Annotated in this window: 37 protein-coding genes and 2 rRNA genes (2 of these 39 cut by a window edge); 26 read left to right on the plus strand and 13 right to left on the minus strand. The window is 43.9% G+C overall.

Translation table 11 applies throughout. The features are described from left to right. Both QSH61_RS00520 and rrf read left to right on the plus strand, forming a co-directional pair. Positions 1–2,349: ribosomal RNA gene (locus QSH61_RS00520) — 23S ribosomal RNA — on the plus strand; it begins 536 nt to the left of the window's first position. A 167-nt stretch (positions 2,350–2,516) separates the two neighbouring features. Next, positions 2,517–2,630, plus strand: a 5S ribosomal RNA gene (rrf, locus tag QSH61_RS00525). 212 nt (positions 2,631–2,842) lie between these two features. On the opposite strand, the gene QSH61_RS00530 is transcribed toward rrf, so the two are convergent. Beyond that, positions 2,843–3,655 (minus strand): AraC family transcriptional regulator, encoded by an 813-nt coding sequence (locus tag QSH61_RS00530; protein WP_039491539.1) that lies wholly within the window; start codon positions 3,653–3,655, stop codon positions 2,843–2,845. 80 nt (positions 3,656–3,735) lie between these two features. Between QSH61_RS00530 and QSH61_RS00535 the strand changes: the two genes are divergently transcribed. Further along, positions 3,736–4,908, plus strand: coding sequence for an MFS transporter (locus QSH61_RS00535; protein WP_206472305.1), 1,173 nt, complete (start codon positions 3,736–3,738; stop codon positions 4,906–4,908). A gap of 34 nt (positions 4,909–4,942) precedes the next feature. Here the strand turns inward: QSH61_RS00535 and QSH61_RS00540 are convergent, their stop codons facing one another. Further along, positions 4,943–5,596, minus strand: coding sequence for an XRE family transcriptional regulator (locus QSH61_RS00540; RefSeq protein ID WP_010604302.1), 654 nt, complete (start codon positions 5,594–5,596; stop codon positions 4,943–4,945). 282 nt (positions 5,597–5,878) lie between these two features. Here QSH61_RS00540 and QSH61_RS00545 point away from each other — a divergent pair, with 282 nt between their 5' ends. Then, entirely contained in the window at positions 5,879–7,291 is a 1,413-nt protein-coding gene (locus QSH61_RS00545; protein WP_206472307.1) for a glycosyl hydrolase family 18 protein, read from the plus strand. Positions 7,292–7,416: 125 nt separating this feature from the next. Here the strand turns inward: QSH61_RS00545 and QSH61_RS00550 are convergent, their stop codons facing one another. Together QSH61_RS00550 and QSH61_RS00555 are read right to left on the minus strand one after the other, a co-directional pair. After that, positions 7,417–7,617 (minus strand): hypothetical protein, encoded by a 201-nt coding sequence (locus tag QSH61_RS00550; RefSeq protein ID WP_010604304.1) that lies wholly within the window; start codon positions 7,615–7,617, stop codon positions 7,417–7,419. Between the two features lie 115 nt (positions 7,618–7,732). Further along, complete coding sequence (locus QSH61_RS00555; RefSeq protein WP_206472336.1) at positions 7,733–9,766, minus strand: glycoside hydrolase family 97 protein; 2,034 nt, start codon at positions 9,764–9,766, stop codon at positions 7,733–7,735. Between the two features lie 201 nt (positions 9,767–9,967). Between QSH61_RS00555 and QSH61_RS00560 the strand changes: the two genes are divergently transcribed. Continuing rightward, the gene (locus QSH61_RS00560; RefSeq protein WP_174171025.1) at positions 9,968–10,615 is read left to right on the plus strand and encodes a methylamine utilization protein; all 648 of its coding nucleotides are present in this window, start codon (positions 9,968–9,970) and stop codon (positions 10,613–10,615) included. Beyond that, complete coding sequence (locus QSH61_RS00565; RefSeq protein ID WP_174171026.1) at positions 10,596–11,837, plus strand: hypothetical protein; 1,242 nt, start codon at positions 10,596–10,598, stop codon at positions 11,835–11,837. The genes QSH61_RS00560 and QSH61_RS00565 overlap by 20 nt, the downstream gene beginning before the upstream one ends. Positions 11,838–11,887: 50 nt before the next feature. On the opposite strand, the gene sthA is transcribed toward QSH61_RS00565, so the two are convergent. Together sthA and QSH61_RS00575 are read right to left on the minus strand one after the other, a co-directional pair. Further along, positions 11,888–13,324, minus strand: a complete 1,437-nt coding sequence (sthA, locus tag QSH61_RS00570; protein ID WP_102055852.1) for a Si-specific NAD(P)(+) transhydrogenase — start codon at positions 13,322–13,324, stop codon at positions 11,888–11,890. A gap of 35 nt (positions 13,325–13,359) precedes the next feature. Beyond that, a complete protein-coding gene (locus QSH61_RS00575) occupies positions 13,360–14,487 on the minus strand; it encodes an acyl-CoA desaturase (protein ID WP_010374369.1) in 1,128 nt (375 codons plus the stop codon). A 125-nt stretch (positions 14,488–14,612) separates the two neighbouring features. On the opposite strand from QSH61_RS00575, the gene fabR reads away from it, so the two are divergent. The 6 genes from fabR to QSH61_RS00605 all read left to right on the plus strand — a co-directional run bounded on the left by fabR (position 14,613) and on the right by QSH61_RS00605 (position 20,926). Next, the gene (gene fabR / locus QSH61_RS00580; RefSeq protein WP_010374371.1) at positions 14,613–15,236 is read left to right on the plus strand and encodes an HTH-type transcriptional repressor FabR; all 624 of its coding nucleotides are present in this window, start codon (positions 14,613–14,615) and stop codon (positions 15,234–15,236) included. A gap of 376 nt (positions 15,237–15,612) precedes the next feature. Then, positions 15,613–17,160 carry a 2-isopropylmalate synthase gene (gene leuA / locus QSH61_RS00585; protein ID WP_174171028.1) on the plus strand — a complete coding sequence of 516 codons (1,548 nt, stop codon included), beginning with the start codon at positions 15,613–15,615 and terminating at the stop codon, positions 17,158–17,160. Further along, positions 17,157–18,233, plus strand: a complete 1,077-nt coding sequence (gene leuB / locus QSH61_RS00590) for a 3-isopropylmalate dehydrogenase (RefSeq protein ID WP_206472309.1) — start codon at positions 17,157–17,159, stop codon at positions 18,231–18,233. Before leuA ends, leuB begins: the two co-directional genes overlap by 4 nt. A 15-nt stretch (positions 18,234–18,248) precedes the next feature. Next, positions 18,249–19,652, plus strand: a complete 1,404-nt coding sequence (gene leuC / locus QSH61_RS00595) for a 3-isopropylmalate dehydratase large subunit (protein WP_206472311.1) — start codon at positions 18,249–18,251, stop codon at positions 19,650–19,652. Beyond that, positions 19,649–20,248, plus strand: coding sequence for a 3-isopropylmalate dehydratase small subunit (gene leuD, locus QSH61_RS00600; protein ID WP_010604312.1), 600 nt, complete (start codon positions 19,649–19,651; stop codon positions 20,246–20,248). Before leuC ends, leuD begins: the two co-directional genes overlap by 4 nt. 87 nt (positions 20,249–20,335) lie before the next feature. After that, positions 20,336–20,926, plus strand: a complete 591-nt coding sequence (locus tag QSH61_RS00605; protein ID WP_206472313.1) for a hypothetical protein — start codon at positions 20,336–20,338, stop codon at positions 20,924–20,926. A gap of 51 nt (positions 20,927–20,977) precedes the next feature. Here the strand turns inward: QSH61_RS00605 and QSH61_RS00610 are convergent, their stop codons facing one another. After that, complete coding sequence (locus tag QSH61_RS00610; RefSeq protein ID WP_010604314.1) at positions 20,978–21,352, minus strand: hypothetical protein; 375 nt, start codon at positions 21,350–21,352, stop codon at positions 20,978–20,980. Between the two features lie 54 nt (positions 21,353–21,406). On the opposite strand from QSH61_RS00610, the gene QSH61_RS00615 reads away from it, so the two are divergent. Beyond that, on the plus strand, positions 21,407–21,856 hold the full coding sequence (locus QSH61_RS00615) for a tellurite resistance TerB family protein (RefSeq protein WP_010604315.1): 450 nt from the start codon (positions 21,407–21,409) through the stop codon (positions 21,854–21,856). A gap of 9 nt (positions 21,857–21,865) precedes the next feature. On the opposite strand, the gene QSH61_RS00620 is transcribed toward QSH61_RS00615, so the two are convergent. After that, positions 21,866–22,378 carry an RNA polymerase sigma factor gene (locus QSH61_RS00620; protein ID WP_010604316.1) on the minus strand — a complete coding sequence of 171 codons (513 nt, stop codon included), beginning with the start codon at positions 22,376–22,378 and terminating at the stop codon, positions 21,866–21,868. 498 nt (positions 22,379–22,876) lie between these two features. Between QSH61_RS00620 and QSH61_RS00625 the strand changes: the two genes are divergently transcribed. From QSH61_RS00625 to QSH61_RS00655, 7 genes are all read left to right on the plus strand, one after another. Next, the gene (locus QSH61_RS00625) at positions 22,877–23,557 is read left to right on the plus strand and encodes a DNA-3-methyladenine glycosylase I (protein ID WP_174171032.1); all 681 of its coding nucleotides are present in this window, start codon (positions 22,877–22,879) and stop codon (positions 23,555–23,557) included. Positions 23,558–23,580: 23 nt separating this feature from the next. Next, the gene (locus QSH61_RS00630) at positions 23,581–25,002 is read left to right on the plus strand and encodes a protein adenylyltransferase SelO (protein WP_206472315.1); all 1,422 of its coding nucleotides are present in this window, start codon (positions 23,581–23,583) and stop codon (positions 25,000–25,002) included. Then, positions 25,003–26,781, plus strand: coding sequence for an ABC transporter ATP-binding protein (locus QSH61_RS00635; RefSeq protein WP_206472317.1), 1,779 nt, complete (start codon positions 25,003–25,005; stop codon positions 26,779–26,781). A gap of 151 nt (positions 26,782–26,932) precedes the next feature. Further along, positions 26,933–27,982 carry an OmpA family protein gene (locus QSH61_RS00640; RefSeq protein ID WP_206472338.1) on the plus strand — a complete coding sequence of 350 codons (1,050 nt, stop codon included), beginning with the start codon at positions 26,933–26,935 and terminating at the stop codon, positions 27,980–27,982. A gap of 310 nt (positions 27,983–28,292) precedes the next feature. Next, complete coding sequence (gene acnB / locus QSH61_RS00645; protein WP_206472319.1) at positions 28,293–30,890, plus strand: bifunctional aconitate hydratase 2/2-methylisocitrate dehydratase; 2,598 nt, start codon at positions 28,293–28,295, stop codon at positions 30,888–30,890. A 245-nt stretch (positions 30,891–31,135) separates the two neighbouring features. After that, positions 31,136–31,768: a 2OG-Fe dioxygenase family protein gene (locus tag QSH61_RS00650; RefSeq protein ID WP_206472321.1), complete on the plus strand. Its 633-nt coding sequence runs from the start codon at positions 31,136–31,138 to the stop codon at positions 31,766–31,768. Positions 31,769–31,777: 9 nt separating this feature from the next. Continuing rightward, positions 31,778–33,013, plus strand: a complete 1,236-nt coding sequence (locus tag QSH61_RS00655) for a cysteine desulfurase-like protein (RefSeq protein ID WP_206472323.1) — start codon at positions 31,778–31,780, stop codon at positions 33,011–33,013. Between the two features lie 33 nt (positions 33,014–33,046). Here the strand turns inward: QSH61_RS00655 and QSH61_RS00660 are convergent, their stop codons facing one another. From QSH61_RS00660 to glnA, 5 genes are all read right to left on the minus strand, one after another. Continuing rightward, positions 33,047–33,508, minus strand: coding sequence for a cyclic nucleotide-binding domain-containing protein (locus QSH61_RS00660; RefSeq protein WP_010374445.1), 462 nt, complete (start codon positions 33,506–33,508; stop codon positions 33,047–33,049). Positions 33,509–33,530: 22 nt separating this feature from the next. After that, positions 33,531–34,928, minus strand: coding sequence for a nitrogen regulation protein NR(I) (gene ntrC, locus QSH61_RS00665; protein WP_174171037.1), 1,398 nt, complete (start codon positions 34,926–34,928; stop codon positions 33,531–33,533). Beyond that, positions 34,925–36,007: a nitrogen regulation protein NR(II) gene (gene glnL / locus QSH61_RS00670; RefSeq protein WP_174171038.1), complete on the minus strand. Its 1,083-nt coding sequence runs from the start codon at positions 36,005–36,007 to the stop codon at positions 34,925–34,927. Before glnL ends, ntrC begins: the two co-directional genes overlap by 4 nt. Before the next feature lie 551 nt (positions 36,008–36,558). Then, positions 36,559–37,065, minus strand: coding sequence for a DUF4124 domain-containing protein (locus tag QSH61_RS00675; RefSeq protein ID WP_010604328.1), 507 nt, complete (start codon positions 37,063–37,065; stop codon positions 36,559–36,561). Positions 37,066–37,331: 266 nt separating this feature from the next. Further along, the gene (gene glnA, locus QSH61_RS00680) at positions 37,332–38,738 is read right to left on the minus strand and encodes a glutamate--ammonia ligase (RefSeq protein WP_010604329.1); all 1,407 of its coding nucleotides are present in this window, start codon (positions 38,736–38,738) and stop codon (positions 37,332–37,334) included. 924 nt (positions 38,739–39,662) lie between these two features. Here glnA and QSH61_RS00685 point away from each other — a divergent pair. The 6 genes in view from QSH61_RS00685 to QSH61_RS00710 are tightly spaced (at most 28 nt apart) and all read left to right on the plus strand, a layout consistent with a single transcriptional unit that may run on beyond the window. Then, positions 39,663–41,846 carry a penicillin acylase family protein gene (locus QSH61_RS00685; protein ID WP_158299088.1) on the plus strand — a complete coding sequence of 728 codons (2,184 nt, stop codon included), beginning with the start codon at positions 39,663–39,665 and terminating at the stop codon, positions 41,844–41,846. Between the two features lie 28 nt (positions 41,847–41,874). Continuing rightward, positions 41,875–43,605, plus strand: a complete 1,731-nt coding sequence (locus QSH61_RS00690; protein ID WP_010604331.1) for a cyclic peptide export ABC transporter — start codon at positions 41,875–41,877, stop codon at positions 43,603–43,605. Beyond that, on the plus strand, positions 43,595–46,732 hold the full coding sequence (locus tag QSH61_RS00695; RefSeq protein WP_206472324.1) for a non-ribosomal peptide synthetase: 3,138 nt from the start codon (positions 43,595–43,597) through the stop codon (positions 46,730–46,732). Before QSH61_RS00690 ends, QSH61_RS00695 begins: the two co-directional genes overlap by 11 nt. Then, complete coding sequence (locus QSH61_RS00700) at positions 46,722–52,127, plus strand: type I polyketide synthase (protein ID WP_206472326.1); 5,406 nt, start codon at positions 46,722–46,724, stop codon at positions 52,125–52,127. The genes QSH61_RS00695 and QSH61_RS00700 overlap by 11 nt, the downstream gene beginning before the upstream one ends. Positions 52,128–52,133: 6 nt before the next feature. After that, positions 52,134–55,427 carry a type I polyketide synthase gene (locus QSH61_RS00705; RefSeq protein WP_206472328.1) on the plus strand — a complete coding sequence of 1,098 codons (3,294 nt, stop codon included), beginning with the start codon at positions 52,134–52,136 and terminating at the stop codon, positions 55,425–55,427. Beyond that, on the plus strand, positions 55,424–57,671 hold the 5' portion of the coding sequence (locus QSH61_RS00710; protein WP_206472330.1) for a non-ribosomal peptide synthetase. The gene runs 1,163 nt beyond the window's last position; 2,248 of the gene's 3,411 nt are visible here — the first part of the coding sequence; it begins with the start codon at positions 55,424–55,426; its stop codon lies off the right edge, out of view. Before QSH61_RS00705 ends, QSH61_RS00710 begins: the two co-directional genes overlap by 4 nt.

Here is a 57,671-nt window from a genome sequence, read left to right on the forward strand (position 1 = left end):
GGGTGACTGCGTACCTTTTGTATAATGGGTCAGCGACTTATATTCTGTAGCGAGGTTAACCATTTAGGGGAGCCGTAGCGAAAGCGAGTCTTAACTGGGCGCTTAAGTTGCAGGGTATAGACCCGAAACCCGGTGATCTAGCCATGGGCAGGTTGAAGGTTGAGTAACATCAACTGGAGGACCGAACCCACTAACGTTGAAAAGTTAGGGGATGACCTGTGGCTAGGAGTGAAAGGCTAATCAAACCGGGAGATAGCTGGTTCTCCCCGAAATCTATTTAGGTAGAGCCTCGGACGAATACTTACGGGGGTAGAGCACTGTTAAGGCTAGGGGGTCATCCCGACTTACCAACCCTTTGCAAACTCCGAATACCGTAAAGTAATATCCGGGAGACACACGGCGGGTGCTAACGTCCGTCGTGGAGAGGGAAACAACCCAGACCGTCAGCTAAGGTCCCAAAGTGTATGTTAAGTGGGAAACGATGTGGGAAGGCTAAAACAGCTAGGAGGTTGGCTTAGAAGCAGCCACCCTTTAAAGAAAGCGTAATAGCTCACTAGTCGAGTCGGCCTGCGCGGAAGATGTAACGGGGCTAAACATACCACCGAAGCTACGGCTGCGTACGTAAGTATGCGGGGTAGGGGAGCGTTCTGTAAGTGGCTGAAGGTGTGCCGGGAGGCATGCTGGACATATCAGAAGTGCGAATGCTGACATGAGTAACGACAAGAGGAGTGAAAAACTCCTCCGCCGGAAGACCAAGGGTTCCTATCCCATGTTAATCAGGGTAGGGTGAGTCGACCCCTAAGGCGAGGCTGAAGAGCGTAGTCGATGGGAAACGGGTTAATATTCCCGTACTCGGTATGAATGCGATGGGGGGACGGAGCAGGCTAGGCAAGCATGGCGTTGGTTGTCCATGTGAAAGGCTGTAGGCTGGTGACTTAGGAAAATCCGGGTTGCTAAGGCTGAGAGTCGAGACGAGCCACTAAGGTGGTGAAGTTGTTGATGCCCTACTTCCAGGAAAAGCCTCTAAGCTTCAGTTCATACTGAATCGTACCCTAAACCGACACAGGTGGTCAGGTAGAGAATACTAAGGCGCTTGAGAGAACTCGGGTGAAGGAACTAGGCAAAATTGTACCGTAACTTCGGGAGAAGGTACGCTCTTGTTTGTGAAGGACTTGCTCTGTAAGCAAACGAGAGCCGCAGTGACCAGGTGGCTGGGACTGTTTATTAAAAACACAGCACTGTGCAAAATCGTAAGATGACGTATACGGTGTGACACCTGCCCGGTGCCGGAAGGTTAATTGATGGGGTTAGCTTAGGCGAAGCTCTTGATCGAAGCCCCGGTAAACGGCGGCCGTAACTATAACGGTCCTAAGGTAGCGAAATTCCTTGTCGGGTAAGTTCCGACCTGCACGAATGGTGTAACCATGGCCACGCTGTCTCCACCCGAGACTCAGTGAAATTGAAATCGCAGTGAAGATGCTGTGTACCCGCGGCTAGACGGAAAGACCCCGTGAACCTTTACTACAGCTTGGCACTGAACATTGACCCTACATGTGTAGGATAGGTGGGAGGCTTTGAAGCAGGAACGCTAGTTTCTGTGGAGCCGACCTTGAAATACCACCCTTGTAGTGTTGATGTTCTAACTTAGGCCCCTGAATCGGGGTTGAGGACAGTGCCTGGTGGGTAGTTTGACTGGGGCGGTCTCCTCCCAAAGAGTAACGGAGGAGCACGAAGGTTTGCTAAGTACGGTCGGACATCGTACGGTTAGTGTAATGGTAGAAGCAAGCTTAACTGCGAGACAGACACGTCGAGCAGGTACGAAAGTAGGTCATAGTGATCCGGTGGTTCTGAATGGAAGGGCCATCGCTCAACGGATAAAAGGTACTCCGGGGATAACAGGCTGATACCGCCCAAGAGTTCATATCGACGGCGGTGTTTGGCACCTCGATGTCGGCTCATCACATCCTGGGGCTGAAGTCGGTCCCAAGGGTATGGCTGTTCGCCATTTAAAGTGGTACGCGAGCTGGGTTTAGAACGTCGTGAGACAGTTCGGTCCCTATCTGCCGTGGGCGTTTGAGAATTGAGAGGGGCTGCTCCTAGTACGAGAGGACCGGAGTGGACGAACCGCTGGTGTTCGGGTTGTGATGCCAATTGCATTGCCCGGTAGCTACGTTCGGAACTGATAACCGCTGAAAGCATCTAAGCGGGAAGCAGGCCTCGAGATGAGTTCTCACTTTGACTTAGAGTCAACTGAAGGGCCGTTGAAGACTACAACGTTGATAGGCGAGATGTGGAAGTGCTGTGAGGCATTAAGCTAACTCGTACTAATTACCCGAGAGGCTTAACCATACAACGCCAAAGTGGTTTACTAGAATTGTTCCAGACAATTCCTAGCATGACCTCCATCCATGGAGGCCTTAGCTAACAGAAGTTAATAGACTAAAGTAGACAAAAGAATTTAATAGCTTTTTCCAGATTTACATTGATGAAGGAGACTTCATTGATGAACAGAATTTCCTGGTGACTATAGCGTTTTGGACCCACCTGACCCCATGCCGAACTCAGAAGTGAAACAAAACAGCGTCGATGATAGTGTGGATTACCCATGTGAAAGTAGAACATCGCCAGGGCCAAATAAGAGAAACCCGTTGCAGCAATGCGGCGGGTTTTTTGCTGTTTGGGGTATAGAGATTTGAGATTTAAAAATCTCGCGAGGTAAACTCGCTCCTACCATAGACTCGCTCCCACCACAGTATAAACATGTATCGTGGGAGACGGTTTACCCGCCGATTTGTGCATTCATAATATTTAGTGGGAAAGTATTTATTGATCTCAAATTATCTTACTTTTTAATGTACTGTCCCGGTGGTTTGCCAAAGACTTTTTTAAACGCATTGCTAAATGCGGCGGTAGATTCAAAACCCAAATATTCAGCTGCTTGTTGCTGAGAGTATCCATCTTTCAACAGCTCAATTGCTTTGATAGCTCTTAATTTCTGGCGCCAATCACTGAAGCCCATCATAAAACATTTGTGGAATAAGCGGTTGAGTGTGCGAGTTGATGCGCCGACTTGATCACTCCAGGCCTCCAAGCTTATTTTGCATCCTGGATTTGTATGTAGCTCGGTCACAATGGGTAAGATCCGAGCATCCTGTGCACTTGGAATAAAAAAGTGGCACGTTGTAGCTGATGTTAATCTATCAATAAAGACCGTAATAAATCGCTCTGTTTTTTCATCTAAGTGGTACTCTTCCTGCCAAGTACAGATCTCCAGTATAAATTGCTTCAGTAGTTCATCTACCGCAATTAGCTTCGCTTTATTCCCTAGCAACTCGGTGTATTTATTGTCGATATAGACACTACGAAAATCTCCACCGTAGCGACAATACGTCTCATGCGGAAGGCCCGGAGGTAGCCACAAAGCTTGGTCGGGAGGGATCACGAAAGTGCCTTCAGGAGTTACAATTGTGATGACTCCATTGCTTGTATATGCAAGCTGCCCCCACTCATGTTGGTGCCGTTGAACATGCTCCCACTCCGCTTTTTTTACCGCTCTTGGCAGGATTGGCCGGCCAAGGGTTGGCTTTAAGAAGCGCTTATATTTGGGCTGAATACGCCAAGGAGAAGTTGTCTGTTTTGATAAAGAACTTGGCATAATTATGTATATCAGAAATTAACGTGTGGCCATATTATAGCCATAACTTTTTAATAGTTGTGCTTTATGTGGAGATAATCATGAAGAATGCTTCTCAAGGATGGCAAAGTCCTTTTAATTTCTTAGTGCTCGCTACCGTAGTTATGGCCGTTACATTCGCAGGCTGGATGGCCATGCTCAATAACTTTGCGATTGAAGCCGCAAACTTCAATGGCGCTAATATGGGAATGTTGCAATCCCTGCGTGAGATCCCCGGGTTTTTAGCGTTTACAGCGGTATTTGTTTTATTGGTGTTAAAGGAGCAAACCTTCGCACTGATCAGCTTGTGTTTGCTGTCGCTTGGCGTCGCCATTACCGGCTTGTTGCCTACTATTTATGGTTTGTATGCAACTACAGTGTTAATGTCGATAGGTTTTCACTATTTCGAGACGCTGAATCAATCTCTCAGTTTACAATGGTTCAATAAAGGTGAGGCACCGGCCAAACTAGGTATCTTGCTCTCTATTAAATCCATCGCTTCTCTGATCACCTATGCGGTAATATGGCTGGGTTTTAGCTACTTCTCCGCAGACTATCAGTGGATGTATCTGCTTATTGGAGGGGTTGGCTTTATCATTGCGCTATTTATGTTTATCGGCTTTCCAACCTTTGAAATGCATACTACGCAGCATAAAAAGCTCATTTTGAGAAAAGAGTACAGCCTATATTACGCCTTGATTTTCTTCTCGGGTGCGAGACGACAAATATTTATGGTGTTTGCGGGTTTCTTAATGGTGGAAAAATTTGGTTTTGATGTTGCACAGATCACCGCGCTTTATATGTTGAATCATTTGATAAACATATTTATCGCCCCCAAAATTGGTCAAATGATTGGGCATATTGGTGAGCGTAAAACACTGACAATCGAATATGTGGGACTCATTTTTGTATTTATTGGTTATGCATTGGTAGAGTCAGCAAGCTTTGCAGCAGCGCTTTATGTCATCGACCATCTGTTTTTTGCGATGGCCATTGCACTCAAAACTTATTTTCAAAAAATTGCTCGGCCAGAAGATATCGCAGCAACAGCTGGGGTTAGCTTTACTATTAACCATATTGCAGCAGTAGTGATCCCAGCAAGCTTTGGCTTAGTATGGTTATACGATCAATCCTTAGTGTTTTACTTTGGTGCTGCACTTGCGGTGTGCTCATTGGTGTTGAGTCAATTTGTGAATACAGCCAATGTGCAGGAAAAGCTGGCTAAATCCGTGTGATGCTCCAGCATCACACGAATAGTGACATTGCAGTTTAGATACTGCGACCACACCAAACAACACGCCCTGCAATGCCGTGACTGTCGGCATTATCAGCGGTGATCTCCCAGCTCGGGTAATCAGGGTTATCACTGATCACTTTGAGCTGAGAGTGCTTTTGTTGCACTCGCTTAGCCATGAGACCCTCTTCTGTTTGAATGATATAAACCGCATCTTTACTGGGTTGATTCTGTGAAAGGTCAACGAGTACCATGTCGCCGTCTAGCAACGTGGGCTGCATACTATCACCACGGATAGAGACAAAGGCGAGCTTCTCTGAATACACGCCAAGATGGGAGTTTAGCCAACGACGGTTGAGTGCAAACTGCTCGGTAACTTCTTCATGACCAATTACACTGCCCATACCTGCACTGGCCTCAATATCAAGTTTAGGTATGAGGGTAAGTTCATCTTTAAGCTGACCTTGTGGTTTATCTAAGGGTTGTTCACCGGTGAGTAACCAGTTTAGATCAACGGCAAATAGGCTATAAAGGTGCTCAAGATATATCATTGAAGGGCGACTTAAGCCGCGACAAATACGGTAAATATGGGAAGGGGATTTACCTGTTAACTGGGCAAATTGGCGCTTATTGCCGCCTGCAAATTGCTCGACTAAGGTTACAAATCGTCTTGAAAATGCCGTACTCATCTCTTAATTATTCTCTTTATAGCGCCTAAACCCGCAAGCATACTGAGCTAAGCCTTATCTGTACAGTCTCGCTGCACTAGTTGGACATTTTATAAACGAGCATAATCACGGATGAATAAATGGCGTAAAGAGGAGAAGTATTTTCTATTTTCATTAGACTAAGGTCGTAGTGAGTTACGTTGTACGAAATTTGTCCATGCTGGTAGGCTAAGAATCGCAAGTTAACATTTATTTAAACTCGGCACGACTTGCTTTAGCCGACATACAACATGGAAAAAGGTAATGAAATATACAAATTTATTAATTGCACTTCCGCTCTTGGGCGCGATGGAAGTTGCACTGGCGGTTGACTGTAGCAACTTAACACAATGGCAATCACAGCAGGTATATACAGGTGGTGATGCTGTCACCTATCAGTCAGCTAAATACACCGCGAAATGGTGGACACAAAACCAAAACCCAGCGCAAAATTCTAATACTTATGATGTCTGGCAAGCAAACGGCAGTTGTGATCCTGTAACGCCATTGCCCCAGGTTTCGGTCACCTCTCCAAGCAGTAACGCACGAGTGTTAGTGGGTTCATCAGTTAGCCTAGCGGCGGCAGTAAGCCATCCGCAAGACACGGCAATCGACAGTGTTGAATTCTATCTCGATGGCACGCTTGTCGCCTCTGACAACAGTGCACCTTATGAGGTGATGTGGCAAGCGCAGGGACTAGGTAATCGCGCATTAACTGTCTATGCAACTGATGTGTCTGGGGCACGAGGAGAATCGAGTGCGGTGAACTTCAGTGTCGTGTCTGACGAGGTTCCTCCTGGCGATCCTAATTTTAAAATTGTCGGCTATTTCCCAAGTTGGCAGGGAGCCGTGAGTGATATTCAGTTGGATAAACTCACCCATATCAATTACTCATTTTTACTACCCAATGCAGATGGCACACTGAGACCGCTTGAAAATTTAAGCAAAATGACAGCGCTAGTAAATTCAGCTCATGCCAACAATGTAAAAGTGGGGATTGCCATTGGTGGCTGGAACGGGGGCGACGACAGTGCATTTGAGACATTCGCTAGTTCACAGCAAGGCAGAGCCCGTTTCGTGCAAGAGGTCATTGCGTTTGTAGAGCAGCATAATCTAGATGGCGTTGATATGGATTGGGAATATCCAGATCCCGGTGCTTCAGCAAATAACTATGCATTACTGATGAAGGAACTAAGCGTTGAGTTACGCGCCAGAGGTAAATTCTTGACGGCAGCTGTGGTGGCGCTTGGCTATACCGGTGGTGGCGTGTTGGAATCTGTATTCCAAGATATCGACTTTTTAAATTTGATGGCGTACGACGCGAACAATACTGATCATGCTTCTATGCAATACGCCAAAGACTCAATAGCTTACTGGCAAGGTCGTGGGCTCAGTAAAGAAAAAACGGTATTAGGCGTACCATTTTATGCAAGACCTACTTGGAAAGCGTATCGCACCTTACTGCAGGAGAACCCTGCCAATGCCTGTCGCGATAGTGATGGTAGCAGCTACTACAATGGTATCCCGACGATCCGCGCAAAAACGCAGTACGCTAAGCTCAATGCCGGTGGCATTATGAATTGGGAGCTATCCCATGACAGTAATGGCCCTGCGTCGCTATTAACAGCGAAATGGGAAGTTGCTAATGGTGTAACACCAAGCTATCAATGTCAGTAAATTATTACTTATAACTCAGCTCGGCGGCGAGTGAGAGCTGGCCGTTGAGCATATAGAGAGTTTGACTGAGAAATAGGCTAACTACATATTTTTATAATATCTAGCCTATATATGGTGGGAAATGATTATAAACAGCGCTCCATCACGCTGCAGGTAACAGCTGGCGAACTTGGACGTTGACACCAGTAATCGTTATTAGTCGTTTCACACATAACGCCGGTTTCTGGTCCTCTACCACCGGCTGCTTGCGGTGTGAGCTTTGCGGCAAGTTGACTTTGTTGATAGTCTAATTGTTTTAGTTTTTTCTTTGCTAGGGTAAGTTTCATATTATTTTCCTTTGAAATAAGAATGTCTTAATAGACTATTTTACCCTACTGTATAGTTTACTAAATGTACAGCCCAAAGCGGTGACTACCCAGCTGCTGGGTAGTCACCTTATGTTTAAAGCGCTTTAAAACGAATAGCAACGCCGCCGCCGGCAGCCAGTTTTAATGTCAGCTTGTCGGCACTTGTTACCTTTTTGCGGTAAATATTCATTTCATACGGGTTTTGTTTCCATTCGGCTTTATTACCGTCCGCGTAGATTTGCGCTTCAAAGGTTTTACCTGACTCAAGGAAATCTAAAGTAATAGGAATTTCTCTCGCTTCCTCATCAGTTACTGCGCCCAAGAACCAATCGTTACCACTATATTGTTTATGCTTGCGCTCCTTTCTGGCAAAGACAACATAGTCACCCACTTCTCCTGCAAGTGCGATACTGTGTTCCCAGTCAGTGGGTACGTCTTTAATAAACTGAAAAGCATCTGGCTTTGCTAAGTAATTTTCTGGCAAATCGGCCGCCATTTGAATTGGACTATAAAGCACAACATAAAGCGCTAATTGTTTGGCGAGGGTGGTTTGTGGGCGGTTGGTTTTATCGCCAAGGCCGTTGAAGCCCATGTCAAAAATACCCGGAGTAAAGTCCATTGGGCCTGCTAACATGCGGGTAAAGGCAAGCATTGGCACATGCTCTGGTGGGTTTGGTGGCGTGCCCCATGCGTTGAACTCTTGCCCTCTTGCCCCTTCTCTCGCAATCCAGTTTGGATAGGTACGACGCAGGCCGGTATCTTTGATTGGTTCATGTGTATTGATACTGATCTTGTGCTTGGCCGCAAGTTTGACGTTGTCTAAGTACTCATTTGCCATAAATTGACCGTCGTGCCATTCGAATCTGGCATTGCCCTTGGCATCAATGCGTTTGATGTTGCCACCATCGGCTACGTAACCGGTTTTAACTTGGCGAACGCCTGCTTTTTCGTAGAGTGCGAAAGCCGCCTCCATTTGATTGCGATAGTTGCTGACGTTACCTGAAGTCTCGTGATGACCAATTAGGCGTGCACCTACTCTTTCTCCGTGCTTGGCTACTTCATCAATATTAAAGTCAGCATAGGCGTCGGTAAAGCTAAAGACATCACCGTTGAAGAACCAGTCGCCATCCCAGCCTATGTTCCAACCTTCAACTAATACTCCATCAAAGCCATTGTCAGCGGCAAAGCTCAAATATTCTTTAGTACGCCCTGTAGTCGCTCCATGCTTCTCGCCGCTGCCCCAGGTATTTTTGTTGATATGCATACCCCACCAAATGCCGATGTATTTACCTGGCTCAACCCAAGATACATCACCGAGCTTATTTGGTTCGTTGAGGTTTAAAATAAGGTGGGAGTTCAACAAGTTGGTGGCTTCATCGCCTATTTGTAGGGTGCGCCAAGGTGTATTGAACTTACCATTGGTTTTGACAGCAACGCCATCTGACCAAGGTGTTAGATCGGCAACAAATGTTCCTGGGCGACGTTGGTTTAAGGTCATGCCCGCATAGTCAATTAGAGCCGCTTCATGGACACTGATATGAACTCCGTCTTGATTCTTTAAGGTAAACGGGGTGTGCACATGTGGGGCATCGTGCAGTGGTGTGGTGTTGTATACATATTCATAGCGATTCCAGCCACGAGCAGGGATCCACCACGCGGTACTTTTATCACTTTGTGCAAAGGCGAATTCGGTCAATTCTCTGGTGATATTAAGCGCTTGATTTTGAGCAACCTCATAGCGAAAGCCGACACCGTCATCAAATACTTTTACACGCACAGTATATTGCGGCGATTTGTCTGCCTGCTTAGCAAAGGTGACAGCAAGCTCATTGTGCTTATCTTGGATCACTCGGGCTTCGCCCCAAGGCTGTTGCCAACTGCTATCGACGCTATTACGCTGATGTGTGGTGATACTTAAGCCATCGCGCATCGATGCAGCTGTTGCGAAATCAAAACCAAGTTTAGACGGTTGAATAATGGTTTTGTTGTTAAAGCTGACTTGGTAGGTCGGCTGGCTATCATCATCACTCAAGGTAAAAGTGATTTTGCCATCTGGCGAACTCACAGCTAAAGATGCGGCAAAGCTCGTAGTCGTAAACAAGCTTAATCCGATCAGGGAAAGTGACATGGGGCGCATAGTTTTTCCTTCTTGTTGTCGGCACGAAAATTCGTGTTCTTTTGCACATAAGCTAAGCTTACTGTTGTATGCTAACGTTCACGTAAAAGTTGCATACGTATTCATGCTGTAAATGCGATGAATGTAATAATTATTCCGCTCGGTCTAGTGTAGACAAGCTAAGAAAAATAATAAGGATAGGTTGAACTGCTTATGCTAAACCTAACAATTTTTGGGCGTATTGCTGTTGTGATGGCAATGCTACAAGCCGGTCTAGTCAATGCCCTTGAAGTGCAAATAGTCGATGCTGATAAACAGCCGCTCGCGAATGCCGCGGTGTGGTTGCAAGGAGATAGCTTTGATAACAAAAGAACGATGCTAGATTATAAAATGGAGCAAAAGGATAAGGCGTTTGTGCCACATATTTTGATGGTGCAAGCTGGCACACAAGTCTCGTTTCCAAATTTAGATCCCATTCTGCACCACGTCTATTCGTTCTCTGCTGCAAAGCCATTCGAGCTTAAGTTGTATCGCGATGACCCGAAACAAGTATTATTTGATCAAACCGGTGTGGTTGAGCTTGGCTGCAATATTCACGATTGGATGTTGGGTTATATCGTGGTTGTAGATAGCCCATTATTTGCGGTAACGGATAGCAGCGGCAAAGTATCAATCGACCTAGGTGCCAAGCAAGCCAGCGCACTTAAGCTGAATGTATGGCATGAAAGATTCGAAAATATAGACAAAATAGAACAGCATCCGCTCTCTGCTGTGAACAACACTCAAGCAATTACCTATCAAATTAAGCAAACACTGGTTGCCCCACTTCAGGATTTCTCCGATGGCTTCGATGATTACTAAGCTAAGCGCCGCTCTGGCATTATTCGCGATAGGGAAAGCAGGTGCCGTTGAGATTTCTGGACAAGGACAACTGCAAACGACTTGGCAGCATGATGATAATCGTAAAGCTTGGTATCAGCCTGGGTGGGGCGTTACGCGTTTTGGGAAAGGGGAGTCAGATATTACGCTTAGCCGTGGCGCTATTGATTGGCGTGTAGATTTTGCCAGCGCTTGGTCTTTGCACGGGGTAACACAGTATGTGCCAGACCCAGGTGACAAGCTCGGCTTTACAGAACTGTATTTGCAGTATCGAACACTGCCTAAAAATGGTCGCCGCTTTATTGTTCGAGCGGGCGGCTTTTATCCGAAGTTTTCTATTGAGAACCCAGATATTGGCTGGTCATCACCCTATACATATCAGTATTCGGCCATCAACGCTTGGATAGGTGAGGAAGTGCGAGTATTTGGAGGTGAAGTCGCGATTGAGCAGCCGCAGACGCGTCGTAGCCGCGGTCAGGGATTCAAAGGTGTGTTTGGTGTTTTTAAGGGGAATGATCCGGCTGGCACTTTACTCGCATGGCGAGGTTTTACCGTGCATGATAGGCAGTCGGTGTTTAACGAAAGTCTCCCCTTTGCCGCGGTAGAGTCGTTGAACACACCGCAGCTACAACATCAAGCACAGCATGTTGAACCGTTTTCGGAAGTAGATGGCCGATTTGGTTATTATCTTGGATATCATCGCGAATTTTCAAACCGCAGTGAGATCAATGTCTATTGGTACGATAATAATGGCGATCCAAGTAAGATCAACTACCGAACTGGGCAGTATGCGTGGGACACTAAATTTATTAGTGCAGCTTGGCGTTACAAGTTAACCCCGCAGACGCATATACTTGCACAAGGCATGCTGGGTAATACCGCCATGGGAGTCAATCGCGGCGTCGATAATGACTTTAATAGTTGGTTTTTGCTACTCACACATCAGCGCGATGAGTGGCGCTTTTCCATGCGGGGGGAGCAGTTCAAAGTCATCGATAAAGATGATTGGCAGTTCGACCCAAACCAAAGTGATGGCCATGCACTGACCGCTACAGTGAAGTATCGAATTAATAGCAATTGGCTGGTGGGCGGTGAGTTTTTGAGGCTGACAACCACAGTTGCAAACCGCGAGGCTTTTAACGGTAAACCTAAGCAAAGCGATAATGTGTGGCGACTCAGCGCGGAGTATCGTTTTAATTTATAACAATAAGCGTGACGCTCAAGGTGTCACGCTTATTCATGCCATACGATGCGCTAATCCAGCAGACGATTAATGCCGTTTAATGCTGCAACGCGATAGGCTTCGGCCATTGTTGGATAGTTAAAGGTAGTATTGATAAAGTACTCGATATTATTACCCGTTCCTTTTTGTTCCATAATGGCTTGGCCGATATGGATGATCTCGGATGCACGTTCACCAAAGCAGTGAATACCTAATATCTCTTTGGTTTCTGCATGGAACAAAATTTTCAAGCTACCGACTTCAGTGCCTGTGATCTGTGCACGAGCCAAATGTTTAAACTGGGCACGGCCCACCTCATAGGGAATGCGCGCAGCGGTGAGTTCTTGCTCTGTTTTACCAACAGAGCTCATTTCTGGAATGGTGTAAATGCCGGTTGGGATATCGGTGATCAAACGATCATCACAGGCACCATGCACAATTGCATTGGCCGCAATACGCCCTTGATCGAACGCCGCACTGGCTAGGCTGGGATAGCCAATCACATCTCCTACTGCGAAAATGTTGTCCACTTCAGTTTGATAGTGTTCGTTGACTTTAAGCTGGCCACGGCTATCAGCCTTTAGGCCTACGCTTGCAAGGTTGAGTGTTTCGGTATTACCGGAGCGGCCATTGGCCCATAAAATACAGTCAGCACGTACTTTCTTGCCAGACTGTAGATGCACAATAACCCCTTTGTCATGGGTCTCTACTTTCGCAAACTCTTCGTTATGGCGAATAACAATACCATTATTCCAAAAATGGTAACTGAGTGCGTCAGAGATCTCGGCATCCATAAAGGCCAATAAGCGGTCGCGGGTGTTGATGAGGTCTACCTTTGCGCCAAGTCCTTTAAAGATTGAGGCATATTCACAGCCTATGACCCCCGCGCCGTATATCAATACGCGCTGAGGATTATGCTCAAGGCTTAAAATAGTGTCGCTGTCGTAGACTCGAGGGTGGTTAAAATCAACGCCTGGTGGGCGGTATGGACGCGAGCCTGTGGCTATTACAATGGTTTTAGCGGTGAGTAGCTCTTGTGAACCATCTTGGTGAATGACTTGTACTGTATGCGCGTCAACAAAGCTGGCATCGCCTTGAAATAAGTGAATGCGGTTACGACCATAAAAGCTAGAACGCAATGTTGACTGTTTTGAGATCACATCACTGGCATGGTGCAAAATATCTTGAAAGGTATGGCGCTGCGGGCGCTCAGTAAAACGGTAAAGTGGATTCGCTTTATACTCAATTAAACGACTGACAGAATGGCGAAGCGCTTTTGAGGGAATGGTGCCCCAGTGAACGCAGCCACCGCCAACCGCATGCTGGCGTTCGATAACCGCGACTTTTTTACCACTTTTAGAGAGGTTCATGGCGGCGCCTTCGCCGCCAGGTCCGGTGCCTATAATAATGGCATCGTATTGATAGGATTGTGGAACAGTTTCGGTTTTTTCTGCAGCTTTTTTGCTCACGGCCTCACCCCTTTAGTTATTGAGGCCGCTGAACATTATGCCGTTTTCAGTAGCCTCGAATTTAGTGCAATCCAAGCTTGTTTTTGGCTTTCCCAAGCTTGTTCTAGCTCTTTATATTGTTGCATCAGTGCGGAATGTTCGCACTGTGCAAGTACTGCCTCTTTCTTCGCTTCGAGTACCTGCTTTTGTACAGTACAGTAGTTTTGAAGCTTTTTAAGAAGTAAATCATACTCTTGTTGTAACAATGTAAGCTTATCTTGCGCCAAAGGCAATTTTGCGAGACTGACTTTAGTCTTATTCAACAAGGTCTCCGCCTTAGCTTTTTCAATGCGCTCAACCGGAGTGCGTTTTAGCTTACTGGCAAGGCCCAGTGCTGCAAAAGTGCGGATCAGCCATTTAGTTGGGTCATAGTGATACCAGCGAATACCATTACGGTAGTCGCTGGCAAAAATATGATGAAAGTTATGGTAGCCTTCACCGTAAGTGAATAGGGCTAGCAAACCATTGTCTCGCGCGGTATTTTTTTCGGTGTAAGGACGACTACCCCAAATGTGCGCCAGTGAATTGATAAAGAAGGTAAAGTGTTGACTGAGTACGAGTCTGAGTACGCCTGCAAGTAACAACATACCAAACACATTTCCGAGTAATAAACCTAGCACTAACGGGATGCCGATATTTGTAAGTAACACCAATTTCATATAGTGCTTGTGTTGCCACATCACGATAGGGTTACGTTGTAAGTCTCTGGCGTTATTATAATCACCGTAAGTCTCGCCTTGATAATCTCTCAGCATCCAACCGATATGGCTATACCAGAAGCCTCGTGTTGCGGCGTACGGATCTTTTACTGGGTCGTCGACTTGGCCGTGGTGTACACGGTGATCGCTACTCCAATGTAATATACTGTTTTGTAACGCGAATGCGCCACCCAACGCAAAAATAACTTGAATCACAGGATGGGCGTCATAGGCTTTATGCGCCCATAAACGGTGATACCCTGCGGTGATCGACAGACCGGCGTAAAACATACAGGCAACAAAAGCTACCCAGTGGCTGGTGGTATAGCCGTATTCAAAGCCATACCAAGGCACCAAAGTGATCGCAGCTAAAAACGATAAGCTAAAGAACAGCACATTGGTCCATAAAATGGGTGGTTTTTTCATCAATTAATCTCAAAATCTAATTTCAGCGTACAACTGTACGCTAAAATAGTATTTCATTCTTGCTGCGTCAAGGTTTAGACTGCGGTTTATTGTTCTTATTTTTCGAAGCGAATTGGGGAAAGTCCATGGCTGGTGTACGCGCCCAACAAAAACAGAAGACCCGTCAAGCGCTTATCGAAGCGGCATTTAATCAACTAAGTGCTGAGCATAGTTTCTCGAATTTAAGCCTGCGTGAAGTCGCACGAGAGGCGGGTATCGCACCTACTTCTTTTTATCGACATTTTAAGGATATGAACGAGCTCGGGCTGACTATGGTAGATGAAGCGGGTTTAACCTTGCGACAATTAATGCGCCAAGCAAGGCGTCGCATCGCTAAAGGTGGTAGCGTGATCAATACTTCTGTGCACACCTTTATGGAATTTATTGAGCAGTCGAGCAACCAATTTCGTTTATTACTGCGTGAACGTTCGGGTACTTCGCCTGCGTTTCGTGCCGCCGTGGCTAGAGAAATCAAACATTTTATCTTAGAGCTTGCTCATTACCTTGAAACAGAAACGGGAGTAGATACTCATCACGCCCACATGCAAGCTGAAGCAATGGTCACCTTAGTATTTAGCTCTGGTGCTGAGGCTTTAGATCAAGATCCCCCACAACGCGCTGAACTGACCGAGCGTTTGAAGTGGCAGTTGCGGTATATCGCAAAAGGTGCCTCTGGTTATGCAAAACATCCAGAACCAATAAAAAAATAGCCTAAATTGGCTATTTTTTTATTGGTAATTAAAATTCAAAATAACCCTGCTCACTTCATATCCTATCTGTGTTCACTTCTGATCTTGAAATATATTTTCTAAAACTGGCGTTATTGTGATTTAAGTTTCCAATAAGTCGAGGTTTGAGCTCTGTTTTTGGGATAATTTATGCTTGATTGTCGCTTTTAAAGCATGTTAAAACATAACCAATTCATCAACAGGAACACTTAGCTCAATGAAAATGACTGCGCGTATTTCACTCTTTCTTAACCTCCTACTGGTAAACCAGAGGGATGGGGTGTAATTGCGCGAATTGAGCGACATTTACTGTAGACACCCCGCACTTGCGGGGTTTTTTTTGGCTGAGGATAAGGGTATGCAAGATAAAGTCTGGATTTTCGATACAACATTAAGGGACGGTGAGCAGGCGTTAAAAGCCAGCTTAACAGAAGAAGATAAAATACAACTGGCGCATACCATTAGTCGTCTCAATGTGGATGTCATGGAAGTGGGTTTTCCAGTATCAAGTCCGGCTGATTTTCGTGCGGTACAACGCATTGCTGCCGAGGTAAAAGGTCCAGCAATTTGTGGCCTTGCGCGTGCGGTTGGTAAAGATATCGACGCGTGTGGCGAAGCCCTTAAAGGTGCTGAGCAGCGTCGCATTCACACTTTTATTGCAACCAGCCCTCTGCACCTAGAACATAAGTTAAGAATGAGTCTAGATGATGCGACTAACATGGCGATTAAGGCCATTTCTCAAGCCAGAAAGTACACTGATGATGTTGAGTTTTCGTGTGAAGATGCCGGCCGTACGCCACACGCTGATCTGTGTCGTATTGTTGAAGCGGCGATTAATGCCGGTGCATCCACGATTAACTTGCCTGATACCGTAGGTTACGTCACACCAGACGAGTATGCAGCGATGATTTACCATATTCGTAATAATGTGCCTAACATCGACAAAGCCAGACTAAGCGTCCATTGTCACAACGATTTAGGACTTGCGGTGGCAAACTCAATCGCGGCGGTACAAGCCGGTGCAAGACAAATCGAATGTACCATCAATGGTATTGGTGAGCGTGCAGGTAACTGCTCACTAGAAGAAGTGGCGATGATCATGAAGATGCGCCAAGACCACCTAAAAGTGCACACCGATATTCGTAGCGAAGAGATTTATCGCGCGTCGCGCCAAGTTGCTAAAATCTGCAATATGCCGGTGCAGCCAAACAAGGCAATTGTGGGTGAAAATGCCTTTGCACATAGCTCGGGTATTCACCAAGACGGCGTCTTAAAAGCACAAAACACCTATGAAATCATGGCACCAGAAACCGTTGGCGTGCCGAGTAATCAGTTAAATATGACTTCACGCTCTGGCCGACATGTTATCGAGCATCGTCTTACCGAGCTTGGCTATCAGAAATCGGATTACGATATGGATAGCCTGTATGAAAGCTTCTTAGCATTAGCCGATCAAAAGGGCACGGTTTACGACTATGACCTTGAAGCGATGATTTATTTCAACCAAATAAAAGATAAAGACGAGCGCTACCAATTACAGTTCGTCAATGCATCTTCTAACTCTCAATCCATCGCGAGCGCGACAGTAGGAATTGCCTTGAATGGTGAGCTTAAGCAAGAAGCGGCAACCGGTAACGGTCCTGTAGAAGCGGCATTTGTAGCCATTGAACGTATCACTGGCATGGCGGTGGAAGTGGTGGAATATAACCTTGATGCGACGGGTAAAGGGGCAAGTTCACTGGGCCAAGTCGATATTATTGCCAAGTTTGATGGTAAGCAATATCACGGTGTGGGACTTGCAGCCGACATTGTTGAAGCGTCAGTGAGAGCCATGATCCGAGTATATAACCTAATTGATAGAGCACAAAAAGTGTCTAGCCTAAAACAACAAAGGAAAGCAGGATGAGTCAAACAAACTACAAAATCGCAGTACTAGCTGGAGATGGAATTGGTCCAGAAGTGATGCAAGCCGCTGAGCTGGTATTAGATAAAGTGGCGACTAAGTTCAACTTTGCTTTAGAAAAATCACCACAAGCGATTGGTGGTGCGGCCATAGACCAATTTGGCGAAGCCTTACCCGCGGCGACATTGGCCGCATGTGAAGCCGCTGATGCGATTCTGTTTGGCTCTGTGGGTGGGCCTAAGTGGGAGCACTTACCGCCAAATGAGCAACCAGAACGGGCATCCTTATTACCGCTTAGAAAGCACTTTCAGCTATTTTGTAATCTGCGTCCTGCGCAGCTATTACCCGCATTGAGCGCTGCCTCTCCACTACGCAGCGACATTAGTCAGCAAGGTTTTGATATTTTATGCGTCCGTGAGCTTACTGGCGGGATTTATTTTGGCGAAAAAGGTCGTCAAGGTGAGGGCGAAAGCGAGTCGGCGTTTGATACGCAAACCTATTCGCGCAAAGAAATCGAACGCATCGCCCGTTTTGCTTTTGATGCGGCGAGACTTAGAAGCAATCATGTGACTTCTGTAGACAAAGCCAACGTGTTGGCAACCAGTGTACTGTGGCGTGAAGTAGTCAATGAAGTCGCGAAAGAATACCCAGATGTGGCGCTTGATCATATTTATATCGACAACGCTGCGATGCAGTTGGTAAAGCAACCAAGCCAGTTTGATGTGCTACTGTGCGACAACCTGTTCGGTGACATCCTTTCTGATGAATGTGCAATGATCACGGGTTCCATGGGGTTATTACCATCGGCAAGTCTAAATCAATCGGGCTTTGGCTTATATGAGCCAGCAGGCGGCTCAGCACCAGATATCGCCGGGAAAGGGGTGGCAAACCCAATCGCACAAATTTTAAGTGCCGCGCTGATGCTACGTTATTCATTGGGGCAAGACGAAGCGGCACGCGCAATTGAAAAGGCAGTAGCAGAGGCGGTGAAATATGGTGTAGGTACACCGGATATCTATCCTCAAGCAGGGTTTACTACTATGGATGTCGCGCAAGCGATCGTCGACAGGGTTTAATAAAGGTAAGAGCAAGTGGCAAAAACATTATACGATAAAATTTGGCAATCCCATGTGGTTGCTAAATTAAATGAGCAAACCGATCTCTTGTACATTGACCGTCATCTAGTACACGAAGTCACTTCACCGCAGGCATTTGCGGGATTAAGAGAGCAGAACCGTCCGGTAAGATGTCCAGAAAAAACCTTTGCGACAATGGATCATAATGTCTCGACCAAGAGCCGTTCGATTGATGCTGCCAGTGAGGTGAGCAAAAACCAGCTACAGGCGTTGGCACAAAACTGTGAAGAGTTCGGCATTGTACTTTACGATTTAAATTCGATTAACCAAGGCATAGTGCACGTAATGGGACCTGAGCAAGGGATCACTTTGCCGGGTACAACGATTGTATGTGGCGATAGCCATACCTCAACGCATGGTGCATTTGGTGCGCTGGCTCACGGTATTGGTACATCAGAGGTTGAACATGTGCTGGCCACGCAAACATTACAGCAGAAAAAAGCCAAATCGTTAAAAATTCAAGTGAATGGCGTCTTGCGTCCGACCGTGACTGCAAAAGACTTGATCCTCGCTGTGATTGGGCAATTAGGCACAGCTGGTGGCACTGGCTATGTGGCTGAGTTTTGTGGGGCGGGGATCGAAGCGCTGTCGATGGAAGCGCGGATGACGCTGTGTAATATGAGTATTGAAATGGGGGCGAAAGCTGGCTTGATCGCACCTGACGAGAAAACCTTTGCGTATTTACGTGGTCGCCCATTTGCACCTCAAGGCGAAGACTTTGATGCTGCGGTGCACTACTGGAAAACCTTGCATAGCGACCCGGATGCTGAATTTGATCGTGTCGTGGAGCTGGATGCTGACAGTGTACAACCTCAAGTAACGTGGGGGACAAGTCCAGAGCAAGTCATTGGTATTAATGACTTAGTACCGAACCCTGACGATGAACCTAATTTAGTCAAAGCGGATGCGATGCGCAGCGCGTTGAAATATATGGGCCTCACAGCAGGACAAAGGCTAAGCGATGCCAAAGTCGACACCGTATTTATTGGCTCTTGCACCAATAGCCGTATTGAAGATTTGCGTGCGGCGGCACAACTGGTGGTGGGTAAGCACGTAGCGGCAGGCGTTGAAGCGCTAATCGTCCCAGGATCTGGATTAGTAAAGCAGCAAGCCGAACAAGAGGGCTTAGCCGATATTTTCAAAGCTGCGGGATTTGAGTGGCGAGAACCGGGCTGCTCTATGTGCTTGGCGATGAACGATGATCGGCTTGGCGCAGAAAAACGCTGTGCATCGACCTCAAACCGTAACTTTGAAGGGCGTCAAGGGCGAGGCGGTCGTACGCATTTGGTGAGTCCAGCAATGGCTGCCGCAGCGGCAATTGCAGGTCACTTTACTGATATTCGAGGAGAGGCGTCATGAGCGTGTTTCATCAGGGCCTAGTTGCGCCATTAGACAAAAACAATGTTGATACAGACCAAATTATTCCCAAGCAGTTTTTAACTTCAACCAGCCGCGACGGGTTTGATAAAGCGCTGTTTTATGATTGGCGCTATCTTGACGATGGCCAGCCAGATCCGAATTTTGTACTTAACTATCGACAATATCGGGGCGCGTCAATCTTGTTAACGCGTGACAACTTTGGTTGTGGCTCGTCTCGTGAGCATGCTCCTTGGGCACTAAAACAATATGGTTTTACCGTGATCCTAGCCGAGAGCTTTGCCGATATCTTTTTTAACAATTGTGGTAATAACCAAATGCTTTGCATTGCGTTACCAGCCAGCACGTTAGATACGCTCTTCGATGCATGTGAGCAACAATCACAAGTGCATTTGAGTATTGACCTAGAAGCGCAGCAGATAAGCGGAGCGGGTATTGCACCAATTGACTTTGAGGTGCGAGAAGACATCAAAGCACGCCTCTTGAGTGGCCTTGACTTTATCGGTGAGACCGAATTATTAAATGCCCAAATTGATGCCTTTGAGCAGCAGCTTGCTACGACAAGACCTTGGCAATAATAGCTGTTTACTCAATTTGGTCGAATAATTTTGCCACAAAGCCAGAAGCTGATTAAGCTCTGGCTTTATTTGTTTTAGGTGTCTCCAATGAAAAAATTAACTTTAGCGCTACTCGCAACCTTGAGCTGCGCAGCCTTCGCGCGTCCTGCCCCGCTGGTTTCCATCCCAAGCCATGATGCATTTTTTGACGCTATTAAAGCGCATTGTGGTAAAGCCTACGAAGGTAAAGTAACGGTGGATAATCAAGGTCCAAGCAGCTTTAGCGATGCGCGTCTTGTGATGCACGTTCGTAAATGTGGCGACGCTGAGCTTCAAGTCCCATTTCATGTAGGAAAAGATGCTTCAAGAACTTGGATCATCACCAAAACAGGGAGTGGTTTGAGCTTAAAGCACGATCACCGCCATGAAGATGGCAGTGACGATGTTTCTACTATGTATGGGGGTCATACCCTAGATGCGGGATTTAATACCGTGCAGTCGTTCCCTGCTGATGAATACTCAAAACAGTTATTTGTCCAACAAGGGATCCCACAATCAATTGGAAATACATGGCAGATGTATATCTATCCAGAGCAGTTTACCTATCGTTTAGTGCGTGAAGGGCGAGAGTTCCGAGTGGACTTTGATTTAACAAAACCAGTAACCGCACCAGCAGCACCTTGGGGGTATGAAAACTAAACCCAGAGCGGGTTACAGAAAAAGATTTATAGCGCTAACAAAAATGTGTGGCTATTTGGCCACACACTTTACGTCTACTGTTAAGTCATTCTGGTAAGGTCTTGGCTCTAATGGCATCTTATCAAAGCCTTGGACGCCACCGAGTAATGTCAATTGTGGGTTACTACCTTGGCATAAGCGTTTGGCATGGCGCAGCAAAAAAACGCTTTGTTGCCTAAAATGCGCATAACTATCTGGCTTAATTGCCAGTCGAAAGTGGTCATCGTTATACGTGGTTTGCTCATAATGTACTTTATGGTCAAAGTCATAAAGTTTTTCAGGTTCGCCTCTTGGAACCGGTGTGTATTGGCACGCTGAGAGCAATGTTACGCTTACAATTAGGGAACTTAGCTTTAATGAATTTAGTCTCAATGATAACTTACGCATAACCATCCTTTTAGTCTGCTACATTACTAGTATATCATATGGGAGTTTAGTCACTTGCTTAACCAACTTAAAAAACTATTTCAAAGTTTGCAGGAGTCGTCACCGAGACAAGAAATCGACTTTAATACCGCGCTTGCTGCATTACTGGTCGAAGTGATGCGAGCGGACGGCAAACTACAACAGTCGGAATTCGATAAAATTGCGGAGTTACTCAAAACACGTTGTGAATTGCCTGAACCACAAGTCAGTGCACTGATAACACAAGCGCAGCAATTGGTGGAACAGGCAGTAGATATGTATTCTTTTGCCAAGCAAGTGAACAATCACACCAGCGACATTGAGCGCATCGAGGTCATTGAGCTGTTGTGGCACGTTGCTTATGCTGATGGTGAGTTAGACAGTCATGAAGACCATATAATTCGGAAAATAGCCGGGCTGTTTTATGTTGCCCACCCTGATTTCATTGCTGCGAAGCTACGAGTACAACAATCAGCTAGTGTATAATCCTCTATTCTAGTGAGCTAAAAACTCCTTTTGGCAGCTGTGTACAGCCTCTTTTATCATAAAGTTAACCAAGGTTGGTGAGATTTTATAAAGCTTCGCAATTTCTTTTTGTTTGAATCGACCAGTACGATAAAAGCTAATGATATTTTGATGGCGAGTTGACAGTTTTTGGATTGTTGAGTCCATGCGTCTATCCAGTTGCGCCGACTCGACTTTGTTTTCGATATCTGAATCTGTGTCTGACATGTACTCTACATGCGTTGCCTCAAGGGCAACTAAGCTTTCTCGACTTTGCTTTCTAAGCATATCGATTGCAATATTCCTAGCCACTTGGAAGCAGAAACTCGTTGTGTTATTGATTTGCGCATTTTGTGTATGTGACATGCTGCTAAGACGGATAAAAGTGTCCTGTAACGCATCTTCGGCAAGATAGGGGCATTTTAAGATACTGTTGAGATACGCGAGTACCTTCCCTTTGTTGTCTGAAATAACGTTAGCCCACTTGATAGCAAACTTGGACACAGATCACACTCCTATGTTAATTATATTTTACCATTGCAAATGAAAACACTTATCATTTGCTGTGCGATCTTATTTTCTGTTATGGGTTCATGTCAAGTTAAATTAATACTTTTACGCAATTTTTTGCACCATATATTAACATTCTATTGTCATTACAATTACTGAGAAAGTTGCTAGCAGATTACGGTCAACATGGGCTTTATCTCTACAAGGTGAGCTTGGTGCTCTCTAACAATGGAAGTGGTTAAGTTAACAAAATGAAAACTAACTGTGTGACTGTTCGTTAGGGAGCGGTAATCACAATGTGCTTTGTTGGGTGCTTGGAAAAAAGAGTCGGCTTTGAGCTGCTCTTAATATTGATGGTGTTGGTATGATGTTAAAGGGATATCTGTCTTGTATAAGAGCAACCTGAGCAATCTACTTTTATTAAAATTAACTCACACCGAAAAGTCAGATAAGTTACCCTGTATTTGATAACAATCAAACTCGGTCATGAGCATGAAAGTATTCGAAAAAATTTATCATAGAGCTGCCGAGCGCAAAGGCTCTGAGGCGGCGCTAAAAGCTAAGCTTAACCAACCATTGAGTGCCGAATCACTATTGGCATTAAGTGATGATCAATGGCTAGAAGAATTTACTCGCAAGATTTTCCAGAGCGGGTTTTATTGGGCGGTGGTTGATAATAAGTGGGATGGCTTTAGAGAAGTATTTTGGCAATTCTCAATTGAGAAGTTGCTTATGATGTCACCTGAAATGTATGAGCAACGTAGTCAGGATGAACGGATCATTCGTAATGCTAAAAAGGTAAAAAGTATCGCTGACAATTGCCATATGATTTTTGCAGTGCAACAACAGTATGGTCGCTTTAGTGATTTCGTCGCACACTGGCCTGAAGACAATATCGTAGGTCTGTGGCTGTACTTGAAAAAGCATGGTTCGAGACTCGGTGGGAATACTGGGCCTTACGCACTTCGTGTGTTAGGTAAAGATACGTTTTTACTGAGTAAAGACGTCGAAACGGTGCTACGTGCCGAGAAGATCATAGACGGAGGCTTACAAAGTCAGAAGTCACTGCAATCGGCGCAGCAGTTTTTCAATGAAATGCGTCAATATAGCGGGCTTAGCTTACAAGAGTTAAGCCAAATTGTGTCAATGAGTGTTGGTGATAATATTCGCTAGGCGCTAAAAATAGAGATGATCGCATGGTATTTTTTCAGCCCTATCAGGGTTCTGCTCTGCTCTTTAAGGAGCAACCAACAAGATTTAATCAGCCCACATTACTACTATCTAATACGCCGTTGCTAGTTAAGCTTGAGCTAAAGGAATACGACACCACAGCGCTTGCTGAGCTGTTAAGTGGTCAGCGCCCTTTAGGTTATATTGAACCTACGAGCTTAGCCTACAGTGGTCATCAGTTTGGGCAATTTAACCCGTTACTTGGTGATGGCCGAGCGCATTTAATTGGCGGGGTGAAGCTCGATGACGGACGTCAATACGACCTGCACTTGAAAGGCTCTGGAGCGACGCGATTTTCTCGCGGTGGTGATGGCTTTTGTGCGCTAGGACCTGCGGTACGTGAGTTTATAATGAGCCAAGCTATGGTTGGCTTGGGGGTTCCAACTACGGAATGCCTAGCTGTTGTAACCACTGGACACCATGTTTATCGTCAAGGTGAAGTACCTGGCGCAGTTGTATGTCGTGTGGCAAAAAGTCATATCCGCATCGGTACCTTGCAATATCTGGCTACACAGCAAGATAAAGATGAGCTATGGAGCCTACTTAACTTGCTGGGCGAGCAATTATTTGAGGGATTTAAAGTTGAGACCGAACAGGATGTACTCGAATTGTTTCGTGAAGTGTGTGAGCAGTTGGTGGACTTAGTTGTCGAGTGGATGCGGGTTGGCTTTATTCATGGCGTGATGAATACCGACAATATTTTGCTCAGTGGCGAAACGATAGACTTCGGCCCTTGTGCAATGATGGAAAAGTTTGATTTTAACGCCGTGTTTAGCTCTATCGACCGCCAAGGCCGCTATGCGTTTGGTAATCAGCCAAACATCATGAATTGGAACTGTGCGCGACTTGCCGAGGCCTTATTGGTGTTATGGCAGGATGAGCAAGCGGGAATTGAAGCATTTAGTCAAATTTTAGCGGAGTTTTCTGAATCGTTTAATCGCAAGTACAAAGATATGTGGGCGGCTAAGCTTGGTATTGATGAATGGAGCGACGCAGACGACATTCTACTTAGTGACTTACTCAAGTTGATGACGGAGCACGAACTAGACTTTACCAATACCTTTGCGGCACTAACTAATAGCTTGCTTGGTCATCCAAACAAAGCTTTATCCGTGCCAACGGAGTTGGAGAGCTGGCAGCGACAATGGGCGCAAAGGCGTGCTCTCGATGAGGTTGCGGCTAACTTGATGAGCCAAGCTAACCCGATACTTATCCCCCGTAATGCGTTGGTGGAGGCTGAGATTGCGCTGTTTAATCGCCAAGGCATGAGCAAAACGCTAGAGGATTGGCTAACTGCGTTGACGTCGCCCTATGATTACAAAGACTATCCTGAATCGTGGATCAGCGCGTCTACACCGGCCCACTATCAAACTTTTTGTGGAACCTAAATGGCAGAACAGCAGCTTTCTTGGCAAGAAATTAAACGTAAAGTCCTTGAGCACAAACGGCCGCTTATTAAGGCACATATCATCGCCTTGTTTGCCGCGTTGGTGAGTGTCCCTATCCCTTTGATGATGCCGTTGCTGGTCGATGAAGTCTTACTAGACACACCAGGTAGAGCAGTCGCTTGGATGAACTCGGTATTGCCCGAGCAATGGCATGGCCCCAGTGGCTATATCGTGGTTATTTTGTTGGCTGTAATAACCATGCGTTTGGCCAGCTTGGTGTTAGGGGTGATGCAGTCACGCCAGTTTACTATTATTGGCAAGGACATTAGTTATCAAATCCGTGAGCGCTTACTTACGCATTTACCTAAAGTTCAACTGAAGGAGTACGAAAGCCAAGGCGGTGCAGCAATTAGTTCTCGCTGTATTACCGATGTGGAAACCTTGGATAAATTTATCAGTCAAACCTTGTCACGCTTTTTAATCGGTTTACTCACAATCATTGGCACTGCGGCGATTTTGCTTTGGATTGATTGGATGTTGGGGCTGGTGATCTTGTTGCTCAATCCGGCGGTCATCTATTTTTCTCGGCAGTTTGGCAAACATGTTAAAGAGCTGAAAAAGGAAGAGAATGCTGCATTTGAGGCACTGCAAACTTCACTAGTCGAGACGCTAGATGCTATTTCTCAACTAAAAGCCGTTCGTCGAGAGGGTAACTACTTTGCACAAGTTAAAGTAGCTGCCAAAGATCTCAAACATTACGCGGTGCAGTCACAATGGAAAACGGATGCGGTTAACCGCTTAAGTTTTACCGTGTTTTTGGTGGGGTTCGAGTTTTTCCGTGCTGTCGCTATGTTTATGGTGGTGTTTTCTGATTTAACGGTCGGCCAGATATTTGCGGTATTTGGTTACCTTTGGTTCATGATGGGGCCTGTGCAGGAAATTCTTGGTATTCAATATGCGTACTATGGTGCCTCGGCGGCACTTAGTAGGTTAAATCAGGTTTTTAATTTTGCGACAGAAGCACAATATCCCGCTACGAAAACCGTCTTTGATTCATCTCAGGTTGATATCAAATTTGCCAATATAGACTTCGCTTACGTTGCAGAGCAACCCGTGCTCAAACAGGTATCTTTGCATATTCCAGCAGGGAAGAAAGTAGCGTTAGTAGCGGTGTCTGGAGGTGGTAAATCTACTTTGGTGCAATTGCTTTTGGGATTGTATGAAAAACAAGGCGGCGAGATTCATATAAATGACACGCCAGTAGAGCAGATTGGATACGAAGCTGTGCGAGATAATATAGTGACTGTACTGCAGCAGCCGATACTCTTTAATACCAGCATCCGTGAAAATCTAGCAATGGGAAGAGAGGTATCTGACAAAATACTGTGGCAGGCACTCCGAGTTGCAGAGCTAGCCGATACCGTACTTGCGCTAGCCGACAAGTTAGATGCGCAAGTCGGTCGCAACGGGATTAAATTGTCCGGAGGACAGAAGCAAAGGTTAGCCATTGCTAGAATGGTTGTTGCCGATCCTAAAGTGGTGGTGCTGGATGAAGCGACCTCAGCACTTGATATTGAGACTGAGGCAAAAATTCATCGCAATTTGCAAGCGTTTTTGGCTGATAGAACGACTTTGATTATTGCACATCGACTGAGCGCAATAAAACAAGCCGACTTAATTTATGTTTTAGATGATGGTGAAGTGTCCCAGTATGGAGAACATAAGGATTTGTTAAAGGAACAAGGTCTGTATCAAATCCTATTTGGTCATCAAAATTAATTCATAAATAGCAAAAATTCCTTATGTAACGTTAAGTAAACATTAATGGACGAGCTAATATTATCTATGCAACGTAATCAGTAGACGCATTTTCTGGTAGACTATCCGAGTCAATACTCAATGCGTTAACTAACAGAGATGGGAAGGAATGATGAAAATTAAAACTTTGAGCTTACTAGTTGCGATGGCAGTAACAGCCAATGCAAATGCAAACACCACTGAACCTACTGAAGGTGTATATCTTGGTGTATTCGGTGATTACTATGATGCTGACTGGCAAAATCACCGTGATATGGCTGGCTTAGACGTAGAAGAGTCTACTGGTTGGGGTGCTGAAATCGGCTACCGTTTTGATAAATATTGGAGTGGTCGTCTTGAGTATGCAGACATGGATTTTGATCTTGGTGGGATCAGCAATGGTTCACTAGACGCAGAGCGTTATGGTATCGATGGTTTATATCACTTTGATGGTGGCCCATTCTATGGTCTAGTGGGTATCAAAAAGATGAATCTGGACGTCATTTCAGATAACACTTTTGCTAACGTTGGTGCTGGTGTTCGTCACTACTTCACCGATCACTTGTTCGTGAATGCAGAAGCGGCAGTTTACCAAGGCTTAGAAGCAGGTTTTACTGATGTTGGCGGTAAAATTGGTATCAACTACTCATTCGGTAGCGCTGGTAAAACGGAAGAAGTTGCACCTGCTCCGGCACCTGTAGTTGCAGAAGCACCACAAGACAGTGATAAAGACGGTGTTGTGGATAGCGAAGACAAATGTGCCAATACACCAATGACCGATGCTGTTGATGCGTCAGGTTGTACTCTATATGAAACGAATGAAGACAAAGTAAATCTACTGGTTCGTTTCCCGCACGATGATGCTTCTTTCTCACAGCAATATGTTGATGATATCAACGCGGTTGCTAAGTTTTTAAAAGAACATAAAAATGCAGATGTAGTGATTGAAGGTCACGCATCAGCAGTAGGTGATGCGGATTACAACCAAAAGCTTTCTGAGCGCCGCGCGAAAAACGTTGCTGAGAAACTCGTAGATATGGGTATTGATTCAATGCGTATTACCACAGTAGGCTACGGTGAAGAGCGTTTGAAAAACCCAGCTAATACGCTTGAAGCGCATGCTGAAAACCGTCGCGTGGAAGCGCACGTTTCTTCTAAAGAGAAAGTAAAAGTTAAGCGTTAATTTTTACTTAACTTATGCAAAAAGGCTCCTTCGGGAGCCTTTTTTAATCCCACCAAGCGTACCTTTTCGCAAAATTAAAATGATTCTCGTTTGACTAATATTCATCAAAATATACTTGTTTCGGTATGCTTATTCATTGTATTTATAGTGACTATAAGGCGAGGTATCGCATGCAAGATTTTCATCTATACTCAAAGACCTTATAATTGTTCATTATATTTTATGGTCAAGGGAATGGTTCAGCCGATTGCATCAATAATCGCAGCCAGATCATTTACTTGTCTGTCCACGTCACCAAGAGGGCAATATTGTGCTTCAAGAATATCGTAAACACGTAGAAGAGCGTGCCGCGCAAGGTATCGTGCCTAAGCCGTTAGACGCGCAGCAAACTGCTGACCTTATCGAATTACTAAAAACTCCACCTGCAGGTGAAGAAGAGTTCATCGTTGATCTATTTATCAATCGTGTACCGCCAGGTGTAGATGATGCCGCTTACGTAAAAGCAGGCTTTTTGGCTGCAGTAGCGAAAGGCGAAGCTGAATCACCACTCATTTCAAAAGAGTATGCAGCTGAACTACTTGGCACTATGCTTGGTGGTTACAACATCGCGCCTATGATCGACCTACTAGACGATGCCGCTATCGCGCCAATCGTTGCTAAAGGTTTGTCTCACACGCTACTGATGTTTGACGCATTCTACGATGTAGAAGAAAAAGCAAAAGCGGGCAATGAGTTTGCTAAGCAAGTGATTGAGTCATGGGCAAATGCAGAATGGTTTCTTGAGAAGCCAGCCGTTGCAGACAAGATTTCAGTGACTGTATTCAAAGTAACGGGTGAGACAAATACAGATGACTTGTCTCCAGCACCAGATGCTTGGTCTCGTCCTGATATCCCATTACACGCGTTGGCTATGCTTAAAAACGAGCGTGACGGTATCAACCCTGATAAGCCAGGTGAAGTAGGTCCAATTGCACAACTGGAAGAGCTTAATGGTAAAGGTTTACCGCTAGCGTACGTAGGTGACGTTGTTGGTACAGGCTCATCTCGTAAATCTGCAACTAACTCCGTACTTTGGTTCATGGGTGATGACATTCCATTCGTACCAAACAAGCGCGTTGGCGGTGTGTGTCTAGGTGGTAAAATTGCGCCAATCTTCTTCAATACCATGGAAGATTCAGGTGCACTACCGATTGAGCTTCCAGTTGACGAACTAAATATGGGCGACCAAATCGACATCTTCCCATACGAAGGTGTGGTTAAGCGTCACGGTACTGACGAAGTTATCTCAACGTTCTCACTGAAATCAGACGTAATTCTTGATGAAGTGCGTGCTGGTGGCCGTATTCCATTGATCATCGGTCGTGGTCTAACTGATAAAGCTCGTGCTTCACTAGGCCTAGAAGCTGAAGATATCTTCCGTAAGCCTAAGTTAGTGGCTGATTCTGGTAAAGGCTTTACGCTTGCACAGAAGATGGTTGGTAAAGCATGTAACATGGCAGGTGTACGCCCAGGTCAATACTGTGAGCCAACAATGACAACAGTAGGTTCTCAGGATACTACGGGTCCAATGACGCGTGATGAGCTTAAAGATCTTGCTTGTCTTGGCTTCTCTGCTGACCTTACAATGCAGTCATTCTGTCATACCTCAGCTTATCCTAAGCCAATCGATGTAAACACACACCACACACTTCCTGATTTCATCATGAACCGTGGCGGTGTATCACTACGCCCTGGTGACGGTGTTATCCACTCATGGCTAAACCGTATGCTACTTCCAGATACAGTAGGTACAGGTGGTGACTCACATACTCGTTTCCCGTTAGGTATTTCATTCCCAGCCGGTTCAGGTGCAGTAGCGTTTGCAGCAGCAACGGGCGTAATGCCGTTGGATATGCCTGAGTCAATCCTTGTTCGTTTTAAAGGTGAAATGCAGCCGGGTATCACATTACGTGACCTAGTACACGCTATCCCTTACTATGCAATCCAGCAAGGTCTATTGACGGTTGAGAAAAAAGGTAAGATCAACGAATTCTCTGGTCGCATCCTTGAAATCGAAGGTGTTGAGCATTTAACGGTTGAGCAAGCGTTCGAGCTATCTGACGCATCTGCAGAGCGTAGTGCGGCAGGTTGTACTGTTAAGCTTTCACAAGCGTCTATCGAAGAGTACCTAAACTCTAATATCGTGATGCTTAAGTGGATGATCTCTGAAGGCTATGGTGATGTACGTACCATTGAGCGTCGTATCACTAAGATGGAAGAGTGGCTAGCGAATCCTGAGCTAATGACTGCTGACGCGGATGCAGAATACGCGCACACCATTGAGATTGATCTTGCTGATATCAAAGAGCCAATCCTTTGTGCACCAAATGACCCTGATGACGCTCGTCTACTTTCAGCGGTAACTGGTGAGAAGATCGACGAAGTATTCATCGGCTCTTGTATGACTAACATCGGTCACTTCCGTGCAGCTGGTAAACTACTGGATAATTTCGGTGGTCGTCTACCAACGCAACTATGGGTTGCTCCACCAACGAAGATGGACCGCGATCAGTTAACTGACGAAGGTTACTACGGTATTTACGGTCGTGTAGGTGCACGTATCGAAACTCCAGGATGTTCACTATGTATGGGTAACCAGGCACGTGTTGCTGATAAAGCAACGGTTGTTTCTACCTCGACTCGTAACTTCCCTAACCGTTTAGGTACAGGTGCAAACGTATTCCTTGCATCAGCAGAGCTTGCAGCGGTAGCTGCTATTCTTGGTAAACTACCAACACCTGCTGAATATCAAGAGTATGCAGAGAAGATCAATGCAACGGCTGCGGACACTTACCGTTACTTGAACTTCCATAAGATGCCTCAGTACACTAAAAAGGCAGACTCAGTGATCATTCAACAAGCGGTTTAATTACTCGCTCTAGAATACATTGAAAGAAAAAAGCCAGCGCATGCTGGCTTTTTTTATGCGCATAAAACGCTCATCTTAAATGGTGTTATCAAGCATTATTTTAAATCTAGATAAGTAATCTATTAAAGTGGCTATAAGTGGGTTTTTATTGCGTTTTGCTTGTTAAAATCCCGTTTTTTTAAACAGTAATTTTCTCTGGTTTTATTAGAATTGTCGGCAAATTCTCATCAATGGGCGAGAGGATCATGACAACAGTAAACAACCAGAATTTATTACAACTACGCTTTTTACCGCAGTCACATATCGACGCAGTTAAGCCTTTTTTCAATCAACTTCCAGATAACCCTTATGCCGATGGTGCATTCAGAAAGCGCCGCTATTCAGTGGTTAAATTCACTGACGGTGAAGTAACATTGCAGCCGACTAAGGCTTTCGTGCAAGACGACTCAATTAATACTTTCCAAGGTAATATTGAGCGTGTTTACGAAAACCTTGAGCTGGGCATGTTAAACACCGATGGCTTTAAGCATATGCTTGCTGAATTTAAAGCCATGACAGGAATTGCAGACGATACCAGCATAGAAGTGCATCAGTTTCGCATGTTAGCGATTGAAAGCGATACCCCTCCTGCGCCAGAAGGTGTGCACCAAGATGGCTTTGACCATGTCTGTGTCTGCGGTGTTTCTCACGAAAATATCGCCGGTGGCGAGCTATTGGTATATGAGCACAAAGAAGCTGAGCCCTGTTTCAAAATGGAAATCAAAGATGGTTTATTTGCGCTCGTGAATGACCGTGAAGTGTGGCATAACGCAACACCGATGAACAAGCTAGATGCCGAGCAAGTCGGTTACCTAGACTGCTTCGTATTTACAGCCTAAGAGGGTAGTATGGATTTAAATCAAGTGCGTCGTCAGTTCCCTGCGCTTATGCAAAGTATTGGTGGAACTGCGCCAATTTTCCTTGATGGCCCGGGTGGCTCTCAAGTACCGCAATCCGTGTTGAGCGCGATGTCTGCTTACCTTGGTTATTTTAACTCTAACTTAGGTGGTGCATTTTTCTCAAGCGATAAGACCGTCAGTTTGATGAGTGAAGCGCGCCAAGCGGTTGCGGACTTACTCAATGCGCCAAGTGCAGATCAAATTGTATTTGGTGCCAACATGACTAGCTTAACCTTTAGCTTTAGCCGTGCGCTATCTCGCGAATGGCAAGCAGGTGATGAAGTTATTGTGACCAATGCCGATCACTATTCAAACGTTTCTTCATGGCGTCAAGCTGCCGAAGATAAAGGTGCGACGGTACATGCGGTGCGTATTAATGAAACCGATTGCACGCTTGATCTTGCGCATTTTGAATCACTACTAAATGCCAAGACTAAGTTAGTTGCGGTGACGTATGCATCGAATACAACGGGCTCAATCAACGATATCAAACGCATTGTGGAGCTTGCGCACCAAGTTGGTGCATTGGTATATGTTGATGCTGTGCATTATGCACCTCATGAGCTAATCGATGTACAAGGTTTGGATTGCGACTTCCTTGCGTGCTCTGCTTATAAGTTCTTTGGTCCGCATGTGGGCATTGTTTATGGTAAGCGTGAGCATTTAGAAGGTTTTACTCCGTATAAGGTGGAGCCGGCAAAAGACATTATCCCAGGCCGCTGGGAAACTGGTACGCAGAGTTTCGAAGGACTAGCGGGTGTTGTTGCGGCGATTGACTACATTGCTTCACTTAGCGAGATGAGTGCAGATACACCACGCCGTGAGAAACTGGTTGAGGCGTTTGCACGCACAAAAGCGCATGAGATGCAGCTTAGCCAGCACTTCTTAACGCGTTTAGCCGAATTTAAAAAGATTAAACTTTTTGGTATCGAGTCACGTGAGCGACTCGCTGAGCGTACACCAACGTTTGCTTTGACATTTGATGGCATCGAGCCACGTACCGTGTCGGAATTCTTAGGTAAAAAGCACATGTGCGTATGGGATGGTAATTTCTACGCCCAAGGGCTTTGCGAGCAGCTAGGGGTGATGGATAAAGGTGGGGTTGTTCGCATCGGTTGTATGCATTACAACACCATAGAAGAACTAGATAGCTTGTTTGATGCATTTAGTGAGTTGTTAGCATAATACAAAGTGGGAGCTACGGCTCCCACTGCTCATTTAGGTTTCTTGCCCTTCAATAAATGCATTGAGCTTAGCAATGCGATGGCTCATACCTTCAATGAGCTTATCTTTGATTTTTTCCCGGATCACATTGGGCAAGCGTGTTAATGCATCTGGGGTTATCGCCAATATGATGCTGTCTTTTAACGCTTGTGCGCTAGTGCTGCGTTCTCGGTTAGTGATAAATGCACCTTCACCTAAAAACTCTCCAGGACCAACTTTACCTAAATCATGGGCCGCATCTTGTTTAAAAATCAAAAACTCACCGCTTAATACAATATACAGGCGATTGTCTTTTTCAAAGCGTTTGAAAGCATGACGCTCTTGTTGCACCAGATATAAGTGACCAAAAGACTCAAGCAATACCTGGCGCTCGGCAAGCGTAAACTCTTTAAAAAACGCTAAGCGATTGATGATCTCTAGTTGTTTAAACAGTGGGACATTTTCAAGTAACTTCATGCAAACTATTCACAAATCAAACTTATTCTTGAATATTGCGTTCTTTTAGCTTTCTGGTCAATGTATTGCGTCCCCAACCTATCTTTAACGCCGCATCTTGCTTATGACCATGACAGGCATTGAGTGCGGATTTGATCAGTCGTGTTTCTAATTGTGCCTGTACATCGGGCCAAATATGGTCTTTTCCTTTACGTAACTCTGAGTCTAACCAAGTTTGGAATGCGTCCAGCCAATTGCCATGCTCTAAGGCGTCAATCTGTTGTGGCTTTTCTAGCTCTTCGGGCAGATCCGCAGGGGTGACAAGTTCACCCGGGGCCATTACCGTTAACCAACGGCAGGTGTTTTCCAATTGCCTAACGTTGCCAGGCCAATGATACGCCTGCATTTTTTGCAGAGCATGTTTGGAGATGATTTTTGGCTCGGCTTTTAGCTCCTTTGCGCTTTTTGCAAGAAAGTGATCGCACAGGGCGGCGATATCTTCAGGGCGTTCACGTAAGGCTGGTAGTTTTAACCTGACGACATTGAGGCGGTGAAATAAGTCTTCACGGAATTTACCTTGCTTGACCAGTGTCTCTAAGTCTTGATGGGTAGCTGCGACGATACGGACATCGACCTTCACGCTGTTGTGGCCACCAACCCGATAAAACTCACCATCGGCGAGTACGCGCAATAGCCGAGTCTGCACGTCCAGTGGCATATCACCGATTTCATCTAAAAATAGGGTGCCGCCATCGGCTTGCTCAAAGCGGCCACGGCGCATGCTGTCAGCACCGGTAAAAGCGCCTTTTTCATGGCCGAACAACTCAGACTCGACGAGATCTTTGGGGATGGCGGCCATATTGAGCGCGATAAAAGAAGCCTCTTTGCGCGGGCTGTGATTGTGCAGCGCGCCTGCCACAAGCTCTTTACCCGTGCCTGATTCGCCGTTAATCAATACACTCATGCTTGAAGCGGAAAGTTTACCGATGGCGCGGAACACTTCCTGCATCGCTGGGGCTTCACCAATAATGTCGGGGCTATTGGCTTTTTCACTTTGGCGCTTTTGCTTTTTAGTTTGCTGGCCTGCACGAAATGCACGTTGCACAAGGGAAACGGCCTCGTTTAAGTCGAAAGGTTTGGCGAGATATTCAAACGCCCCTTTTTTAAATGCGTTGACCGCAGAATCCAAGTCCGAGTGTGCGGTCATAATGATCACCGGCAAGTTTGGGTAGAGCCCTGCAATTTTATCTAACAAGGCCATGCCATCGATACCTGGCATACGTACATCTGAGATCAGCACTGCGGGTTGCTCATATTCAAGCGCGGTCAATACATCTTGACCACTGGCGAAGCTCTCGGTTTCAAACTCAGCTCGCTTTAATGCCTTTTCTAAAACAAATCGGATTGAAGCGTCATCATCGACTAACCAAACTGATTTCATTGCACGTTTCCTGTTTCGGTGTTGTCAAAGGGAAGGTAGATACTGAACTCAGTGTGTCCTGGCCAACTATCGCATTCGATAAATCCTTGGTGTTGCTCTACCAAAGTTTGCGCGATAGAGAGCCCAAGTCCAGAGCCTCCTTCTTTATTCGTGATCATCGGAAAGAACAATGTCTCTTTTACCTCATCGGCGATCCCTGGACCGTTGTCGCTGATACGGATGAGTAATGCTTTTTTCAATAGTCGCTCACCATGATGAAGACGGTGTTTAATACGCGTTGTTATGGTGATCGTACCGTCATGCTGTAGCGCTTGTTGAGCATTGCGTAGCATATTCAGCAGAACCTGCTGAATTTTGGCTTGATCTATCACGATAGCCGGAATACTGGGATCATAATCTTTTACCAAGGTGATATCGGCATCGCGCTCCAAGGTGGTTAACTTTATCACCGATTCTAACGCCTGATGGATATTACACGGCTCTTTTTGTGGTAACTGATTGGGTCCAAGCAGTTTATCTACCAACTCGCGTAATCTATCTGCTTGCTCAATAATGAGCGTGGCACATTCTTCCCGTTCTTGTTGATCAGTTTCATACTGCAATAATTGCGCCGCACCGCGGATCCCACCAAGTGGATTTTTTATTTCATGGGCAAGACTGCGAATGAGGTTTCGAGCTGCTTGAAATTGGTGCATTTGATTGGATGCTTGGTCATAACGCAGGGCATCATCAACACGGCGACATTCCACTAAAATGAACGCCTCTTCTGCAAGGTAAACTCGTCTGGCATGCAGACTTAGTGTCGCAACACGATTATCTACAAACACCACGTCTACCCTGTGTTGCTGGCAGTCTACACCATCTTGTAGCACGTATTTAGAGAGCCGTGGCAAGTCTATATGATGATGATTAAACACACTATCAACCGCCAGCCCAACAAGCCGTTTAGTGCTGAGTCCCAGTAGTTCACTACTGCTGTAATTGGCATAGTGGATCATTAAATTTTGATCGAGCACTAAAATCGCGGTTGAGAGAGATTGCCAAACTTTATCCAAGTCAATCGAGTTATGTTGATCCATATATGTTCACCGTGCACCAATGTGGTGCAATGAGAATAGCATAGCTTTGCATCCATTGGATTAAATTATTACCTGAGCTCAGAAACTAGGGGTTTTCGAACTCGTATCCTAAACTTGGTATTAATAAAGCATGCCAACTTTAAGGTGCCCACATTATTAATGCTTTGTTTCAAAAAATACATCTAGCTTGTGCTTGTGGGGGGGGGGAGCCTTTTTGTCACGTTCTGCATGAGTGGTTGTGACTTTCAAGGCGCTAGGTATGTTACCGAGTATACGGGTTGCTTTCCTCCTCACACCGCTAATTTACATCGGGCTACGAATGGCGAGAAAACCACCCTTACAGGCGTAATGCGGGTCGTTCAACCTAACTGGCGAGATAAATATCTACTGCAAACAAAGGCTGAAGTCTACTATCAAATCCAGGTGGGTGAGCAAAGGTTGTGGATTGAACACAATGAAATGTCGAGTTTGGCCTCCTCAATAGCAGGAGGGATGAGTATGGTGTGTTTGCAACTACTGGTTAAAAGTCAGTGTAGGTAAGCAATATCGCTCTAATTATTCACGGTATTGCGGTGCAAAAAGAACTTATGAGCATCGCTTTGGGCGACTAACATACCTTTTTGATTAAACACTTTCATAACCAAAGAGTGCTCGCCACGATTGATACCACGCAAAGAAAACTGAGTATTACTTTGTTTTGGCCCTGTGGCTGTTCCGTTGAGAAAGAGTTGCACGCTTAGTCCTTGGGTAAATCTTGGCTCTATGGTGCCAGTTACGTATACACTGCCACTATTATCACGGATTGTTTGCTCATGCTCAGGAGAAGTGATTTTAGCTGTATATTGAATCGTTGGTGTTGTATCCGTTTGTTCGAGAATTTTAGTATCAACACTTGGCATGGTTAAAGCGCTGGCGTTGAGTTTGACTTCTTTTGAACCTGGTTGCGGTACATCCGAATAGACCCAATGGCCGTTTTTGTCTTTCCAGCGATAGATTTTTGGATTGGACTCTGCTGCAGCATCAATGCTTGTTAGGGTTAGCGTCATGCTAACCGACATTATAAGAAACCACTGACGCACCACAACTCTCCACAGTAAACTACTGTTCATACTTTAGTATAGTGTTGTTGGAATTGCGAGTTACAAATGAGTAACTCCGATAATAAATTTATTCGAGATATTTAATTTAACCTTTTGAATTAAATTAAAAAAGCCCGTAATTACGGGCTTGAGAACACATATGATTAAGAGTGCCAGAAACGCATAATGAGTTTTGGCTCTACAAGCTCAATACCGCGGTACTGAGCGTAGTAGTCTGTTAGCGATTAAACGCTGTAGTACATTTCGAACTCAACTGGGTGAGTTGTCATGTTTAATTTTTCAACTTCTTTCGACTTAAGTGTGATGTACGCATCGATTAGGTCGTCAGTGAATACGCCACCTTGAGTTAAGAACTCACGGTCAGCATCTAGAGAAGCAAGCGCTTCGTCAAGTGATGCTGCAACTGTTGGGATTTCTGCTGCTTCTTCCGCTGGTAGGTCGTACAAATCTTTGTCCATTGCATCGCCAGGGTGGATCTTGTTGCGGATACCGTCAAGACCAGCCATCAACTGCGCTGCGAAAGCTAGGTATGGGTTAGCCGCAGGATCTGGGAAGCGTACTTCGATACGACGACCCTTTTCTGATGGGATCACCGGGATACGGATTGATGCTGAGCGGTTACGTGCTGAGTATGCAAGCATAACTGGCGCTTCAAACCCTGGTACTAGACGCTTATAAGAGTTTGTTGCTGGGTTAGTGAATGCATTGATTGCTTTAGCATGCTTAATGATACCACCAATGTAGTAAAGCGCTTCTTCAGATAGACCGCCGTACTTGTCGCCTGCGAAGATGTTCTTGCCGTCTTTAGCAAGTGATTGGTGGCAATGCATGCCTGAACCGTTATCACCAACGATTGGCTTAGGCATAAAGGTTGCTGTCTTACCGTATAGGTGAGCCATGTTGTGGATAACGTACTTCATCTCTTGGATTTCGTCTGCTTTAGTTACCATAGTATTAAAGCGAGTCGCAATCTCATTTTGACCAGCAGTTGCTACTTCGTGGTGGTGCGCTTCAACAACGTGGCCCATCTCTTCAAGTACTAAACAAGTAGCTGCACGCCAATCATTAGACGAATCTACCGGTGCTACTGGGAAGTAACCACCTTTTACGCCAGGACGGTGACCTGTGTTACCACCTTCGTAGTCTTTGTCTGAGTTCCAAGCCGCTTCTTCAGCATCAATTTTGTACATTGAGCCAGACATGTCAGTTTTAAATTTAACATCGTCAAACAAGAAAAACTCTGGCTCAGGACCGAATAATACGGTGTCTGCAATACCCGTTGAACGCATGAACTCTTCAGCGCGTTTAGCTACTGAACGTGGGTCACGCTCGTAACCTTGGTGTGTGTTTGGTTCAACCACGTCACAACGGACGATAAGGGTTGTTTCTTCTGCGAACGGGTCTAGCTTAGCACTTTCTGCGTCAGGCATAAGTACCATGTCAGATTCGTTGATGCCTTTCCAACCAGCGATAGATGAGCCATCAAACATTTTGCCGTCTTCAAAGAAGTCTTCATCGGCTTGATGATGCGGGATCGATACGTGTTGTTCTTTACCTTTTGTATCTGTGAAACGTAAGTCAACAAATTTTACGTCGTGCTCTTTAATAAAATCTAAAACCGATTGTGACATGTGTCCTCCGACTCGTTGGGTTATTTTTTGCTGCAATGTACTGCAATTGCACCTTGATAAGCGTTAATCGTGCCAATTGTTTAACTGTTTGATTTTTAGTGATTTATTTAAATTCACTGATCTGTGAACGGATGTTTTGCACTAAATTGGTGCGTAAGTGTTCCATGGTGGTGCGTAATATTTTTCCTGACAACGACACTTTCCATTTCTGTTGTAGTTGATATTGATTAAATGCTCAAGGTATCAAGATATCGAATAGCTAAAAATTGCTCGAGTATATTCAGTTGTCTGCACTAATGGTGGTCTGGTATTGAGCAGAAAATTGAAATTAATTTCTAAATTTATAGAAAAAATACATTCTAAATATTGCATATAAAGCACCTTTCTTTAGGTATTTAATCGAAACTTTTCTTTGCTCATTAACTGCTTCTTAGATTAATTTTTACATCTTTTGTTTATATACGCTAACACCAAAGAGCCCGCATTTTATAGGCGACTTTTTGTTCACCATTTATTTGTCTGTATTTAGGTGAATGATACTGCATGTGAGGAAGTTGTATGTACATTATGCAATTTTGTATTTCTCAATTGTGTCCTGTGTGTTAATTGTGTTAATCGAGTTAATTTTTGTTTTGTTTTTTGTGTTGATCGGTTTCATTTTTTGGGTACTATGTACCTGATATTAATAAGTTGAGTCTAATGTTAAAGGGGCTACTTGATGCACTCTAATAGGCTAAATTTTCGTTTGTTACTGTTGATATGCAAGGAAGAAGTAAGGTGTTTTCTCGAGAGTCATTAGCATTAAGATTTGTTATTTTAGTATTTATTCCCCTCATTATAATCATCTCTTATTTTTACTTAGACGAGAGAGAAACTTTACCTCTGGATAATATAACATTAAGCGATAGCGCTTTGAGTAACAAAGTGAGTATCTCTAGAGATAAGTACGGAGTTCCAAATATAAGCGCGAAAAGTGATCATGATGCTTTTTTCGCTATGGGATATGTTCAAGCTCAAGATCGGCTTTGGCAAATGGAGTTACAGCGCCGATTAATTAAAGGTACTTTGAGTGAGGTCTTTGGAGCATCAACAATTGAGCGTGATAAATATATGCGTACTTTGGGGCTTGCTGATGCTGCAAAAGAGGCGCTAAAAAGTTTAGGGAAGCGGGAAAAAGGCATCTTAGTTGCCTTCTCTGAAGGAGTGAATGCGTATATCAGAGATTCTGAAAACCTACCAATTGAGTTTAGGGTTTTTGGTGTCGTTGCTTCAAATTGGTCTCCTGAAGATTCATTAATGGTAGGTAAGCTACTTTCTTACTCTCTGAGTTTTGCTGCTAATTATGAACGCGCCAGAGTACAAGCTGCCGCTAAATTACCAGTGGACTATTTACACTCAATCTATCCAGAGCTTAATGATCAGCAATCTTTATCAGAGGATATATCACGTGTCGCTAAATTGGATGAGACGTTAAGCCAGTTAGCGAGTATCGAAGAAGCTTTATTGCTAGAGCATGGGATTGGAGGCAAATTTGCCGGGAGTAACGCTTGGGCAATTTCTGGGGAGTTAAGTGCTTCGGGCGATGCGATGTTGGCGAATGATCCTCATCTCTCTTTCCAAATGCCTTCATTATGGTATCGAGCGTCTTTGTTAGGCGGCGAAGTAAACGCATCAGGTATGACCATTCCAGGATTGCCTGTAATTGTATTTGGACATAATGCTCATATTGCTTGGGGCGGTACTAACATGCCCGCGGATACGCAAGATTTGGTCATAGTGGACCTTAATCGAGGAGGGAATTCTGCAGGAGAGAAAATTGTTCAAAGGGTAGAGGAGATCGCGGTTAAGGCTGACTTCCCAGCTCAATTTAGAAAAGCCCCAGAGACTATAAAACATACGGTTGCACAATCAAAATATGGGCCTATTCTAGATTATAGTGCTGGCGCGTCTCATGGGTATGCACTGAGATGGACAGCTTTAAATGACAGTGATACTTCTATTTCTGCCTTGATCGACCTGAATTATGCTTCTAATTGGGAAGAGTTCAGGAATGCGCTCCAGCTTCTTATCACGCCGACAATCAATTTTGTTTATGCAGATCGCCTAGGCAATATAGGCCTCAATAGCGCGGGTAAAGTTCCGCTTCGCAAAAAACATTCTGGAGCCATACCTGTTAATCAGTATGAGTTTGAATGGACTGGGTACATTCCTTGGGAAAGTATGCCAACGGAATTCAACCCTAAAAAAGGCTATATCATTAATGCCAACCAAAAACATGTCTCTGAGGATTATCCTTACTTCATTTCTATGGACTGGGCTCCTTCATATAGAGCGGAACGTATAGCATCTCTTATAGAAGGTGAGTTAAAGCGAGGACACAAACTTTCCATCGATACTTTCCGGAGTATTCAAGGTGATGTACTTGACTTAGGAGCGATAGATCTACTCAACCTTCTTAGAAATGACTATCCAAATCTGAAGCCTTTACTTGGTGAGCTACTACATTGGGACGGAGATTATAAATCTGACCCTGACGTTGGTGCTATATACCAAGTCATGATCAGAAATTTAAAAGTCAAATTATTCCATTCACAAAGTCTTGCTACACAATTTGGTGGCGGGCTAACCGCATCTAGTCTAACCGACAAACAGTTATTGCTCGCCTTACAAGACCATGAATTATGGTGTTCTGACACTTCAGAAAAATGTACAGATGAAATTAGGGATTCCTATCAAGCGACTTTAGTTGAACTTGAGCGTAAGTTTGGCGCTAGGCCGTGGTCATGGGGAGAGCTTGCGCCGAGAACTTTCGCGCATCAACCCTTTAGTGAAGCGGACTTTTCGAGACGAATTTTTGAGCGGCAGATCACTGGAGCTGGTTCATTAGATACCGTGAATGCCGCCGGTTATCGGTTTGATAGTGCTGATGGATATGAGCAGATATTTGGTGCAGGGTTTCGCCAAATTATGGTGTCGAGTAAGCAGGAAGGGTTTAAGTCTTGGTACATCAATTCAACGGGTCAGTCCGGCAATATCATGAGCCCACACTATGATGACATGATCGACTTATATGAAAGTAATCAATTAGTTACTGAAACACCGCAATAAATATAATAATTAATAAAAAGGAATTGTAATGAGGTTACTCTCCGAATTAGGAAAGACGGCGCCTAACTCTGTCTTTATTTCACTGTTGAGCGGCGCGATCGCAGGCCTTATCTACGCGTCGCTAGTTCCAGTTATTCTAATCGCAATTGAAGAGTTTAGCTATGTATTAGACGGCACCGCAGATTTTGTTGAGGTACTGGGCGTGCAAATAGCACATCCAAATTTAGCGCTGTTATTTTTAGGTATTTGCGCTGCGATTTTTATTTTGCAATCAGTGTCAATGATTGCATTACAAAAGTCAGCATTAATGCTTGCGAGTAATATCCGAAAAAGATTGTTTGAAAAGATTCTAGGGGCTCCAATCGAGAACCTTGAGTCAGTTGGAACTTCTAAATTACTCGTTGTATTAAGTACAGATATCAGTCGAATTATGATGGGGGCGCAAGCAGTTCCTGGTCTGTTAGTCAGTTCAGTTATTTTGTTAGGTGTATTTTTATATATCTACTTTTTAAGTATGGGGGCATTTCTATTTTTATTGGTTTGTTTAGTTGTTTCAGTTATTACCTATCAAATTCCTATCATCTATTCCATGAGGTTTTTTAATAAATCAAGACAAGAAACAGATGAACTTCAAAAATCATTTCGCTCTTTACTAATGGGAGCGAAAGAGTTGAAAGTTAATAATGTTAAGCGAGAGTCATTTATTAAAAATGAGTTGCTTAAAGCTGAAAATGAAATGCGTGAAACACTTACTAAAACGTATAACTATACAATCTTTGCTGAAAACTATGGGATGCTATTAACCTATCTAATTATCGCCGTTTTGGTTTTCTCTTTTGTTAATTACTACTCGATTGGTCATGGTGAATTACTGGGTATAGTTATGGTTCTGCTATATATATCCGGCCCAATTCGATGGATATTGCAATCAATAGCTCCAATTTATAGAGCTAATGCGTCATATAATAAAGTAGATCTGATTCTTGCATCTTTGTCTAAGGAGGTAGAGAGTGAATTAACCCCGGTTAGTAACTGGGAAAAAGTAACTTTCGATAATACTTGCTTTTCTTATAAAAAATCTAATTTTGAAGTTGGCCCAATTTCTTTTAGTTGTAGACGCGGAGAAATAACTTTTATTGTTGGAGGGAATGGCTCGGGTAAATCAACCTTCTGTAAGGTCGCTACACTTCATTATAGGGCAACATCGGGAAATATTATCTTTGATGATGTGAAAGTTGATGAAAGCAATATTGATAGTTATCGCCAGTCAATAAGTGTTATCTATAGTGATTATCACTTATTTGAAAAGCTGCATGGAATTGATTTAGAAAATAGTGATGTTATAGATGAAATTAATTATTGGTTAGTGAAGCTTAACCTCGATGAGAAGGTGTTTTTAGAAGGAGATGGATTCTCTACTTTAGAACTTTCAGATGGTCAAAAAAGAAGGTTAGCATTAATAGCTAGTATTGTAGAAGATAAAGATTTTTATTTATTTGATGAATGGGCTGCAGATCAAGATCCTCAATTTAGAGAGATTTTTTACAAAGAAATCCTACCTATTTTAAAGTCAAGAAATAAGTTGATTATAGTTATAACTCATGATGATAGATATTATAACTTATCAGATCAGCTCGTTCATTTAGATAAAGGAGAGGTTCAGCTAAGTGCTTCAAGGTTAAATTATGGCGAGGCTAAGGCTGAAAAATCAAATTTTAAAAACTCAGAAAATAATAAGGATAACGCATATGAGGTTTGATTTTTCTCTAGCGCAGAAGGATGTTTACTTCGATCAGCTACATTGTATTGGTAATGCTAAATATAATATTGGTGGATATGTTGATATAAGCTCGGCAAATGTCACATCTTTATTAGAAGCAAGTGATCAGGTTATAGCAAGTAACCCTATGTTTAGTTTGACTATTGAGCATGAGCATGATGGTCCCAAAGCAAGATTTGATAACGCTTTACATATTAAGTCTACGGTGGTTGATTATAGAGACGCTATTGAACCGATTAAGTCAGCGCAGGAGCTTGTGAAAGAAATATTTTCTCAGCCCTTTGATCTTAAGGGAAGATGCCTCTACAAAACTTATATCATTCAACTGACAGATCAAAGGATCTGGTTTGTAGGTGTAGCGCATCATTTGCTGATTGATGGCTGGGGGTTTGCGCTATGGGCTGAGGCACTTTCAAAAGCTTATGAATCAAAAGAATATCAGGTTAATGAGCACGCGCAGCAAAACTATTTTGAACAAGACTCAGTATACTTGGAGTCAGAACGGTATCAGAAAGATAAGGAATTTTGGAAGTCTTACTTGCATTGTTCTAAAAGGAATATACTTGTTCCAAATAGGAAATTGGAATCGAAAAGCTCAAGTGAGAGAGTTGTTTTTTCAGTAGCGCGAGATAAGTATGAAAGCTTATTTTCAAACAAAGGGTTTCTAGCTAAGTCCCCTGGTACTGTATTTTTGTCTCTTGTTTTTATAATGTTCTCTAGACTATATAGAGAGCGTAATTTTAATGTAGGGTTACCAGCTCACAATCGAAAATCAGCGAAACAAAAGAATGATATAGCTCTATATACAAGTGTTAGCCCTATATCGCTAGCTTATACATCAGACACCTCATTTGATCAGTTTCTTAGCTATGTAGCTTCTGAGCAAAAAAAAATATATCGACATCAGAAATACCCAATTGGTCATATTGTTTCTGATATGGGCCCTGAAGCAAGAAGTGGTCTCTATGATGTGTGTGTGAACTTCTTAAAATTAAATAATAGTTGTCGCTTTGCTAAAGCGCATGCATCTTACCATTATATCGAAAACCCTTTCCAAACTACTCCTTTTAACTTAACCATTTGGGACAATGGAGAAGTGCAGCCTGTTGAACTACAGGTGGATTATCACATGGGGTACTTTTCAAAAGAGGAAATTGCACAGCTTTTAGAAATACTTTTTTCTCTTCTAGAACAAGTTTCAAATAATCCAGAGGTAAAACTCTCTGAATTAATGCTTACATCTGAGAAAAATAAATCGTTATCTCTGTCCGACACTGGACTTGATGAGGAAATACAACCATTTATTACCTTATTTTTGGAGCAAGTGCGGAAATCTCCGAATACCGTAGCTGTGTCGTGTCAAAACAGAGAACTTACTTATGAAGCCTTAGATCTTTCTTCAACGCGGCTTGCATTGAGATTCAAGGAAATCGGGGTCAAAGCCGGTGATCTCGTAGGGCTAATGCTTCATCGCTCAGAAAGAATGGTGGAAGCGATTGTAGCGCTGAGTAAAATTGGAGCTGGTTTTGTGCCGATGGATCCGAGCTATCCAGTTAGCCGCCTAAAGCATATGGCACATGACAGTAATATTTCATTGCTTGTCATCGATAGTGATTTCTCTGAGTTAGCATTTGAGCTAACAGATAAGATTTATATTGTAGAGTCACTTTGTGAAAATACCGCTGTTGAAATTGGCTCGACTACCGTAGCCAAAAACGATAGCACTGCTTATGTTATATATACCTCGGGCTCTACAGGTACGCCAAAAGGCGTTGAAATTTCGAATCTATCTTTAGCTAACTTTTTGCTCTCAATGAGGAAAAAACCAGGAATCAGCCATGGAGATAGATTATTAGCCGTCACTCCATTTAGTTTTGATATATCTATTTTAGAACTATTACTTCCGTTAATAAGTGGAGCGACGGTCAAAGTATTTCCTTCACGTATAACCCATGATCTGCAAGGTTTGGTTGATGAAATTAACAAACCTGATACCAGCATCGTACAGATGACTCCTAGCGCATGGAAGTTGGTATTAGCTTCTGGCTGGCAAGGTAAACCTAGCTTAAAGGCGCTTGTGGGAGGAGAAGCTCTGCCACAGCATTTAGCAACTGAGCTAACAAGCAAGGTTGATGCGCTTTGGAATATGTATGGGCCAACTGAAACAACAATTTGGTCAAGCTGTATCCGAGTGGAAGAGAGTTGGAGTGTAAATTCAATAGGCCATCCAATCGCTAATACACAGATGGCAATTCTAGATAGCCAGCATAGCTTCATGCCTGTGGGTTGGACGGGTGAGTTATACATCAGTGGTAAGGGGTTGGCAAAAGGCTACTTTAATCAACCTGAGCTAACTGCTAGTCGCTTCATTAGTTGTAATGGAGAGCGTTGGTATAATACGGGAGATTTAGCGAAAATACAGGCAGATGGTAGTGTTGAATTTGTAGGACGAATAGATACTCAAGTTAAATTCCAAGGGTACAGAATAGAACTAGGTGAAATAGAGTCAATACTGAAAAAGTTACCGAATATCTCTGACGCAGTTGTTCTAATCAAGACATCTGACTCTGGTCATCAGTGTTTATGTGCTTACTATATCTCTGAAAATGATGAGTTATCCTCTGAACATTTGAGAGCCGCCGCTTCTGAATACCTTCCATTACATATGCTTCCAAGCCATTGGCAAGCACTTAAAGCGTTTCCTTTAACACCAAGTGGCAAACTAGATAGTAAGTCGCTTTCACTACCTTCGAGTTTTGCACAAGTAAGCACAACTGAAAATGAAGATCGTTTGATACAGGAGCTGGCAGCCGTTATTTGCCATCACCTTCAGATACCTCACCTTGATGCAGAGACAAACTTTTTTGATGCAGGAGCAAGATCCCAAGAAATGGTTGAGCTTGTGCCAAAGTTGAATGAAGCATTGAGTTTGTCACTAACTGTTGTCGATATGTTTAGTTATCCCTCACTTAACGCGCTGGCTCAAGTCATTGATGCCTCTGCGACCCGCAACTCCGAGGCAAAAAGCCGAACAGAGCAACTTCAATCAGGCAAATCAAGGCTTCAAAGAAGATTGAATACAAGGAAACAAGTCAATGAGTACTAATCAAAATTATCATGGTGCTGAAATCGCAGTCATAGGTATGTCTTCGCGATTCCCCAAAGTGAACTCGACACAAGAGTTTTGGCAATTGTTGCGAGAAGGCCGGTGTGGATTGTCAACATTCTCTTCTGAAGAGTTAGAGCGTGCAGGTGTGGATAGTGAGCTGATATCGCAAGACTCTTATGTTCCAGTTAAGGGGGTTGTGGAAAATGCGATGGCCTTCGACGCAGAGTTTTTTGGATATAGTGAGCGTGAAGCTATTTTAATGGATCCTCAATTGAGGCTCTATCATGAGACTGCTTGGCAAGCTCTTGAAGATGCTGGTTGTGGGAGAGAGACGTTAAATGAGAGGTTGCTGGGCGTTTTTGGTGGAGCTTCAGCAAACCCATTATGGACAGCTCAATTTAGCCAAGCCGCTTCTGAAGGTGGTGCACAAGCTTACGAGATAATTAATCTCGTTAGTCGAGACTTTTTTAATACTCGTTTGGCATACAAGTTCAATCTAAATGGTCCAGCTGTGACTGTACAGTCAGCTTGTTCAACAGGCTTAGTTGCAATTCACCAAGCTTGTCAAAGTCTGTTAAGTGGGGATAGTGATATTGCGTTAGCTGGAGCTGTTTCATTATCTACCAACCCAGCTTTAGTTGAACCAGATATACAAGGATATGTTTATCAAGAGGGAATGATCCTCGCTCCTGATGGTCAATGTAGGCCATTCGATGAAAGTGCTCAGGGGACGGTCTTGAGTGATGGAGTCGGGTTTGTCGTTTTAAAGCGACTACATGATGCAATTACCGATGGTGATCAAATTCATGCTGTTATTAAAGGTTCAGCAATTAATAACGATGGTAATAATAAAGTAGGATATACCGCACCAAGTGTTGCAGGCCAGCGAGATGTGTTAAGTACAGCACTACAGATTGCTGGTGTTGAGCCACAAGGCATCGGTTACATTGAAACTCATGGAACAGGAACAAAGCTGGGAGACCCTATAGAGGTGCAGGCTTTGAACCAAGTATATGGCGTTAATAGATCAACGCCTTGTTTAATTGGCTCAGTAAAAAGCAACTTTGGCCATTTAGATACCGCAGCAGGTATCGCTGGGTTTATTAAGGCGGTACTCGCTATAAAGCATGGCGGGATTCCAGCAAGCTTGCATTACAAGGATGCAAATCAGAAGTGCCAGTTTTCTGAATCTGGGCTAATGGTATCGGATCACTTCCAGCAATGGCCATCAGCAGGGGTAAAACGTGCCGGCGTCAGCTCGTTTGGGATTGGTGGAACAAACGCGCATATTATTTTAGAAGAGTATCGAAAACCCGCAATGGAATCAGTGCAACAAAGTGCTGCCTTTATTCCTGTTACTGGTCATTCTAAAGAGAGTCTACAACGTAACTTAGCCGCAATGCAGAGCTGGTTGCGGTCAAATACTAACGATTCACTATCTGCTGCTTATACTATGTTATTTAAGCGTTCAAAGCAGAGTATTAAGTCTGCACTTGTTCATGATGCCGACAATCAATACATAGCGACAGCGTTTAATAAGGAGCTGCACCCTGAATCACTGGTATTTATGTTTAGTGGTCAAGGCTCTCAATACTCTAAGATGGCACAATGGCTATATAAGAATGATACAAAATTTAGAGAAGTAGCAGAGTTATGCTCTACACACATAGATGAGCTCACAGGTGTTAATGTATGCGAATTACTTTGGGGAAATACTGAGCAGATAGCAAGTGACGAACAGTTACGAGCAACAAAACTTGCGCAACTTACACTGTTCACCGTTGAGTTTGCAATTGCTCAAAGTCTAATTGATAAAGGGTATCGGCCTAGTGCGTTAATTGGGCATAGTCTTGGTGAGTATGTTGCTGCGACAGTTGCTGGGGTATTCAGCCTTCAAGACGCGATAAAGGTGATTAGCGCTAGAGCCCAAATTATGTCTCGTGCTACGCCGGGGAAAATGATTGCAGTGAACGGCAGTTGGACTCAGTTTGACACCTCAAAGTGGTCGAATGTATCAATTGCGACTATTAATTCTGAAAAGAACTATGTTGTTGCTGGAGCAGTCCAGGATATTGAGATATTTATTTCAGATGCACGAAGCAATGGATTAGAAACTACAGAGCTCAATACATCAAGTGCATTTCACTCTTCATTAATGGATCCACTGTTAAGTGACTTTGAAGCTGAGTTCAAAGGGATTCAACTGAATACTCCCAATATGCCGATTATCTCAAATGTGACAGGTGATTGGGCAGGTGAGCAGGAACTATGTGATGTCTCTTATTGGGTTAAGCACTTGCGTCATACGGTTCAATTTCACAAAGGTATCAGCACGCTGTTGTCAGGACCAAGTCGAGCTTTTGTTGAAGTTGGTCCAGGTAATACGCTAGCCAACATTGTGTCACGCCATGGGCAATTAGAAAGTCAGAGTTTAGTCCTGCATACCACCCGCGCAAAAAGAAACGAAAAGAATGAACATACAGCATTCAATAAGTGTTTAGGGCAGCTTTATACGCTTGATATTGAACCTGATTGGAGCAGGGTACTTCAAGGTTTTAACAAGATCGCCGACCTTCCTCCTTATCAATTTGATAGCAAAGTTTATAAAACTCAGTTTTCAGGTTTTAGAGAAACGGCAGAAGAGGATGTTGAAGGATTTTATAAGCAACAGTGGAGTAAACAAGCGCTATCACTCCTATCACAGGATAGTGACAATAAAGGTAATATACTCGTTCTCGATGATAACAGTCATTTTTCCCAAAATATTATCAAGCAGTTAGAGTTGGAAACAGCAAGCACAATAACGACTGTTAGGGTTGGAGAAGTATTTAAGCGAGAGGATGAAAACCGCTACATTATGAGAGCGGAAATATTTGAAGATTATGAAAAGCTAGTTGCGGAATTAACGCGGTTAGTGACATTACCGACAAAAATTATCTCATTTTGGCCAAGTTTAAGCACTATTGACAACTATCATAGCATCCTCACATATCTCCATTTAGCAAGAGCATTCTCAAATGTCTCTTACCAAGATGAGATGAGTTGGTTTGCGATAACAACAGAAGCTTGTAACGTTACAGGTATAGAGTTGCTTAAACCCGAACAAGGGCTGGTGTACGGCACACTGAAAGTAATTTCTCAAGAGCATCAGAACATCTCAGCGCATCAAATTGACTTTGATAGTTCAAGTTTTAGTCAGTCTCAGTTACTTCCAATAATACGTTCTAAAAAATTGTCCACTGTAAGTGCGGTGCGAGGCAGAAATCTTTGGCAACCAGAGTTTCTAAAAATTGGCAAGGAGCTAGAAAAGAGCAGTTCACCTGTAGTTATTCGTGATAATGCGACTTATGTAATTACAGGTGGATTCGGAGGTGCAGGACAAGAACTTGCTCGTTATTTAGCGTCAACATATAAAGCAAACTTAGTGTTAGTGAGTCGAACAGACCGTTCATCTTCTCCTCTTATTGCTGAATTGAACTCCTATGGTGCCAATGTAACTTGCCTTGAGGCGGATGTAAGTACACCGCGATCAGCTCAAATAATCTGGGACAAAGCCGTCACTGAGTTTGGCCAAGTTAGCGGTGTATTTCACCTAGCGGGACTGCCAGGTGAAACGATGGTGATGAACCAAACAAATGAAATTGTGCATAAGGTACTAGCTGCAAAGCTGGGAACTGCCAACGCTTGGGTTGATATTTGCGAGCGTGAAGAGATGGAGTTCGTCGTACTATTTTCTTCGGTTACGGGGATTTTAGGTGGCATGGGTCAAAGTGACTATAGCTCAGCCAATGCTGGTTTGGATTGTATAGCAGAAGCAGCTCACAGTAGAGGTATAGATAGAGTTTTCAGTATTCGCTGGGATGCTTGGAAAGAAGCTGGAATGGCTGTAGAGGCATTAAATGGCAGAAGACGGATTACAGCGCATCAAACTCATCCACTGTTGGGCGATCAAATTATCAATGAGTCAGGCCAGACAGTCTACTGTAAGCAATTTCATACAGAGAGGGATTGGCCGCTTGCTGAGCATTGGGTTATGGGTTTACCAACGATTCCTGGTGCAACCTATTTGGAGATGGCTGCAGCTGCATTTCAGCATTCAACCCCTTCAAAGCACATCACTTTAAAAGACGTATACTTTTTATCTGGTGCAGCCCTATCTGCAGGAGATTGGTCTGATTTATATACCAACCTAACAGTCGATGGCAATGGTACTCAATTCGAAATTACGAGTTATCAGCCGAGTAATGAGTTGTACCAAATTCATGCGAAAGGGCAGGTAAGTGGAGTTTCGAGCGCGCAGCCAGAAAGCATGTCGATTAATGAGCTAATTAATTCAATTCAAGGAAGAGTATTCGACAATATTTCTGGTGCTGCAGACCTTGGGGCTCAAGCTCTTGGTGTGAGCCGAAATGCAGAGCAGCACGATCAGTTGATGAAGTATGGTGAGAGATGGAACTGTTTTGAAAAGGTGTGGATCGGCGAGCGCTCAGGCCTAGCTAAAATGCACTTACCTGCACAGTTCGATACTGATATTAATGACTACAGTTTACATCCTGCCTTACTGGATTGCGCAACCTCTTATCTGAGAGCTTTTATTGATGGTGGCGTCTATATACCAATTAGCTATGCAAAGCTTACCCAATATTCGAAGCTAGAAGGTCAGTTTTATAGTTTTGTCGAGTTGCAGAGTCAGGACAGCAAATCGGGAGTCATGAGCTTTGATATTTGTTTACTCAGCTTAACAGGAGAGCAGCTAGTAACTATTTCAAATTTCACGATGAAGAAAATTGAAACAGACTTAGCTAGCTCTTCAAGTAAGGTAAGCAATATACCTCTTAGTGAATTTGTATATAAACATAAAGCGATGCCTGCAGGCATTGATAATAGTACTGCAATGAGTGTTATCGAACAGACATTAGCTCACCGTCAGCCAGTAACTTTGTATGCAGCATCGGATTTTATAAAGCGCTATGAAAACTCCGCAGATGGTGACACTGGTTTATTCGACCTGAATGACGCGTTACCACAACAAACACGACCTAGACCTGATTTGGAAGTGGATTTTGTTGCAGCAAAAACTCCCACTCAAAAATCATTAGTGTCAATTTGGGAGCAAATGCTTGGATTAGAAAAAGTAGGGATTCAAGACGACTTCTTTGAGCTTGGTGGGGACTCTCTCGTTTTGATGCAGATCCATAAAAAAGTACAACAAACATTTGATGAAAAAATAGCGGTTGTTGAACTGTATAACTATCCGACAATTCAAAAACTCGCCGAATATATAGACTCTTCATCTAACGAAGATGACGATACTTTATCTCAGGTTTCTTCTCGAGTTGAGAAGAAAAAAGCAGCAGCCCTTCGCCGCAGAAAAAAACAACAAAAGGACTAACAGAAAATGAAATCAACAGAAGAATTAAAAGAATATTATCAGGATGACATTGCCGTTATTTCAATGGCTGGTCGCTTCCCCGGTGCAAACAGTGTCGAAGAGTTTTGGCATAACCTTGAAAATGGTGTCGAGTCAGTCAGGTTTTTTAGTCAAGAAGAGCTATTGAACTTAGGGGTTGATCCTGCACTTTTAGAAAACCCGAACTTTGTTGGTGCTGAGGGGGTACTTGAAGGCGTTGAGAATTTTGATGCTGAATTCTTTGGTTTCTCGCCTAGAGAAGCTGAATTGTTAGACCCACAGCATCGGATCTTCCTTGAGGTAATTTGGGAGCTGTTAGAAAGAGCGGGTTATGGTGCTGAAGAAGGCGACAACATCATTGGTGTTTATAGTGGAGCCGGTGCTAGTTCCTATCTGTCGAGAAACTTATTATCACACCAAGACTATGTAAGGGACGTTGGGACCTTTAAAGTCTCTCTCTCAACGGGACAAGACTTTGTCTCGACAAGAGCAAGCTACAAGCTTGGCTTATCTGGACCTAGTATCAATATTAATACTTTATGTTCGTCTTCAGCTGTTGCTGTTCACTATGCGAGGGAAGCGTTGCTTGCATATCAATGTGACATTGCGGTAGCTGGAGGAGTTACAATATCAAACTCAAGAGAAGATGCTTTATTTTACCAAGAGGGCGGCATAGGGTCCTTTGATGGTCACTGTAGAGCCTTCGATGCGAGGGCTGCCGGTACAGTTGCTGGGAATGGTATTGCGCTTGTTGCTTTGAAACGCATGGAAGATGCACTAGAAGATGGCGATCAGATCCTTGGTGTACTAAAGAGCAGTGCAATTAATAACGATGGCGGGGACAAAGCAAGTTATACCGCGCCAAGCCCAGAAGGGCAATCGAGGTGTATTACAGAAGCTCTTGAAAGCGCAGAGATAGATCCTGCGACGATTAGCTATATAGAAGCACATGGAACAGGTACTAACTTGGGGGATCCGATAGAAGTATCTGGTTTGACTAGAGCATTTCAACGCTATACGGATAAAAAGCAATTCTGTGGCATTGGTTCTGTGAAAACAAATATTGGGCACCTCGTATCAGCGGGGGGAGTTGCCAGTATGATAAAGACGTTGAAGGGGATGGAGCATCACAAGATACCTGCAAGTCTAAACTTTGAACAACCTAATCCAAAAATTGATTTTGCTAATAGCCCATTTTTCGTTGTTGATAAAACGATCCCGTGGGAACCAAGTGCAGGTGACAAGTTAAGAGCTGGTATTAGTTCATTTGGCATTGGTGGAACGAATGCACATTTAATCGTAGAAGAAGCGCCTGAGTTACCTAAGTCTGATTCAGCTAGTGGACTTCATCTAATCGTGTTGTCTGCAAAAACAGCATCCTCATTAGTAAAAACGAAAGAAAACCTGCTTGAGCACTTGAAGTGCTGCCCAGAGCTAAATATTGCTGACGTTGCTTACACGTTACAAGTCGGTAGGAGAAATTTTAAACACAAGTTTGTCACTGTTGTCAGTTCAATAGATGAATTAAAGAATAAGCTGACAGGAGACGACAAGCGATTCACGATCCATAGTGCCCAGAACAAAACAGAGCGAGATATTTGTTTTATGTTCCCCGGTCAAGGTAGTCAGTATGTCGGTATGGCGAAAGCTTTATATGAAAATGAAGCTGAGTTCAAAAAGCATTTAGATCAGTGCTTTGAATTAATACACACGCATTGCTCTTTGTCCTTAAAAGAACTTTTGTTTTGTGAGAATTCAACTGCTGCCAGTACACAACTTAAACAAACTCAGAATGCTCAATTAAGTTTATTTAGTGTTAGTTATGCACTAGCTAAACTGCTAATAAGTTGGGATGTAAAACCACAAAGCATGATTGGTCACAGTATCGGTGAGTATGTTGCAGCGTGTTTGTCCGGTGTATTTACTCTGGAAAATGCAATAAGACTCGTTGCAAAGCGTGGTGAGCTCATGGCGGGTATGCCACATGGCAAAATGTTGTCGATTCCAATCGCTGCAAGTGAAGTGTCTAACTGGGTAAGAGAGGGAGTTTGGCATTGCGTTCAAAATAGCGAACATTCACAGGTTTTGGGAGGGCAGCCTGAAGCAGTTGACGCTTTATTAGCTGAACTAAATGCAGCAGGAATTGAAGCTTCTCTGCTACATACATCTCATGCGTTTCACAGCGGGATGATGGCTGCTGCACTTCAGCCATTCATAGAGTTTGCAAGCACAATACCGATGAATAAACCAACTATCCCGTTTATCTCAAATGTATCGGGTGATTGGGCTGAGGAAGAAGTTTGCAGCCCAGAATATTGGGCTAAACACCTGCGTCAAACTGTGAAATTTAATGATGGCTTAGAGACATTATGGTCTGAGGATACTAGCCGTGTGTACGTTGAAGTTGGCCCAGGGACTACCTTACGATCATTTATAAAGACGTTGAGCAATAACCAAGCTCATGTTGCAAGTACATTACCTAAACCTGCAGAGCAAGAGTTGACACTGGAAAGTATCGCATTTACGCGTGCTGAAATATGGGCAGCGGGGATCACACTACCTTTTGAAGAGTATTATTCTACGCAAAAGCGCCACAGAGTTCGTCTTCCTACCTATGCATTTGAGCCAAAAAGATATTGGATTGAACCTGCAGCAACAGGTAAGCAGTTATTTAAACCTGATTTAATTTTAACGAAAGATTCTGATATGCCCAGCACCACAAAACCGCTTGTAGAGGGGGCATTACGTTGGGAGTTAAAAGCGGTTGAACAACATACGACGTTGTCAGACGCACAATTGGCAGCTATCAAGGCGATGCAACAAGGTGTTACAGAGCAGCTTGCGACTATTCTTGGTAGTAGTATGGATGTCAAAGGTGAAGGCTTAGAGTTAAAGTTTGCAAATATAGAGTCTCAAATTGATGGTAGTAGTGATGACCTTGCATTGGCTTCCAATCATAGCCGTCCAAGTTTTGCGCCTGATTATGTTGAACCAAGAACGGAGCTTGAATCACTACTAGCGCAGCAATGGCAAGAAGTTTTGGGGTATAGCCCAGTTGGAATAGAAGATAATTTCTTTGAAATGGGTGGGCATAGCTTAATGGCGGCTGCCTTAGTAACCAAAATGCGCAAGCAGTTTGAATTTGAGATACCACTTCAGGAATTATTGCAATTACCAACTATTTCTGCACTTTCCGAATTAATTGAAACTCGGATGTGGTTACTTGAGCAAGAAAATAGTGAGGCCGATACGACTGAACCTGTTGAGGTGCTTGAACTATGAATGTTGAGGCACTTTTACAAGAGCTTCGGGCTCATCACGTTAAATTAAATATCAAAGGTGACAAGCTGGTTTGTGAATTACCAAAAACGGGAATTCCTGATAGCCTGAAGACGACACTGATAAGTAATAAAGAAGCGTTGAAGTCGTTTTTAAATAAGCTTTATAAAGATAATAAGAAACGCCACACGATTCAAAAGGTCGATAAAGCTTGTGAAATACCACTGTCATTTTCACAGCAAAGCTTGTACTTAGCGCAAAAGTTTGCGTCAGGCAACGAGTATTACAACAGTCACTTCTTATTCGATATTAGTGGTGAGATTGATTTTTCCTGCTTTCAACTTGCTGTGCGCAAGTTGATAGAGCGGCATGAAATATTGCGGACTTGTTATGGCGAAAATTTAGGAATGCCGTTTCAGTTTGTGATGCCAATGGAAAGTATCGACATGACAAAAATCTGCGAGCTTGTTTCCGTGGTTCATAAAAACGATGAAGAAATAGAAGCGCAGATCAGAACAAGTATAAATATCTATTTTGATTTGGAACGTGATGCTCCTATCAGAGTTAAATTATTTAGAACGAAAGAAAGATATTTAGTGTTGTTTGTTATACACCACATCGCAACAGATGGATTTTCCGGTGGTGTTTGTAGTAAAGAGCTATGTCAATTGTATCTTCATGCGGTTGAGAAATCAGATGAGAGTTTGGCTCCATTAGATATTCAGTATGCAGATTATGCATTTTGGCAGCGTTCCCCTGAATGGATGGAAATGCAAAAAGAAGGGATTGAATATTGGCTTGAAAGGCTAGAGGGTGCGCCAAAAGTAAATCAACTTCCATATGATTTTCCACGCCCACGTCAGTTGGATTATAGCGGTAGGACACAGCAGTTTAAGCTTGATTCCCTGAGGCTGGCTAAACTGAAAAAACTTGCTGCACGAGAAGAGACAACCTTGTTCATGCTGTTACATGGCCTGCTTGGTGTGCTAATCGCTAAAGTGAGTGGTCAATACGACAACACTATAGGTGCACCCATTGCAAATAGGCTGAATCCTCAGCTGGAGTCATTAATAGGCTTTTTTGTTAATACCTTACCAACAAGAGTACAAATTGATGCTAAACAAAGCTTAATTGATATTCTTCGACAGAATAAAACGAATCTATTGAATGACTTTTCGCATCAAGAAGTGCCAATCGATGTGCTTATTTCTGAGAGGGCGGGAGAGCGCTTGGTAGGCGGTTCAAATCTATTTCAGGTGCTATTTGTGATGCAAAACACGCCTGAGATGATGCTTGAGTTCGCTGACACAAAAATGGAGCTGAAAAACTTTGATGCCCATACTGTGCGATTTGATATAGAGCTTCACATCACGGAGCTTAATGATGAGCTCAATATTAGTTGGATGTATGCAACAGCACTTTTTAAAGAAGAAACGATTAAGAGTTTGCATGACAGCTTCATACTGCTCATTGATACCTTCTTAAATAATCCCGAAATAAATTGTTCAGATTTCTCGATAGTTAATAAGAAGCAACAAATACAGCTAGAGAAATTACAGACGAAAGAAGCGGTTCCTCTTGCTGGTGCCTCTGTGCAAGAAGCATTTGAGAGCACGGCTAGAGATTACCCAGAGAGTATCGCGTTAGTTGATAAAGAAGAGACAATTAGCTATGGCAGTTTAAACGCGCAAGCGAATAAATTAGCCCATTACTTAATTGAGACTGAGAATGTTAAACCTGGTGATTTAGTGGCATTTTTAGTTCCGAGGGGCATAGATCAAATCATAACGTTGATGGCCATATTGAAAGCGGGTGCAGGCTATATTCCAATCGACGAAGCATTACCTTTAGAGCGTATTGATCAGATATTACAAAATTACCCAAATAGCTTGTTGATATATGGAGACTGCTCTCAGGCGTGCATCAGTGAGCACAATAATAAAAGGCAACTGTCATCGCTAATTTTGAGTAATTACCCAGTTACTAATCCGGTGCTCGAAGTGGGGCTACTAGAGTCGCCCTGCTATGTTTTACACACCTCAGGCTCTACAGGTAAACCAAAAGCGGTACAGATGTCACATAAAGCGCTGTTGAATTTGATTGTGACCATTGGGGTTGCTCAACCTCTTTTAACGAAACAGCCTACTTGGTTGCAATACGCATCAATCGGTTTTGATATGAGCTTTACTGATATTTTTATGGCACTTAGTAACCATGGTAAGTTGGTACTAACTCGTCGAGAGTGTA

The sequence above is a fragment of the Pseudoalteromonas sp. JC3 genome (genome assembly GCF_030291895.1).
Lineage (GTDB): Bacteria > Pseudomonadota > Gammaproteobacteria > Enterobacterales > Alteromonadaceae > Pseudoalteromonas.

Excerpts from the sequence above, each read along its gene's own strand:
- QSH61_RS00660 (WP_010374445.1), bottom strand. The coding sequence starts at position 33,508 with ATGAAGTTACTTGAAAATGTCCCACTGTTTAAACAACTAGAGATCATC.
- QSH61_RS00655 (WP_206472323.1), top strand. The coding sequence starts at position 31,778 with ATGGATTTAAATCAAGTGCGTCGTCAGTTCCCTGCGCTTATGCAAAGT.
- QSH61_RS00690 (WP_010604331.1), top strand. The coding sequence starts at position 41,875 with ATGAGGTTACTCTCCGAATTAGGAAAGACGGCGCCTAACTCTGTCTTT.
- QSH61_RS00705 (WP_206472328.1), top strand. The coding sequence starts at position 52,134 with ATGAAATCAACAGAAGAATTAAAAGAATATTATCAGGATGACATTGCC.
- QSH61_RS00675 (WP_010604328.1), bottom strand. The coding sequence starts at position 37,065 with ATGTCGGTTAGCATGACGCTAACCCTAACAAGCATTGATGCTGCAGCA.
- QSH61_RS00640 (WP_206472338.1), top strand. The coding sequence starts at position 26,933 with ATGAAAATTAAAACTTTGAGCTTACTAGTTGCGATGGCAGTAACAGCC.
- QSH61_RS00635 (WP_206472317.1), top strand. The coding sequence starts at position 25,003 with ATGGCAGAACAGCAGCTTTCTTGGCAAGAAATTAAACGTAAAGTCCTT.
- glnA (WP_010604329.1), bottom strand. The coding sequence starts at position 38,738 with ATGTCACAATCGGTTTTAGATTTTATTAAAGAGCACGACGTAAAATTT.
- QSH61_RS00550 (WP_010604304.1), bottom strand. The coding sequence starts at position 7,617 with ATGAAACTTACCCTAGCAAAGAAAAAACTAAAACAATTAGACTATCAA.
- fabR (WP_010374371.1), top strand. The coding sequence starts at position 14,613 with ATGGCTGGTGTACGCGCCCAACAAAAACAGAAGACCCGTCAAGCGCTT.
- ntrC (WP_174171037.1), bottom strand. The coding sequence starts at position 34,928 with ATGAAATCAGTTTGGTTAGTCGATGATGACGCTTCAATCCGATTTGTT.
- QSH61_RS00605 (WP_206472313.1), top strand. The coding sequence starts at position 20,336 with ATGAAAAAATTAACTTTAGCGCTACTCGCAACCTTGAGCTGCGCAGCC.
- QSH61_RS00575 (WP_010374369.1), bottom strand. The coding sequence starts at position 14,487 with ATGAAAAAACCACCCATTTTATGGACCAATGTGCTGTTCTTTAGCTTA.
- glnL (WP_174171038.1), bottom strand. The coding sequence starts at position 36,007 with ATGGATCAACATAACTCGATTGACTTGGATAAAGTTTGGCAATCTCTC.
- leuB (WP_206472309.1), top strand. The coding sequence starts at position 17,157 with ATGAGTCAAACAAACTACAAAATCGCAGTACTAGCTGGAGATGGAATT.
- QSH61_RS00700 (WP_206472326.1), top strand. The coding sequence starts at position 46,722 with ATGAGTACTAATCAAAATTATCATGGTGCTGAAATCGCAGTCATAGGT.
- QSH61_RS00695 (WP_206472324.1), top strand. The coding sequence starts at position 43,595 with ATGAGGTTTGATTTTTCTCTAGCGCAGAAGGATGTTTACTTCGATCAG.
- leuD (WP_010604312.1), top strand. The coding sequence starts at position 19,649 with ATGAGCGTGTTTCATCAGGGCCTAGTTGCGCCATTAGACAAAAACAAT.
- QSH61_RS00545 (WP_206472307.1), top strand. The coding sequence starts at position 5,879 with ATGAAATATACAAATTTATTAATTGCACTTCCGCTCTTGGGCGCGATG.
- QSH61_RS00625 (WP_174171032.1), top strand. The coding sequence starts at position 22,877 with ATGAAAGTATTCGAAAAAATTTATCATAGAGCTGCCGAGCGCAAAGGC.
- QSH61_RS00650 (WP_206472321.1), top strand. The coding sequence starts at position 31,136 with ATGACAACAGTAAACAACCAGAATTTATTACAACTACGCTTTTTACCG.
- QSH61_RS00535 (WP_206472305.1), top strand. The coding sequence starts at position 3,736 with ATGAAGAATGCTTCTCAAGGATGGCAAAGTCCTTTTAATTTCTTAGTG.
- QSH61_RS00540 (WP_010604302.1), bottom strand. The coding sequence starts at position 5,596 with ATGAGTACGGCATTTTCAAGACGATTTGTAACCTTAGTCGAGCAATTT.
- leuA (WP_174171028.1), top strand. The coding sequence starts at position 15,613 with ATGCAAGATAAAGTCTGGATTTTCGATACAACATTAAGGGACGGTGAG.
- QSH61_RS00560 (WP_174171025.1), top strand. The coding sequence starts at position 9,968 with ATGCTAAACCTAACAATTTTTGGGCGTATTGCTGTTGTGATGGCAATG.
- QSH61_RS00555 (WP_206472336.1), bottom strand. The coding sequence starts at position 9,766 with ATGTCACTTTCCCTGATCGGATTAAGCTTGTTTACGACTACGAGCTTT.
- QSH61_RS00630 (WP_206472315.1), top strand. The coding sequence starts at position 23,581 with ATGGTATTTTTTCAGCCCTATCAGGGTTCTGCTCTGCTCTTTAAGGAG.
- QSH61_RS00565 (WP_174171026.1), top strand. The coding sequence starts at position 10,596 with ATGGCTTCGATGATTACTAAGCTAAGCGCCGCTCTGGCATTATTCGCG.
- QSH61_RS00610 (WP_010604314.1), bottom strand. The coding sequence starts at position 21,352 with ATGCGTAAGTTATCATTGAGACTAAATTCATTAAAGCTAAGTTCCCTA.
- QSH61_RS00530 (WP_039491539.1), bottom strand. The coding sequence starts at position 3,655 with ATGCCAAGTTCTTTATCAAAACAGACAACTTCTCCTTGGCGTATTCAG.